The 55,539-nt window shown below is 66.1% G+C and carries 53 protein-coding genes (2 of these 53 cut by a window edge); 26 read left to right on the forward strand and 27 right to left on the reverse strand.

Annotation, left to right across the window (positions count from 1 at the left end):
• On the reverse strand, window positions 1–228 hold the 5' end (the start) of the coding sequence (locus AC6CIE_RS04155) for an MFS transporter (RefSeq protein WP_498091273.1). Its footprint begins 1,293 nt before the window's first position; 228 of the gene's 1,521 nt are visible here — the first part of the coding sequence; the start codon lies at window positions 226–228; the stop codon falls past the left edge of the window.
• A 137-nt stretch (window positions 229–365) separates the two neighbouring features.
• Here AC6CIE_RS04155 and AC6CIE_RS04160 point away from each other — a divergent pair, with 137 nt between their 5' ends.
• On the forward strand, window positions 366–1,238 hold the full coding sequence (locus AC6CIE_RS04160; protein WP_498091275.1) for a LysR family transcriptional regulator: 873 nt from the start codon (window positions 366–368) through the stop codon (window positions 1,236–1,238).
• A 69-nt stretch (window positions 1,239–1,307) separates the two neighbouring features.
• Here the strand turns inward: AC6CIE_RS04160 and AC6CIE_RS04165 are convergent, their stop codons facing one another.
• The 7 genes from AC6CIE_RS04165 to AC6CIE_RS04195 form a co-directional block, all read right to left on the reverse strand.
• Window positions 1,308–1,994, reverse strand: a complete 687-nt coding sequence (locus AC6CIE_RS04165; protein ID WP_218344152.1) for a GntR family transcriptional regulator — start codon at window positions 1,992–1,994, stop codon at window positions 1,308–1,310.
• Window positions 1,995–2,214: 220 nt separating this feature from the next.
• Window positions 2,215–3,198, reverse strand: coding sequence for a tripartite tricarboxylate transporter substrate binding protein (locus AC6CIE_RS04170; RefSeq protein ID WP_175136258.1), 984 nt, complete (start codon window positions 3,196–3,198; stop codon window positions 2,215–2,217).
• A gap of 48 nt (window positions 3,199–3,246) precedes the next feature.
• On the reverse strand, window positions 3,247–5,175 hold the full coding sequence (locus tag AC6CIE_RS04175) for an acyl-CoA synthetase (RefSeq protein WP_498091277.1): 1,929 nt from the start codon (window positions 5,173–5,175) through the stop codon (window positions 3,247–3,249).
• 16 nt (window positions 5,176–5,191) lie between these two features.
• On the reverse strand, window positions 5,192–6,325 hold the full coding sequence (locus AC6CIE_RS04180; RefSeq protein WP_498091279.1) for an acyl-CoA dehydrogenase family protein: 1,134 nt from the start codon (window positions 6,323–6,325) through the stop codon (window positions 5,192–5,194).
• Window positions 6,326–6,334: 9 nt separating this feature from the next.
• Entirely contained in the window at window positions 6,335–7,531 is a 1,197-nt protein-coding gene (locus AC6CIE_RS04185; RefSeq protein WP_498091281.1) for an acyl-CoA dehydrogenase family protein, read from the reverse strand.
• A gap of 9 nt (window positions 7,532–7,540) precedes the next feature.
• On the reverse strand, window positions 7,541–8,722 hold the full coding sequence (locus AC6CIE_RS04190; protein WP_498091282.1) for an acetyl-CoA C-acyltransferase: 1,182 nt from the start codon (window positions 8,720–8,722) through the stop codon (window positions 7,541–7,543).
• A 24-nt stretch (window positions 8,723–8,746) separates the two neighbouring features.
• Window positions 8,747–10,867: a 3-hydroxyacyl-CoA dehydrogenase NAD-binding domain-containing protein gene (locus tag AC6CIE_RS04195; RefSeq protein WP_498091284.1), complete on the reverse strand. Its 2,121-nt coding sequence runs from the start codon at window positions 10,865–10,867 to the stop codon at window positions 8,747–8,749.
• A gap of 207 nt (window positions 10,868–11,074) precedes the next feature.
• On the opposite strand from AC6CIE_RS04195, the gene AC6CIE_RS04200 reads away from it, so the two are divergent.
• From AC6CIE_RS04200 to sodC, 4 genes are all read left to right on the forward strand, one after another.
• Complete coding sequence (locus AC6CIE_RS04200; RefSeq protein ID WP_498091285.1) at window positions 11,075–12,007, forward strand: LysR family transcriptional regulator; 933 nt, start codon at window positions 11,075–11,077, stop codon at window positions 12,005–12,007.
• Window positions 12,008–12,063: 56 nt separating this feature from the next.
• Window positions 12,064–13,296, forward strand: a complete 1,233-nt coding sequence (locus tag AC6CIE_RS04205) for an AI-2E family transporter (RefSeq protein ID WP_498091287.1) — start codon at window positions 12,064–12,066, stop codon at window positions 13,294–13,296.
• A gap of 78 nt (window positions 13,297–13,374) precedes the next feature.
• A complete protein-coding gene (locus AC6CIE_RS04210; RefSeq protein WP_286936998.1) occupies window positions 13,375–14,703 on the forward strand; it encodes a DUF445 domain-containing protein in 1,329 nt (442 codons plus the stop codon).
• Between the two features lie 170 nt (window positions 14,704–14,873).
• Window positions 14,874–15,398, forward strand: coding sequence for a superoxide dismutase [Cu-Zn] SodC (sodC, locus tag AC6CIE_RS04215; protein WP_286936996.1), 525 nt, complete (start codon window positions 14,874–14,876; stop codon window positions 15,396–15,398).
• Between the two features lie 2 nt (window positions 15,399–15,400).
• Here sodC and AC6CIE_RS04220 read toward each other — a convergent pair whose 3' ends face one another.
• Window positions 15,401–16,024 carry a glutathione S-transferase family protein gene (locus tag AC6CIE_RS04220; protein WP_498091289.1) on the reverse strand — a complete coding sequence of 208 codons (624 nt, stop codon included), beginning with the start codon at window positions 16,022–16,024 and terminating at the stop codon, window positions 15,401–15,403.
• A gap of 125 nt (window positions 16,025–16,149) precedes the next feature.
• Here AC6CIE_RS04220 and alaE point away from each other — a divergent pair, with 125 nt between their 5' ends.
• Window positions 16,150–16,611 carry an L-alanine exporter AlaE gene (gene alaE / locus AC6CIE_RS04225; RefSeq protein WP_498091290.1) on the forward strand — a complete coding sequence of 154 codons (462 nt, stop codon included), beginning with the start codon at window positions 16,150–16,152 and terminating at the stop codon, window positions 16,609–16,611.
• A 105-nt stretch (window positions 16,612–16,716) separates the two neighbouring features.
• On the opposite strand, the gene AC6CIE_RS04230 is transcribed toward alaE, so the two are convergent.
• Window positions 16,717–17,082 carry a hypothetical protein gene (locus tag AC6CIE_RS04230; RefSeq protein ID WP_286936990.1) on the reverse strand — a complete coding sequence of 122 codons (366 nt, stop codon included), beginning with the start codon at window positions 17,080–17,082 and terminating at the stop codon, window positions 16,717–16,719.
• A gap of 355 nt (window positions 17,083–17,437) precedes the next feature.
• Between AC6CIE_RS04230 and AC6CIE_RS04235 the strand changes: the two genes are divergently transcribed.
• The 6 genes from AC6CIE_RS04235 to AC6CIE_RS04260 all read left to right on the forward strand — a co-directional run bounded on the left by AC6CIE_RS04235 (window position 17,438) and on the right by AC6CIE_RS04260 (window position 23,832).
• The gene (locus tag AC6CIE_RS04235; RefSeq protein ID WP_175184035.1) at window positions 17,438–18,139 is read left to right on the forward strand and encodes a winged helix-turn-helix domain-containing protein; all 702 of its coding nucleotides are present in this window, start codon (window positions 17,438–17,440) and stop codon (window positions 18,137–18,139) included.
• On the forward strand, window positions 18,132–19,439 hold the full coding sequence (locus AC6CIE_RS04240; RefSeq protein ID WP_498091292.1) for an ATP-binding protein: 1,308 nt from the start codon (window positions 18,132–18,134) through the stop codon (window positions 19,437–19,439). Before AC6CIE_RS04235 ends, AC6CIE_RS04240 begins: the two co-directional genes overlap by 8 nt.
• A gap of 126 nt (window positions 19,440–19,565) precedes the next feature.
• On the forward strand, window positions 19,566–20,669 hold the full coding sequence (locus tag AC6CIE_RS04245; RefSeq protein WP_286936986.1) for a serine hydrolase domain-containing protein: 1,104 nt from the start codon (window positions 19,566–19,568) through the stop codon (window positions 20,667–20,669).
• A gap of 172 nt (window positions 20,670–20,841) precedes the next feature.
• Window positions 20,842–21,798 (forward strand): glycosyltransferase family 9 protein, encoded by a 957-nt coding sequence (locus AC6CIE_RS04250; RefSeq protein ID WP_343737431.1) that lies wholly within the window; start codon window positions 20,842–20,844, stop codon window positions 21,796–21,798.
• Window positions 21,758–22,930: a glycosyltransferase family 4 protein gene (locus AC6CIE_RS04255; protein ID WP_498091294.1), complete on the forward strand. Its 1,173-nt coding sequence runs from the start codon at window positions 21,758–21,760 to the stop codon at window positions 22,928–22,930. The genes AC6CIE_RS04250 and AC6CIE_RS04255 overlap by 41 nt, the downstream gene beginning before the upstream one ends.
• Complete coding sequence (locus AC6CIE_RS04260; RefSeq protein ID WP_498091296.1) at window positions 22,927–23,832, forward strand: alpha/beta hydrolase; 906 nt, start codon at window positions 22,927–22,929, stop codon at window positions 23,830–23,832. Before AC6CIE_RS04255 ends, AC6CIE_RS04260 begins: the two co-directional genes overlap by 4 nt.
• Here AC6CIE_RS04260 and AC6CIE_RS04265 read toward each other — a convergent pair.
• From AC6CIE_RS04265 to AC6CIE_RS04280, 4 genes are all read right to left on the reverse strand, one after another.
• Window positions 23,789–24,817: an alpha/beta fold hydrolase gene (locus AC6CIE_RS04265; protein ID WP_498091297.1), complete on the reverse strand. Its 1,029-nt coding sequence runs from the start codon at window positions 24,815–24,817 to the stop codon at window positions 23,789–23,791. The two genes, AC6CIE_RS04260 and AC6CIE_RS04265, sit on opposite strands and share 44 nt — an antisense overlap.
• Before the next feature lie 103 nt (window positions 24,818–24,920).
• The gene (locus AC6CIE_RS04270) at window positions 24,921–25,496 is read right to left on the reverse strand and encodes a tautomerase family protein (RefSeq protein WP_498091299.1); all 576 of its coding nucleotides are present in this window, start codon (window positions 25,494–25,496) and stop codon (window positions 24,921–24,923) included.
• Between the two features lie 85 nt (window positions 25,497–25,581).
• Window positions 25,582–26,331 (reverse strand): pirin family protein, encoded by a 750-nt coding sequence (locus tag AC6CIE_RS04275; protein ID WP_498091301.1) that lies wholly within the window; start codon window positions 26,329–26,331, stop codon window positions 25,582–25,584.
• Window positions 26,332–26,351: 20 nt separating this feature from the next.
• Window positions 26,352–26,567, reverse strand: coding sequence for a rubredoxin (locus AC6CIE_RS04280; protein ID WP_498091303.1), 216 nt, complete (start codon window positions 26,565–26,567; stop codon window positions 26,352–26,354).
• A 137-nt stretch (window positions 26,568–26,704) separates the two neighbouring features.
• Between AC6CIE_RS04280 and AC6CIE_RS04285 the strand changes: the two genes are divergently transcribed.
• Entirely contained in the window at window positions 26,705–27,376 is a 672-nt protein-coding gene (locus tag AC6CIE_RS04285) for a GntR family transcriptional regulator (protein ID WP_175183677.1), read from the forward strand.
• 55 nt (window positions 27,377–27,431) lie between these two features.
• Here the strand turns inward: AC6CIE_RS04285 and AC6CIE_RS04290 are convergent, their stop codons facing one another.
• Both AC6CIE_RS04290 and AC6CIE_RS04295 read right to left on the reverse strand, forming a co-directional pair.
• Window positions 27,432–28,217, reverse strand: coding sequence for an SDR family NAD(P)-dependent oxidoreductase (locus AC6CIE_RS04290; RefSeq protein ID WP_175183676.1), 786 nt, complete (start codon window positions 28,215–28,217; stop codon window positions 27,432–27,434).
• A 9-nt stretch (window positions 28,218–28,226) separates the two neighbouring features.
• Window positions 28,227–29,213 (reverse strand): Bug family tripartite tricarboxylate transporter substrate binding protein, encoded by a 987-nt coding sequence (locus AC6CIE_RS04295; RefSeq protein ID WP_175121246.1) that lies wholly within the window; start codon window positions 29,211–29,213, stop codon window positions 28,227–28,229.
• Window positions 29,214–29,455: 242 nt separating this feature from the next.
• Between AC6CIE_RS04295 and AC6CIE_RS04300 the strand changes: the two genes are divergently transcribed.
• The gene (locus tag AC6CIE_RS04300) at window positions 29,456–30,481 is read left to right on the forward strand and encodes a Bug family tripartite tricarboxylate transporter substrate binding protein (protein WP_498091305.1); all 1,026 of its coding nucleotides are present in this window, start codon (window positions 29,456–29,458) and stop codon (window positions 30,479–30,481) included.
• Between the two features lie 2 nt (window positions 30,482–30,483).
• Here AC6CIE_RS04300 and AC6CIE_RS04305 read toward each other — a convergent pair whose 3' ends face one another.
• From AC6CIE_RS04305 to AC6CIE_RS04335, 7 genes are all read right to left on the reverse strand, one after another.
• Window positions 30,484–31,704: an MFS transporter gene (locus AC6CIE_RS04305; protein ID WP_498091306.1), complete on the reverse strand. Its 1,221-nt coding sequence runs from the start codon at window positions 31,702–31,704 to the stop codon at window positions 30,484–30,486.
• 95 nt (window positions 31,705–31,799) lie between these two features.
• Window positions 31,800–32,591, reverse strand: coding sequence for a type I methionyl aminopeptidase (gene map / locus AC6CIE_RS04310; RefSeq protein ID WP_498091307.1), 792 nt, complete (start codon window positions 32,589–32,591; stop codon window positions 31,800–31,802).
• Window positions 32,592–32,837: a ParD-like family protein gene (locus AC6CIE_RS04315; RefSeq protein WP_175121249.1), complete on the reverse strand. Its 246-nt coding sequence runs from the start codon at window positions 32,835–32,837 to the stop codon at window positions 32,592–32,594.
• Between the two features lie 73 nt (window positions 32,838–32,910).
• Complete coding sequence (locus tag AC6CIE_RS04320; RefSeq protein WP_498091309.1) at window positions 32,911–33,594, reverse strand: DUF2894 domain-containing protein; 684 nt, start codon at window positions 33,592–33,594, stop codon at window positions 32,911–32,913.
• A complete protein-coding gene (locus tag AC6CIE_RS04325) occupies window positions 33,584–34,234 on the reverse strand; it encodes an OmpA family protein (protein ID WP_175121251.1) in 651 nt (216 codons plus the stop codon). Before AC6CIE_RS04325 ends, AC6CIE_RS04320 begins: the two co-directional genes overlap by 11 nt.
• A complete protein-coding gene (locus tag AC6CIE_RS04330) occupies window positions 34,231–37,527 on the reverse strand; it encodes a DUF802 domain-containing protein (protein WP_498091311.1) in 3,297 nt (1,098 codons plus the stop codon). Before AC6CIE_RS04330 ends, AC6CIE_RS04325 begins: the two co-directional genes overlap by 4 nt.
• A 10-nt stretch (window positions 37,528–37,537) precedes the next feature.
• Window positions 37,538–38,422, reverse strand: coding sequence for a DUF3348 domain-containing protein (locus AC6CIE_RS04335; RefSeq protein WP_498091312.1), 885 nt, complete (start codon window positions 38,420–38,422; stop codon window positions 37,538–37,540).
• 188 nt (window positions 38,423–38,610) lie between these two features.
• Between AC6CIE_RS04335 and AC6CIE_RS04340 the strand changes: the two genes are divergently transcribed.
• The 4 genes from AC6CIE_RS04340 (at window position 38,611) to fhuE (ending at window position 43,479) form a co-directional block, all read left to right on the forward strand.
• On the forward strand, window positions 38,611–39,198 hold the full coding sequence (locus AC6CIE_RS04340; protein ID WP_239212643.1) for a M23 family metallopeptidase: 588 nt from the start codon (window positions 38,611–38,613) through the stop codon (window positions 39,196–39,198).
• Window positions 39,199–39,274: 76 nt separating this feature from the next.
• Window positions 39,275–40,504 carry a helix-turn-helix domain-containing protein gene (locus AC6CIE_RS04345; RefSeq protein ID WP_498091314.1) on the forward strand — a complete coding sequence of 410 codons (1,230 nt, stop codon included), beginning with the start codon at window positions 39,275–39,277 and terminating at the stop codon, window positions 40,502–40,504.
• Window positions 40,505–40,535: 31 nt separating this feature from the next.
• Window positions 40,536–41,180: a Vgb family protein gene (locus AC6CIE_RS04350; RefSeq protein WP_498091316.1), complete on the forward strand. Its 645-nt coding sequence runs from the start codon at window positions 40,536–40,538 to the stop codon at window positions 41,178–41,180.
• Window positions 41,181–41,283: 103 nt separating this feature from the next.
• Window positions 41,284–43,479 carry a ferric-rhodotorulic acid/ferric-coprogen receptor FhuE gene (gene fhuE / locus AC6CIE_RS04355; RefSeq protein ID WP_498091318.1) on the forward strand — a complete coding sequence of 732 codons (2,196 nt, stop codon included), beginning with the start codon at window positions 41,284–41,286 and terminating at the stop codon, window positions 43,477–43,479.
• A 69-nt stretch (window positions 43,480–43,548) separates the two neighbouring features.
• On the opposite strand, the gene AC6CIE_RS04360 is transcribed toward fhuE, so the two are convergent.
• Window positions 43,549–44,478, reverse strand: a complete 930-nt coding sequence (locus AC6CIE_RS04360) for a LysR family transcriptional regulator (protein WP_175136284.1) — start codon at window positions 44,476–44,478, stop codon at window positions 43,549–43,551.
• Window positions 44,479–44,598: 120 nt separating this feature from the next.
• Between AC6CIE_RS04360 and dsdA the strand changes: the two genes are divergently transcribed.
• From dsdA to AC6CIE_RS04390, 6 genes are all read left to right on the forward strand, one after another.
• Window positions 44,599–45,948 carry a D-serine ammonia-lyase gene (dsdA, locus tag AC6CIE_RS04365; RefSeq protein WP_498091320.1) on the forward strand — a complete coding sequence of 450 codons (1,350 nt, stop codon included), beginning with the start codon at window positions 44,599–44,601 and terminating at the stop codon, window positions 45,946–45,948.
• 49 nt (window positions 45,949–45,997) lie between these two features.
• A complete protein-coding gene (locus AC6CIE_RS04370; protein ID WP_175121258.1) occupies window positions 45,998–46,978 on the forward strand; it encodes a Bug family tripartite tricarboxylate transporter substrate binding protein in 981 nt (326 codons plus the stop codon).
• 12 nt (window positions 46,979–46,990) lie between these two features.
• Entirely contained in the window at window positions 46,991–48,514 is a 1,524-nt protein-coding gene (locus AC6CIE_RS04375; RefSeq protein ID WP_498091322.1) for an amidase, read from the forward strand.
• A gap of 267 nt (window positions 48,515–48,781) precedes the next feature.
• Window positions 48,782–49,909, forward strand: coding sequence for a TRAP transporter substrate-binding protein (locus AC6CIE_RS04380; protein ID WP_175121260.1), 1,128 nt, complete (start codon window positions 48,782–48,784; stop codon window positions 49,907–49,909).
• Window positions 49,910–50,034: 125 nt separating this feature from the next.
• Window positions 50,035–50,658 (forward strand): TRAP transporter small permease subunit, encoded by a 624-nt coding sequence (locus tag AC6CIE_RS04385; protein WP_498091323.1) that lies wholly within the window; start codon window positions 50,035–50,037, stop codon window positions 50,656–50,658.
• Complete coding sequence (locus AC6CIE_RS04390; protein WP_498091325.1) at window positions 50,655–52,643, forward strand: TRAP transporter large permease; 1,989 nt, start codon at window positions 50,655–50,657, stop codon at window positions 52,641–52,643. The genes AC6CIE_RS04385 and AC6CIE_RS04390 overlap by 4 nt, the downstream gene beginning before the upstream one ends.
• Window positions 52,644–52,770: 127 nt before the next feature.
• Here the strand turns inward: AC6CIE_RS04390 and AC6CIE_RS04395 are convergent, their stop codons facing one another.
• Both AC6CIE_RS04395 and AC6CIE_RS04400 read right to left on the reverse strand, forming a co-directional pair.
• Window positions 52,771–53,454, reverse strand: coding sequence for a site-2 protease family protein (locus tag AC6CIE_RS04395; protein ID WP_498091327.1), 684 nt, complete (start codon window positions 53,452–53,454; stop codon window positions 52,771–52,773).
• The gene (locus AC6CIE_RS04400; protein ID WP_498091329.1) at window positions 53,451–53,939 is read right to left on the reverse strand and encodes a DUF6882 domain-containing protein; all 489 of its coding nucleotides are present in this window, start codon (window positions 53,937–53,939) and stop codon (window positions 53,451–53,453) included. Before AC6CIE_RS04400 ends, AC6CIE_RS04395 begins: the two co-directional genes overlap by 4 nt.
• A gap of 125 nt (window positions 53,940–54,064) precedes the next feature.
• Between AC6CIE_RS04400 and AC6CIE_RS04405 the strand changes: the two genes are divergently transcribed.
• Both AC6CIE_RS04405 and AC6CIE_RS04410 read left to right on the forward strand, forming a co-directional pair.
• Window positions 54,065–54,577 (forward strand): MarR family winged helix-turn-helix transcriptional regulator, encoded by a 513-nt coding sequence (locus AC6CIE_RS04405; protein ID WP_291385719.1) that lies wholly within the window; start codon window positions 54,065–54,067, stop codon window positions 54,575–54,577.
• Window positions 54,574–55,395, forward strand: coding sequence for a DNA alkylation repair protein (locus tag AC6CIE_RS04410; protein ID WP_498091331.1), 822 nt, complete (start codon window positions 54,574–54,576; stop codon window positions 55,393–55,395). The genes AC6CIE_RS04405 and AC6CIE_RS04410 overlap by 4 nt, the downstream gene beginning before the upstream one ends.
• Window positions 55,396–55,467: 72 nt before the next feature.
• Here the strand turns inward: AC6CIE_RS04410 and AC6CIE_RS04415 are convergent, their stop codons facing one another.
• On the reverse strand, window positions 55,468–55,539 hold the 3' end of the coding sequence (locus AC6CIE_RS04415) for a nucleotidyltransferase domain-containing protein (protein WP_498091333.1). Its footprint extends 738 nt past the window's final position; the window shows 72 of its 810 coding nt (coding positions 739–810); its start codon lies beyond the right edge, outside the window; its stop codon occupies window positions 55,468–55,470.

A 55,539-nucleotide genomic window follows, 5' to 3' on the forward strand; every position in this document is an offset into this window, starting at 1 on the left:
CAGCGTGCCCATGCCCAGCAACAGGCCGGACACGACCAACGCATATACGTTCACGATCCACAGCTTGGCGGATGCGGTGACGCCCAGTTCGTGGGTGAGCCGCGGCAGGGCGGTGTACAGGACCGTCATGTCGACGACGATCAGCAGCAAGGCGCTGGACACGATGGCCAGCACCAGCCAGCGGCCGGGGGTGGCCGCGGCGACAGCGTTCGAATGAGTCCGCTGCATGGTTCTACTCCTATGAAGACCGTGTTTCCAGTCGCGGCGTTCGCGCTTGGGATCACGGGCTGGCATTATCCATCTACATATCCGCCATAAAAAGTTGGATTGCATCTATAAAATCGATGGATTGAAAGGAGCACACCATGCAATGGACCTTGGACCAACTACGGCAATTCGTGGCGGCGGCGGAGGCCGAGTCGTTCTCGGCGGCGGCGCGCCGCATCGGCCGCGCCCAGTCCGCGGTCAGTACGGCGGTGGGCCTGCTGGAGGCGGATCTGGGCGTGGAACTCTTTGACCGGTCGCGCCGCAACGCGGTGCTGACGCCGGCCGGCGAGGTGATGCTGCTGGAAGCGAAAGAACTGCTGCGCCAAGCGGGCGGGCTGTCGCAGCGCGCGCTGGCGTTTGCCGGAGGCCAGGAGGCGCGACTGTCGATTGCGCTGGACGAGGCCTTGCCGTATCTGGTGCTAGGCGCGCTGGCGCTGGAACTGGCCGAGCGATTCCCGGCGCTTGAGCTGACGCAGTTGAACGGCACCGCGACCGAGGTCGCCGATTACGTGCGGCAGGGCCGGGCCAGCATCGCGTTCCACTTCGACCGAGGCGACCCCGGCAGCGACTTTGCGCACCGTTCGCTGGGCAACGTGGCGCAAGGGATCTTCGTGGCGTCTGGCCATCCGCTGGCTGCGCTGCCGCAGGTGTCGCGCGAAGACTTGGCGCGGCACCGCCAGCTGGTCATGCAGATGGAAGGCGTGGAGGACATGGTGCTCAGTCCCACGGTGTGGCGCACCGACAGCTTCTACAGCATCGCGGGCATGGTGGCCGACGGTCTGGGCTTTGCGATCCTGCCGTTGAATATCGCGGAATACGAGAGCTTCAGCACCACGCTGACGCCGGTGCCGTGCGCGGAACTGGCGTTGCCGATGCTGTCCGTGCGCACGTTGTGGCTGCAAGGGGCCGTGTTGAACGAGACGGAGCGCTGGCTTCAGCAGCGCATGGAGCAATTGCTGCGGGCGGGATAGCGCTGCGGAGCGGAAAGCGCGTCAGGCCAGCCGCGTCTCAGGTGCGCAGCACGCCAGCTCAGCCGCGTCTCAGCTCAGCAGCGCGGCGACCAGATCGCTGCCCGCCTGCCGGTCACCGCTGAAATCCAGCGCGGCCAGCACGTGTTCCAGGTGTTCGTCCATCAGGGCGCAGGCGCGATCGGCGTCGCCGGCGCGCGCCGCCTCGATGAAGGCGTGATGCTCGCGGGACGAGCAATTGGCGTCGTGAGAGCTTTGATACAGCACGGTGATCACCGCGCTGCGCGCCGACAATTCGCGCAGCATGCCGGTCAGCACCGAGTTGCCCACGGTTTCGGCAAGCAGGATGTGGAACTGGCTGAGCAACCGGTTTCTCGCCTGCACGTCGCCGCTTTCCAGGGCCCGGCGTTCCTCGGCCAGATGCGCATCGATGCGGCGGAAGTCGGCGGTCTTGGCGCAGGCCACGAACTCCCGGGCCAATGCCGCTTCCAGGATGCGCCGCACGGCGTAGACCTCGCGCGCCTCGTTCGCGTCGGGCTTGCTGACGAAGGCCCCCTTGTCCGGAACGATGTTGATGAGCTTGTCCTTGGACAGCATCAGGAGCGCGGCGCGGATCTTGGTGCGGCTGACCTTGTAGACCCGGGCCAGGGCCTCCTCGCGCAGCCGGGTGCCGGGCGGAAGCTTGTGCGCCACGATGGCGGCGGACACTTCCTGGGCGATGTCGTCGGCGCTGGGGTCTGGCTGGACGTCCTGATTCATGAGGCGCGGCAGGGCTGCCGGTAGCGGGAAATCGTCGGGCAGCCAGTCTAACAAAAGGCGGCCGGGACGGCAGACATTTCTTGCATACAAAATCTGTCTGCACGCTGCACGCTAAGGGTGCGGGGCTGCGCGCTGCGGGGGGACCGGGGCACCAGCGCCTGCCGGCCTGCCCCTGTCCTCCCGGCGTCCGTCCCACTTGCTCGTCCCGCCAGCTTGGCCGCTACTTGGCCATCAGCCCCAGGTTTTCGATCAATGCCTTTTCCTTGACGAAGGTGGCCTGCGCCCAGGCCTTGTAGTCCTCGCTGCTGCGGTAGGCCGGTTCCTGATTGAGCTGCTTCATGACGTCCATGCTGGCCTGGTCGAACAGCGCCTTCTTGAACGCGTCATGCAGGATCTTCACGACCGCCGGGTCCATGCCCTTCGGACCGGCCAGACCATACGGCGACGTGGACACAACCTTGTAGCCCAGCTCTTGCGCGGTCGGCACGTCAGGCCAGCGCGTGGTGCGCTTTTCGCCAAAGGTGACCAGCAGGCGCATCTTGCCGGAATCGACGAACTGGTCCCAGCCGGTGGCGTCGCTCTGTGCCATGACATGGCCGCCCAGCAGCGCCTGCTGCATGTCGGCGTTGCCCTTGAACGGCACGTGGTTGAGCTTGACGTTGGCGTTGATGGCGATCTCTTCGATGATCAGGTGCGGCGACGAGCCGATGCCGGTGGAGCCGTAATCGATCTTGCCGGGCGCCTTGCGCGCCGCCTCGATGTATTCGTTGAAGGTCTTGTACGGCGAATCGGAGCGCACCGTGAAGCCGAAGGTGTAGCCCGACAGGCCCAGGATGAAGGTGAAATCGTTGATCGGATCCCAGCTGCTTTTCTGCATGTAGGGCATGCGGAGCATCGCTAGCGTATACAGGGCGATGGTGTAGCCGTCCGGTTTGGCCGTCTTGGCCATGGTCGCCGTGCCCAGCGTGCCGCCGGCGCCTGGCCGGTTTTCCACGATGACGGGCTGGCCCAGGTGTTTCGAGGCGTCCTGCGCCACGATCCGCAGGTGGCGGTCGGTGGAGCCGCCGGCCGGGAAGGGCACGATCAGGGTGATGGGCTTGGTGGGAAAGTCCGTCTGGGCGCTGGCGGAAAAGGGCAACGCGGCGCTTGCCAGCGTGAGCGTCAGGGCGGCGAGGACAGCGCGTCGCAGGGGAAGTCGGTTCATATTGTTTGTCTCCTGGTGGTTTGCCTGATGGTTGTTATGGGCGGCCAGTCAGTCGCGCAAGTCGACCTTGACGGGCAGCCGGGACAGCGCTTCGCGCAGTTGGGCTTTCAGCGGCGCGGGCGCACCGGCGCCGGCTTCTACGGCGACATCCGGTTGCGCATCGGCCAGCACGCGGAAGACGGGATCATCTTGCGCGCGGCCAGCCGCTTGCAGGGTGCGCGCCACCACGGCCTCGACCGACACGGCGGTCGCCAGGCGGCGCAAATCGGGTTTGTAGATCTTGCCCACGTTTGTCATCGGCATGGTCTCCAGCACGACGACCCGCTTGGGCCGTGCGGGGCCTTCGTCCACGTGCTCAGCGGCGTAAGCCACCAATTCCGCCTCGGTCACCTCGCTGCCTTCGGCCAGCGTGACGAAGGCGATGGGCAATTCGCCCGCGTAGGCATCGGGGGCGCCGACTGCCGCGCAAAGCTGCACCGCCGGGTGTCTGGCAAGCGCGTCCTCGATGGTCTTGGGGTCGATGTTGTGGCCGCCTCGGATGATCAGATCCTTGGCGCGGCCCTGCAGATGCAGGCGGCCTTCGGCATCCATCAGGCCGACGTCGCCGCTGATGAGCCAGCCGTCTTCGGTGAAGGCGCGCGCGGTGTCGTCGGGGTCCAGAAAACCGGGGATGACGTTCGGCGCCTTGATCAGCACCATGCCCGGCGTGCCGGGCGGCAGATCGCGCGCGGGCTGGCCCGCGGGCATGTCCAGGCTGACGATGCGGATTTGCACATACGGCAGCGGGAACCCCACGCAGTTGACGGGGAATTCGCAGCCGGGGGGCGAGATCGAGGTGATGCCCGCCATTTCGGTCATGCCCAAGCTTTCGCTGACGTGCAGGCCGAAGAGGCGCTTGAAGCGCGCGGCCAGCTCGGCGGGCAGGGGCGCGGCGCCGGTGCGGCAGTAACGGAGCGATGAAATGTCGGCGCCGGCCAACGGCACCTCCGCCAACGCGGCCAGGATGGTCGGCACGCCCTGCAGGGAGGTCGCGCGGTGCTTTTCGACAAGGCGCCAGTAATTGCGCAGCACGTCGCGGTTGCGCAGCAGCAGGGTGGTGGGAATGACGGTTTCGACGCCGGACGACAACGCCGCCAGCGATGCCGGCAGCACGCCCGCCACATGAAACAGCGGATAGCCATTGATGACCACATCGCCGGGACCTGCGTTTTGCAGTTGCACGGCCGCCCAGGCGGAAAACACCTGATTGGCGTGCGTGTGGATCGCCAGCTTGGGCGCGCCCGTGGTGCCGCCCGTGTGGAAGTAAGCCGCCACGTCGCTGGCGCGGATGACGCGTTCGCTGACCAGCCGGTCGGAAGGCTGGGCCGCGCGCGCGACATTGAAATCCAGCGCGAAGTCCGGCAGCGCGGGGCGGTCCGCTTCGGCTTCATGCCACGGCGCTACGCGCAACAGCGACTTCAGGGTCGGCACGCGCTCCATCAGACGCAGCGCCTTGGACCACGAGCCGCACTCCACGTCGGATCCATAGGCGATCAGCGCCTTGGCGCCGGCCGTCGTCATCAGCGATGCCAGCTTGTCTTCGGTGAGCAGCGGATTGAGCGGTTGAACAATGCCGGCCGCCTCGCCGCCCCAGAGGGCAAGGTGGTACTCCAGGCAGCCGGGCAGTAGCACGCCCACGGCGTCGCCTTCCCGGATGCCCAGGCTGTGCAGCAGGTTGGCGGTCTGGTGGATGCCGGCCAGCAGGTCCTGATAGGTCCAGCTGATGGCGTCGTCGGCGGGATCCGCGCTGCGCAGGAAGGTCAGCGCGCGCCGTTCACCGAACGCGGCCGCGGAATTGCAGAAAATTTCGTAGGTGCTCTGCACCGTCAGCGTTTCTTCCAGCGGCCGCGCCTGCAGCCGCTGGACGTCCTCTGCGGTGCGCACCGGGAACGGCGCGGCGAAGGGACGGGAGAGAGTGGCGGAACGGGATTCGATCATGGCCGTGCGTCCGCGTTCATGCCTGCCCCAGCGCAATGTAGCGGCGCAGGTGGTGGTCTTCGTCGCCCAACTGATGGTCGATCATGACCAGGCGCTTGGCGTAGTGCGCCAGCGGCAACTCCCAGGTCATGCCGATGCCGCCATGCAGCTGGATGCATTCTTCGGCCACCAGCGTGCCGATGCGCCCGATGGTGACCTTGGCGGCCGACAGCGCGCGTTCGCGCGTGACACGGTCGGGATGGTCGACGGCGGCGGCCGCGTTGATGACGGCCGAGCGCGCCTGTTCGATCTCCAGCAGCACGTCGGCCATGCGGTGCTGCAAGGCCTGGAAGCTGCCGAGCGGTGCGCCAAACTGGCGGCGCGTGCGCAGGTATTCCAGCGTGGCATCGCGCGCGCAGTCCATGGCGCCGACGGCCTCGGCGCACAGCGCCAGGATGCCGCGTCCCACGGCGCGCTCCAGCAGCGGGTAACCGGCGTCCGCTTCGCCCAGCAACGCGCCGGGTCCAAGCTGCACGTTGTCCAGCACAAGCTCCGCGGCGCGCCCGCCGTCGATCAGTCCGTAGCCCCGCAGGCTCAGGCCGGGCGTGGCCTTGGTCACCAGAAAGAGGCTGATGCCGGCCTCATCGTCATCAGCGCCCGACGTGCGCGCCGACACCAGGAAGAGATCCGCGTGTTCGCCCGCGTAGACGACGGCCTTGGTGCCATTGAGCACCCAGCCGTCGGCGCTGCGTTGCGCACGCGCCTGCACCTGGTTGAGGTCGTACCCGGATTGCGGCTCGGCGTGGGCCAGCGCGGCGGTCAAGCTGCCGGCGATCAGGCCTTCCAATGCCTCGCGCTGATCCGGCGTGCCCTTTGATGCGATCGCGCTGCCCACCATCACCGCATCCAGGAAGGGTTCCACGACCATGCCGCGGCCCAGCGCTTCAAAGACGACAGAGATGTCAAAGCCCGCGCCGCCCAGCCCGCCGTCCGCCTCGGTGAACAGCGCGCCGATGGCGCCCAGCTCTGCGTAGCGTTGCCAGAACTCGGCGCTGTACCCCTGCGGCGATTCGGCATGGCGCATGCGGGTGGCAAAGTCGTATTGCTCGGCGACAAAGCGGCGCAGCATGTCCGAGAGCATGCGCCGGTCTTCGGTATGTTCGAAATTCATGGCCAGCCCTTACAGTCCCAGGATCATCTTGGAGATGATGTTCTTCTGGATTTCATTGGAGCCGCCGAAGATCGACAGCTTGCGGTTGTTGAAGTACTGCGCTGCGGCGCTGTTGGCGCCGTCCGGGCCGATGGGCGGCGCATCGTAGCCGTCGTGCAGCGCCTCGGGCACGAAGGGGCGTGCGTACGGGCCCATGGCGCGGCGGTTCATGGCGCTGATCTCCTGGCGGATCTGTGTGCCGCGGATCTTCAGCATTGAACTCTCCGCGCCGGGCGCGCCACCGCCGGCCACGGCCGCGACCACGCGCAGGTTGGTCGTGCGCATGTTGGCCAGCTCGATCTCGACGCGCGCCAGCCGCGCGGCAAAATCCGGGTCTTCGGTCAGCGGGCGGCCATGCCGCTTCTGGCGCGCGGCCACGGCCTTCAGGCGTTCCAGCGCGGCCGTGGACTGGCCCACGCCCGCAATGTTGGTGCGCTCATAGGTCAGCAGATATTTGGCGCACGTCCAGCCGCGGTTTTCCTCGCCCACCAGGTTTTCGACGGGCACGCGCACGTCAGAGAAGAACACCTCGTTGACTTCGTGTTCACCGTCCAGCGTGATGATGGGGCGCACTTCGATGCCCGGGCTGTTCATGTCGATCAGGAGAAAGCTGATGCCTTCCTGGCGCCGGCCTTCCTGCGAGGTCCGCACCAGGCAGAAGATCATGTTGGCGTACTGGCCCAGCGTGGTCCACGTCTTCTGTCCGTTGACGACGTAGCAGTCGCCATCGCGCACGGCGGTGGTTTTCAGCGACGCCAGGTCCGAGCCCGCGCCGGGTTCGGAGTAGCCCTGGCACCACCAGTCCGAGCCGTCGAGAATACGCGGCAGCCAGTACCGGCGCTGCGCCTCGGTGCCGTACTTGATCAGCACGGGCCCCAGCATGCTCAGGCCGAACGGCACGATGCGCGGGGCGTTGGCCAGTGCGCATTCGTTGTCGAAAATGTACTTTTGCGCGGCCGTCCAGCCGGTGCCGCCGTATTCCTCGGGCCAGTGCGTGGCCAGCCAGCCTTGCGCGTTCAGGATCGCGTGCCATTCGGCCATGTCGTCGCGCGTCAGCAGCTTGCCTTCGCCAACCTTGTCCGCCAGACGCCGGGGCAGCCTGGCGTCCAGAAAGGCGCGCACTTCGTCGCGGAAGGCGATTTCTTCGGGGGTGAATTCCAGATCCATGCGGGTCTCTCAGTAGATTTCAAACAGGCCGGCCGCGCCCATGCCGCCACCAATGCACATCGTGACGACGGCATAGCGGGCGCCGCGGCGGCGGCCTTCGATCAGGACATGGCCAGCCAGCCGCGCGCCGGTGACGCCGAAGGGGTGACCCAGCGCAATGGAACCGCCGTCCACGTTCAGGCGGTCCATGGGGATGCCCAGCTTTTCCTGGCAGTACAGGGCCTGCGAGGCAAAGGCCTCGTTCAGTTCCCACAGGTCGATGTCCTGCACTTTCAGTCCGTGGCGCGCCAGCAGCTTGGGCACCGCGTAGACCGGGCCGATGCCCATTTCGTCCGGCTCGCAGCCGGCGATGGCAAGGCCGCGAAACGCGCCCAGCGGACGGATGCCGGCGCGCTGCGCCTCGGCCGCTTCCATCAGCACGCAGGCGGCCGCGCCGTCCGACAACTGCGAGGCATTGCCCGCCGTGACGAACTGGCCTTCGCCGCGCACGGGCGCCAGGCCGGCCAGCGCCTCGTAAGTCGTGCCGGGACGGTTGCAGGTGTCCCTGTCCACCGTCACTTCGCGTTCGGTGACGGCGCCGGTGGCGCGGTCCGTGACGGACATGGTGGTGGTGACCGGAATGATTTCCTCGCGGTAGCGGCCCGCGGCTTGCGCGGCCTCGGTGCGCGCCTGGCTTTGCGCGGCAAAGCGGTCCTGCGCCTCGCGGCTGATGCCGTAGCGGGCAGCCACGATGTCGGCGGTCTCGATCATGGGCAGATAGAGCTCGGGCTTGTTGGCGACGATCCACGGGTCCATGCCGCTGACGCCATCGTCGCGAGTGCGGATCTGCGACACCAGCTCGACGCCGCCCGCAATCACGGCGGGTGCGCCGTCCATCACGATGCGGCTCGCGGCCGACGCGATCGCCTGCAGGCCGGATGCGCAATAGCGGTTGATGGTGGCGCCGCCGACGCTGACGGGCAGTTCCGCGCGGATCACGGCCTGGCGGCCGATGTTGCGGCCGGTGGCGCCTTCCGGATAGCCGCAGCCGATGAACGCGTCTTCGATCAGCCCGGGGTCGATGCCGGCGCGGTCCACGGCGGCGCGCACGGCGTGCGCGGCCAACGTGGGCCCGGCAATCAGGTTGAATTCGCCGCGCCCCGCCTTGGTGATGGGGGTGCGGGCAGTGGAAACGATGACGGCTTCACGCATGAGGGTTCCTAGGATGAATTCGGATCAGGCGGCGTTCAGGCTGCCGAAGGTGCGGCCGGACTCGGCCAGTTCCACGAGCAGCGGCGACGGCTTCCAAAACGCGGGGTCTTCCTTCGCATAGCTGCGGATGTCGGCAAGAATGCTTTGCAGGCCCACGCTGTCGGCGTAGTGCATCGGGCCGCCGCGGTGGCGCGGAAAGCCATAGCCGGACAGGAACACGACGTCGATGTCGGACGGGCGCAGCGCGATGCCCTGGTGCAGCACGTTCGCCGCTTCGTTGACCATCGCGGCCAGGTAGTGGCGCAGGATGTCTTCCTGCGTGAACGGCCGCGGCGTGACGCCGGCGCGGCGGCGTTCTTCGTCGATGATGGCAAGCACTTCCGGGTCCGGCGTGCCCTGGCGCGCGCCGTCGGGGTACAGATAAAAGCCGCGGCCGGTCTTCTGACCAAACCAGCCGCGCTCGCAGAGGCGGTCAGGAATCTGCACGTAGCGCAGCGCCGGGTCGCGGGTGGCGGCGCGGCGTTTGCGCGTCGCCCAGCCGATGTCTCCGCCGGCCAGATCGGCCATCTGGTACGGGCCCATCGGATAGCCAAACGCGCGCACGGCGGCGTCGATGTCATAAGGCGAGGCGCCATCCTCCATCATCATGTCCGCCGCCTGCCGGTGCACGGCCAGGATGCGGTTGCCGATGAAGCCATCGCACACGCCCGCGCGCACGGGAATCTTGCGCAGCCGTCGCGCCAGCTCGAAGCCGGTTGCCACGGTGTCCGGCGCGGTGTGGCGGCCGACCACGATCTCCATGAGCTTCATGATGTTGGCCGGCGAGAAGAAGTGCAGCCCCAACACGTCGGCCGGTCCGCGCGTCGCTTCTGCGATGCGGTCCACATCCAGGTAAGAGGTGTTGGTGGCCAGCACGGCGCCAGGCTTGGCAATGCGATCCAGTTGCGCGAAGACGGCCTGCTTGACGGCCATGTCCTCGAACACGGCTTCGATGATGAGGTCGGCCTCGCCCAGCGCGTCATAGCTGGTGGCCCCGGTGTAGCGCGCCATGCGCGCTGCGCGGTCGTCGGCGGTGATCCGGCCTTTCTTGACCAGCAGGTCGTACACCTGTTCGACGCGCGCGCGGCCACGTGCCAGCGCGGCCTCGTCCTGTTCCACCATCACGACCGGCAGGCCCGCATCGAGCACAGCTACGGCAATGCCCGCGCCCATCGTGCCGCCGCCGACGATGCCCACGCGCTCAAGCCGGCGCGAGCGCGCTTCCTTCAGCTCGGGAATCTTGGCGGTTTCGCGCTCGGCAAAAAACGCGTGGACCAGCGCCGCGCGCTGCGGGCTGTCCAGGCATTGCAGGAACAGCGCACGCTCGATGCGCAGGCCTTCGTCGAAGGGCTGTTCAATGGCTGCGCGCACCGCGTCGACGATCTTTGCAGGCGAGTACAGGCCGCGGGTGGTAGCGGCGACGCGTTCGGCGGCGGCATCCACCACCGCCAGTTGCGCTTGCCGGTCTGAGAGAGCCTCGGCCGCATCACGGGTGCGGCGCGGGCCAGCGTTCAGCGCCAGCAGTTCGCGCGTGTAGGCAAGGCCTGCGTCCAGCGGATCTTCCTCAGTGGACAGCGCGTCGACCAGCCCCGATGCCAGGGCGGCTTCGGCGGGCAAGTGCTTGCCGGTCAGCATCAGGTCCAGCGCGGCCTGTGCGCCCATCAGGCGCGGCGCACGCTGCGTGCCGCCCGCGCCGGGCAACAGGCCCAGGTTCACTTCGGGCAGGCCCAGCTTGGCAGTGGCCAGCGCCACGCGATAGTGCGCCGCCAAGGCAATCTCCAGCCCGCCGCCCAGGGTGGCGCCGTGCAGCGCCGCGACGACGGGCTTGGCGCTGGCTTCGATCTGGTTGCATAGGTCGGGCAGCAGGGGCGGTTGCGGCGGCTTGCCGAACTCGCGGATGTCCGCGCCCGCGATAAAGTTTTTGCCAGCGCCCATCAGCAGAATCGCGCGGACCCGCGCGTCCGTCTGCGCCTGTGTGATGGCGTCGGACAGGTCTCGACGCACGGCGGCGCTCAGTGCATTCACGGGGGGATGGTCGATGACGATGACCAGAATGTCTTCGTAGCGGCGCGTCTGGGCCGCGCCGGTGCTTGCGCTGTCTGTCATGGACAGTGTCTCCAATGATGCTTCCTGCTCGCGCGCCGCGCCGGCATGCCGGTGCGCCGGCGCCTGGCGCGAACGGAGCCTTGGCGGGCCAGGGGTGGCCCGTCTCTTATGGCTTTATTCTTTCGCAGCAAAGATGTCTTGACAATGACATCGATAATTGACACTACGGATAAGAAAATTTGACAATGCACGGCAAGGAGCGCCGCCATGGACACCAAATCCCTTACCCTGCTGGTCGAAATCCTGGACGCGGGCAATCTCAGCGAAGCCGCGCGCCGCCTGAAGATGACGCGCGCCAACGTCAGCTATCACCTGAGCCAATTGGAGCGTTCGGTCGGCATGCAGCTGGTGCGGCGCACGACGCGGCGCGTGGAACCCACCGAGATCGGCCTGAAGCTGTACAAGCACGGGCGCAGCATCCAGGATGAGCTCGCAGCCGCGCGCGAATCGATCGAAACTCTGGGCAAGACACCGCAGGGCAAGGTGCGCCTGAGCGTGCCCAGCGGCTACGGGCAGTTCGTGATGACGCCCTGGCTGCTTGAGTTCAAGAAAACCTATCCCGACATCGTGCTGGACGTGTTGTTTGAAAACAGCGTCGAGGACCTGCTGCGCGACGAAGTCGACATTGCCGTGCGCATCATGTCCGAACCGCCGCAGCATCTGGTCGCGCGCGAACTCGGCCAGGTCCGCTACGTGGCCTGTGCGTCCAGGGACTACGCGGAAAGCCGCGGGCTTCCCCAGCGGCCCGAAGACCTGGCCGGCACGCCTGTCATCAGCGCCGCCGTGATCGGCCGGCCGCTGCGCCTGTCGGCGTACTACGGCGGCCAGCCCCGCCAGCATGTCGTCCTGGAACCCACCGTCATTTCCCGCAACTATGCCTTCCTGCGCGACGCCATCCGCGCGGGCCTGGGCGTCGGCGTGGTGCCGGATTATGTGGTGCACGAGGACATTGCGCGCGGTGAGCTTGTCCCCGCGCTGACCGACTGGCGCTTGAGCATTTTTGGGCGCGGCATGTATATGCTGTACATGCCCAATCGCCACCATCCGCGAGCGCTCACAATGATCATTGAATTCATCCTGGAGCGGGCGCAGCGGCAGCACGACGGCGAGCCGGGTCTGCTGGCAATCAGCAGCGGCTGAGCCTGCCGGGCACGCAACTTGCTGACGGCCTTCGCAAAACGGATGTGAGGGGAAAGATGGACAGCGCGACGCCAGTGGTCACTTCGCCGCAGAGGGAAGGCCCGGAACCCGTAGCGGCCGAGGCCGCCGAAAAAAAGGCCGAGCCGGCGGCGGCAAAGCCCGATCCTTCCGAGGAAAAAGTCACGGCGCAGGACGCCGGCCTCATCAAGCCGCCGTCGCCCACGCCGCTCGTGCGCGTCAGCGGCTTCTGTCTGGTGACGCTGACTGTCCTTGCCGTGTTGTTTGGCCTGAAGGCGGGGCAGGAATTCATCGTTCCGGTGGTGATGGCGATTGTGGTCGCCTATACCCTGGATCCCGTCGTCGCCCTGATGGAGCGATATCGCGTGCCGCGCTCGCTGGGCACCGTCATCGTGATGTCGGCCATTGCCGTCGGGATCGTGGGCGTCGTCTACGTCACGCAGGACCAGGTCGCCGACATCATCAATGCGCTCCCCGAGATATCCAGCAAGCTGTCCCGCACGCTGGGCGGCCTCTTGAGCGGCGACGGCTCCATGATGGAGAAATTGCGCAACGCAGCAAGCATCCTGCAGGAGTCGGGTGCGCCCAAGCCCGGCGGTCGCGTCGTCGTGGCCAAGTCGGACGGCGGGCTGAGCGACATCCTGCTGTGGGGCTCCAAGGGGCTGGCCACCTTCGTCGGGCAGGCCACCATGTGCGTGTTCCTCGTGTTTTTCCTGCTGCTGTCGGGCAACGCGTTCAAGCGCAAGTTCGTCAAAATGGCCGGCAAGACGTTGTCGCAAAAGAAGATCAGCGTGCACATGCTGGACCAGATCAACAACTCGATCCACATGTACATGGCGATGATGCTGGTGACCAATGTGGCGCTGGGGCTGCTGTCATGGGGCGCCTTCCGCCTGTTGGGACTGGAAAACGCCGCGACCTGGGCGGTGGTGGCGGGCGCGCTGCACATCATCCCGTACTTCGGCCCGCTGATGACGGCGGTCGGCACTGGCGTCGCGGGACTGGTGCAGTTCGGTGAGCTCGGTCCCGCACTGGCCATCTCCATGAGTTCCGTCGCCATTGCGTTGTTGATGGGCGTCGTCGTCACCACCTGGATGTCTGGCCGCATCGCGCGGATGAACGCCGTGGCCGTGTTCATCCTGCTGCTGCTTTTCACGTGGCTGTGGGGCATCTGGGGAACGCTGCTGTCCGTGCCCATTGCCTTCATCGCGAAGGTGGTGGCCGATCATATCGAAGGGTTGGAGGCGTTGTCGGAGTTCCTGAGCGAGTAGGGCGGATGGCGGTGTCCGGGTGCAATGGCCGGGCCGCCTTCGATTGGTATGCTCGGGGCTTGCATCACCGGATCCTTCATGACCGACACTACCCAACCCCAACGAATCGCCGGCGCGCACACCGCGCTGGATGCCGATGCGCGGCGCGCGCAATTGCGCCGCATGAAGATCGGGGCGCTGGCGCTGCTGGTCGCCATGGTCAGCGGCTTCATCACCAGTCACGTCATGGGCGGGCAGGGCGCGTGGGCCTGGGTGCGGGCGTTTTGCGAGGCAGCCACCGTTGGCGCGTTGGCCGACTGGTTCGCCGTGGTTGCGCTGTTCCGGCGGCCGATGGGTCTGCCCATTCCGCATACCGCCATCATCCCCAGCAACAAGGACCGCATCGGCGACAGCCTGGCGATCTTCGTGCGCGATCACTTCCTGGACCCCGACACCCTTATTGAAAAGCTGCGCGTCTTCGATCCCGCCGCGCGGCTGAGCCGCTGGCTGGCCCGGCCCGCGCAGGCGCACGCCCTGAGCGATGGGGCGCGGCGCGTGGCGCTGCAGACGCTGGACCTGCTGGACGATCGGGCCGTGCGCGGTGTCATCCAGGAATTCGTCGTCAGCAATCTGCGCCGCTGGGATGCGGCGGGCACCGCCGGCGAGGTGATGGGCCTGTTGACCCGCGACGGGCGGCACCAGGAGCTGCTGGACGCCGCGATGGAACGGCTGGGCGGCTACCTGGCCGAGGAAGACGTCAAGGAGCGCGCGTCGACCCTGCTCGTGAAGTTCGCCCGCAAGGAATGGCCGCGCATCATCGCCGCCGTTGACGTGGTCAAGTCCGTCGACAACATCGCCGACAACCTGGCCGACCGCCTGGCGCGCGCGCTGGTCGAAGAGCTGCGCGACGTGCTGTCCGAGCCCGACCACCCCGTGCGCCGCGACTACGAGGCGTGGGTGATGAACTACATCGAACGCCTGAAGACCGACCCGGCGCTGGCCAGCCAGGTCGAAGCCCTGAAGCAGCGCGCCATCGACCACCCCAAGGTCCAGGAATACGTTCAAGGCCTGTGGGACGACATCCATGCGGCGCTGCGGCGCGACCTGGCGGACGAACATTCCGCGCTGGCCGCGCATCTGGAAAGCGCGCTGCTGGCGCTGGCGCGCAAGCTTGGCGAAGACCCCGGCCTGCGAGAAGCCATCAACAACCACATCCTGGGCGGCGCGCGGCGTCTGACCGGACGGTTGCGTGTTGGTGTCACCGAGCACATTTCGCGCACCGTCAAGAACTGGGACGAACGTCATCTGGTCGACGAGCTGGAACTCAGTGTGGGGCGCGATCTGCAGTACATCCGCTTCAACGGCACGCTGGTGGGCGGCCTGATCGGCGTGCTGCTGCATGCGGTGGTCCTGATCGTGAACGGCTAGGCAGGGTCTTCGGCCTTTCCCCACACCGTGTCACAACCTTGTATCAGGAACGAAGTTTTCTGGCGGACCGCCCGGCCCCGGTGCTATCTTCATCTGCGCCGCCGGCTGCGCGAGGCGCGCCTTACCGATGGCCGCCCGCAGCTTGCGGGCATCTTTCCAGGAGGCAATTCATGAAGAAATTCTCGATGCTTGTCACGGCGCTGGCATTGGCGGGCGCGTCCAGCGCGGCGATGGCCGAAGACGTCTCGATGTCGTTCCTGACGCCCGATGGCGTCGGCAAGAGCGCCGGCACCATCACCCTGAAAGACACCAAGGAAGGGCTGCAATTCACGCCCCACCTGAAAGGCCTGCCGCCCGGCGAGCGCGGCTTTCATGTGCACGAGAAAGGCTCGTGCGAGCCCGGCCCGGTAAGCGGCAAGACCGCGCCGGGCGGCGGTGCGGGCGGGCACCTGGATCCCAAGGGCACCAAGGCGCACAAGGGGCCGATGGCGACCGACGGACATCAGGGTGACCTGCCGTTCCTCACCGTCGCGGCCGATGGCAGCGCGACGAAAACCGTGCTTGCGCCGCACCTGAAGCTGGCTGACGTGAAGGGCCGGGCGTTGATGATCCACGCTGGCGGCGACAACTACAGCGACAAGCCCGAGCCGCTGGGCGGCGGAGGCGGACGTATCGTTTGCGGCGTCGTGAAGTAGGGTCAAGCCGTGCCGTTGCGGCCGTACTGCCGGTAGCCTTCGCGCTGCGCCAGCCGGTCGTAGTACGCCGCCACGGCGGGCAGCGCCGGCTTTTCGAAGGGCGTCTCGAACCAGCGGTTCACGGACAGCCCCACCGGAATGTCGGCCAGCGTGAACGCGTCGCCGGCCACATAAGCGCCGGTGGCGGCCAGCCGCTGGTCCAGAATCCCCATGAACCGGGCCCAGTCGCGGCACGACGCCTCGATGGCAGCCTCGTCCCGGTGCGCCGGCGACTGCCGCGCCAGCGCCATGAAGGCGTAGCTCCACGACCGGTTCAGGTCCGTCGCCTGCCAATCCATCCACTGATCCACCCGCGCGCGCCGCTTCGGCTCGGCCGGATACAGGTGTTGCCCCTGATACTGACCCGCCAGATAGCGGATGATGGTGTTCGACTCCCACAGCACGAAGTCGCCATCCTGGATCACGGGCACCATGGCATTGGGATTGCGCGCCAGGAACTCCGGTTCGGACGTGGGCCGGAAACCGCTGCCCCAGTCTTCGCGATCAAAAGGCAAATTCAGTTCAGCGCATGTCCACAGCACTTTACGCACGTTGATGGACGAGGCTTTTCCCAATATTTTCAGCATGTTGGCTACCGCGGGCAGGGCGCTTTTCGGAATCGAAGGTCGTCGGAGTCTAGCGGGCCGGGGAACGTGCCGCCATATACAGATTCGGGCGCCGGCAGGCAGAACAGATGCCGGGGGAACGGCACGTGACGGACAAGACCATCTCGCCGCTATCCACGCGCTCCTATATTGCCGACACCGTTGCGCTGATCCTGTTCTTTACGACGACAGGCATCATCAATGAGCGCTGGATCGCGGGAATGACGTGGGAACAGGTGTTCCACGCGCGGCTGATCGGCGGTGCGCTGATGATTCCGGTAGGTAGGCCTTACGGTCTCTGGCGCGATTGGATAATGCGGCGCGCGAAGGACACGCGCGTATCCCGGCTGCTTTGGGATAGCGTGGCGCTGATGACTTTCCAGGTGCCTATTTACGCCGCGATCATCGCGATCAGCGGGGCATCGGGCGAGGGTCTGGTGCGAGGGATATTGGGCGCGGCCGTGATGATGCTGGTGCTGGGCCGGCCTTACGGCGCGTTTTTGAATGCGATCAGGCGCGTGTTCGGCCTGCCGCCGGGAGGATCGCGGCCGATGTCGCTCAACGAGTAAGCCGTGCGCTTGGGCCTGTCGTGATTGCCGCTCGACGAGTACCCGGACTTGAAGTGAGCCGGGTACTAATCGAGCGGCGGTGGTATTGAATCTGCGACGCGGGTTTTACATCGTCGGTTGCGGAATCGGCGTTTCCGCCGGCATCGAGCCCGTCATGCGCGCCGGGCAACCCGACAGACCCCACTTCGTCACGATGCCCTTTTCGATCATGAACTTCTCGACGCACACGTGATAAGCCGAAATCGGGCCCCAGATTTCTTCGTACGAAATAATTCTTGCACCGCTTTCAAGCGTGTAGCTCTTCTTGGGCGGTCCCCACTTGGAAACCAGTTGCTCTTCGGTGCTGCCCACCCATGCTGCATTCACGTCGTTGTAGGTCTTGTTCCGCTTGCCGGTGATCATGCTCATCTGCGCGGACGTGCAACCCGCGAGCAGCGCAGGCAAAACCACAAGCAGTGCAATTTTTCTCATTTTGATTGTTACCCCGAAGATCGACGATTGAGACTGAGGCGCTTGAACGCGGCACGTTGTTGCTTGACGTTGTGCGTGCATGTCTCACGCACGGCAGCTGCCGCGCGGTGAGGTTGGCCTCGCTTTTTCATGATTTTTGAGGCGCCAATGTATCAGATGGGTACACGGGCGACCGGTAACAATTCTGACGGTTTGTACGGCCTGCACGCCCGGCCACGTTTGCGGCGCGCGGGGTGTTCAGCGCATGCCGCTTTGCCCATTGCCCTCAACAGCGCCCACGCGACCCGAAATTCTTTCGGTGTATGCTTGCCGCCAAAATGCACTGTGCCGGTGCATGAATCTCTGTCTCCACACCATGACCAAGGCCTTGTTAGTCGAAGACGATGCGAAGCTCGCGCGCCTGATCGCGCAGTTTCTGGAACAGCACGGATTCAATGTTGTTCAGGCGTATCGTGGTGATCATGCGGTGGATGCGTTTCGTCGTCACGAGCCGGCCATCACTATTCTGGATCTGATGCTGCCTGGCCGGGACGGCCTGCAGGTCTGCCGCGATCTGCGGGCGTTCTCGTCTGCGCCGATCCTGATGCTGACTGCCCGCGAAGACGACGTGGATCAAATCCTGGGTCTGGAATCCGGCGCAGACGATTACGTCATCAAGCCCGTGGAACCGCGTGTTCTGCTGGCGCGGATCCGCGCCCTGATGCGTCGTCACAACCAGGCTGAAATGCAGCCTGAACTCCTGGTGTTCGGACCGTTGTCGATCGACCGCCAGACCCGCGCGGTCGAGCTGGCCGGCGCAGAGGTCGACCTGACGACGCTGGAATTTGAAATGTTGTGGGCGTTGGCTAGCCAGGCCGGCCAAGTGCTGACGCGCGACGATCTGCTCAACGCCGTGCGCGGCATCGAGTTCAACGGGCTCGATCGCACCGTGGACGTGTGCATCAGCAAATTGCGCCGCAAGCTGGACGACGATCCGCGTGACCCGGCGCGCATCAAGACCATTTGGGGCAAGGGCTACCTGTTCTCGCCCAAGGTCCACGAGCTGGGCAATGCTTAGGTTCGTCCTGCGCATTTTCGTGGTGCTGGCCATCGGGTTCGTGCTGTCGAACGAAGTGGTGGACCGGGCGGCGAACTATCTCTTTGAGTCCGAGACGACGAACTACACGCGTGAGGCCGTGCGCGGTCAGTTGCACAGCCTGAAGCAGGAACTGGCCCATGTGCCGCCCGAGGCGCGCCCCGACTACGTGCGCAACACGTTGGCGCCCCATTACGGACTGGCGTTGCAGGTCCTGAATCCGGCCGACTACAACGCGGCGGAATTTGCGCTGACCGATGTGGAACGCCGCACCATCGACGCCGGCGGATTCTTCCTGCGCGACGACCAGATGAGCTTCGTGGCCGCCATACCCGGTCCGGGCGCGCAGTGGCTGATGGTCAAGCTGCCGCCCGAGCCGCTGGTCGGCACGTGGGTGATCGTCGCCATCTACGCCGCCCTGGGCGTGATGTTGTGTGGATTCATGCTGGTGTGGGCGCTGCCGGTCTGGCGCGATCTGGAAGCGCTGAAGACCGCCGCGCAACGGATGGGACAGGGCGACCTGCGTGTGCGCGCCGAATTGTCGCGGTTTTCCAGCATCCGTGGGCTGGGCGACACGTTCAACCAGATGGCCGATCGCATCAGTGCGCTGATCAGCAGTCAGCGCGAGCTGACCAACGCGGTGTCGCACGAACTGCGAACGCCCATCGCCCGGTTGTCGTTCGAACTGGACATGATCGAGCAAGAGGCCGACCCCGCTGCGCGCAAGCGTCTTGTCGAGGAAATGAAGAACGATGTCGCCGAGCTGGACAGCATGGCATCGGAGTTGCTGATGTACGCCCGCCTGGAACACAAGCGCGACGACATCCCGCTACAGCCCCAGGATGCCCGCGGCTGGCTCGATTCCGTTGTGCAGCACGCGTCGTTTGAGGCTGAGCGGGCGCGTGTGCATTGCGAGGTGACGCTCTGTGATGCGGGCGAAGTCCGGCTGCATCCGCGTTATATGACGCGCGCGTTGCTCAACCTGCTGCAGAATGCCATCCGGCATGCCGGCGGAAACGTTCAGGTTGGACTGGCCAGTCCAGAGCCGCGGACTTACGTGCTGACGGTGGATGACGACGGACCCGGCGTGCCGCCTGCGGATCGTGAGCGGGTTTTCGATCCGTTCATCCGTCTCGACGAGAGCCGCGCGCGCGGCACCGGGGGGACGGGACTAGGATTGGCCATCGTGCGCCGTGTGGCCCGATGGCACAACGGCGAGGCGCTGGTGTCCGACAGTCCGCTGGGCGGCGCCCGCTTCGTTATCCGTTGGCACGCCGCCTGACTCGACCTGGCGCGCGCACAACGCACGCGCAAAGATCTTCACAAACTCCCTACAAAGCAGGAAGGATCGCGCGGTCGCGCATCGATAGCATCTCGGCATTTCTCTTTCACGGGGTTGCCGTCATCCATGTTCTCGCTTGCCCGCCTGATTGCCATCGGATCGCTCTTCGTCGCTGTGGGCGGTTGCCAGGGGTTGCCACCCGCCGCGCCCGCGACGATCCAGAAAGGGGACTATGCGGCGGTGGTCGACTACCTGACCGAGCGCATCCCTTACGAAATGGACGTGTCCAAGGTTCCCGGCCTCTCCATTGCGGTCGTGGACGATCAGCGCATCGTCTGGAGCACGGGTTTCGGGTACGCGGACACGGCACGGCATCGACGGGCGACCGGCGACACGCTGTATCGCATGGGCGCCGTCAGCAAGGTCGTCACCGCGGCGGCCGTGCTTCGCGCCGCGGACGACGGCTTGCTGTCGCTGGACCGGCCGGCTGACGACGCCTTGACGTACGGGCGCCTCGAATCGCGCCGCAACGCCGCGCAGTGGATGAATGCTGCGCCCTTCACCGCTCGCACGCTGCTGGGCGTGCATCCGGCCACGCTGGAAGACACGATGGGCCGAGCCCGTGCCGACATGGCGTATGCCTTGCTGGGCGACCTGGTGGCGCATGCGGCACAAGAACCGCTTGACGCGTACGTGAGGCGCACCATTCTTCGACCCCTGAACATGCCGCGCGCGGGATTTCATCTGCACGAGCGCATGAAGGGGCAGCGGGCGGCCGGCTACCGGCGCGGCCTGCCCTGGGCGGAAGCGCCACAGCCGAACGCGGCGGCAGATGGCCTGTGGATGAGCGCGTCCGAGATGGCGCGCTTTTCCAGCATGCTGTTCGGGCAAGGCAGAGCCGGCGCCGGATCCGGGGCGGGGCAGGTGCTGTCCGAGCGATCCGCGCAGACGTTGCTGGGTTTGGAAACCGTGGCCGTTAGCAGCATGGATCTGGATTGCCGCTTTGCTTTGTCATGGCTGGCCGCGCCTTGCGGCGACGAATTGGTGAGCGCGACTTCGCTACGCGACCATAGCGGTGCGACGGAAGCGTTCCACTCGCGGTGGGTCGTTGCGCCGCAGGACAGACTTGCCGTGATGGTCATGAGCAACGCGGATTCGGGCGAGGCGCTGGTCGGCTCGGTTGCGACGCTGACGATGCGCCTGATGCGCCAGGCCAGGCATGGCATGTAGTCGCCGCCCGGGGCGGCTATCGCAATACGCCGCGGACAACTTGTGAAGTTGTTCGAAGGGCAGTGCAAACTTCTTCACAATTGTTCAAAGGACGCCGGAATTATGCCGGCCACCTGCCGATACATTGCCCGCCAGCGGCCGACCGGCCGTGCAATCAGCAGGGAGGCCGCAGGTGTCGGAAATCGTTGTGTATGTCAGAAGCAAGCCGCAGCTTGGCGACCAGATCGTCGCCATGCCGACGCTGTATCAGCTCAAGACATGGTGGCCGTCGCGCCGGATCAAGGTGGTCGCGCGTGACGATGTGGGCAGCTTCTACCGCGCGTTGCCCTGGGTCGATGAGTTCGTGCGCGCGGCTACGTTCTTCGATTATTTGCGCAGTCTGAGAAAAGAAACGCGCCTGTCCGTCAGCCTGCATCACAGCAGCGAGCGCTTCGGCGTGGTCAACCTGCTGCGCCCGCCGTCGATCCGTTTGGGGTTCCGCAACGCCCGGATCAGCGACCTGGCCTGGACGCATTGCCACCGCAAGGACGTCACGGAATACATCGGCCAGGCCAATCTGCGCGTGCTGGCCGCATATCGGCCGTTCGACCTGCAAGGCGCGACGCGCGCGTGCTTCCAGATGCTCGCTCGTCCACACGTGCACTCGGTGCTGGGCGCCGACGTGGTGATGATCCCCGGGGGCGGCGCGGGCGCTTTCAAGCGTTGGAGCCTTGCAAACTACGTGAGGCTGGCCGATAGGCTCAAGCCGCTGCTGGGCGCCGGCGCCCGCTTTCTGTTCGTGCTTGGGCAGCAGGAAAACGCCGAGCGGGAAGCCCTGCAGGCGATGCAACGGCCCGACTTTTCCATTGCCTATTGCCGGCCCATTTCGGAATTGAGCGCCGTCATGTTGCGCGCGCGCCTGGTGGTGGCCAATGACTGCGGTCCCTCGCATATCGCGCAGGGCGCTTGTGTGCCCTATGTCGGCATCTTCAACGAGGCGAATCCCGAGTGGTTCTGGCAACGGCCCGGGTCGGCGTTCGTCGTTCCACGGCACCCCCAGAGCGGCATCAACTCGATCACGCCCGGTGAGGTGCTTCCTGCCTGCCTGGATGTACTGGATCATCATGCGCATTCTGCATACGCTCGCTGAGCGCAGCCTCGGCGGCCTGGAGTTCCGCACGCTGGAGCAGGCTAGCTGGCTGCACGACCGTGGCTACGAAGTCGCGATCGCCTCGCCCTTGAACAGTGCCGTCAGCCACGCCGCGCGCGAGCGCAAGCTGACGACCGTGGACATCGATTTCAATCCCGCGTACTCGATCCGGACCGTCTTGGCGCTTCGCCGGGCCATCCGAACCCTTCGCATTGAGGTCATCGACAGTCACAGCCGTGCCGACGCGAAGACCGCCGCGCTTTGCCGTGACCTGTGCGCCGTCGTCCGGACGCGTCACTTCGCCAAACCCATGCGTTCCTCCCTGCGCCGCCGGCTGGAATGGGCGATCGGGTGCGATCACGTCATCGCAACCAGTGAAGTCGGCAAACAGGAGCTGCTGGCGGCCCGGTTGGCCGCTGAAGACAGGATCAGCGTTGTCGGGGAGTGGGCCGGGGACCCGTTCTTTTCGCCCAATGACGCGCTCGATGCGAGCCTGCACATCCGTCGCGCCCTCGGGGTGCCCACGCCCAGAGCCGCATACGTCGTCGCCACTATCGGGATGCTGCGGCCAGAAAAAGGACAGGCTGATCTGCTTCACGTCGTGCAACGCCTGCGCATCCGAGGGGTGCCGGCGGTGGCGCTCGTTGTGGGCATGGCGACCGCTCGCACTCAACCCTATGCCTATGCGTTTTACCGTCTGGCGATCGATCTTGGCATTTCGGACTATGTGGTGTTTGCCGGTCACCGCACCGATGTGCCTGACATGATCCGCGCGGCGGATGTCGTGCTGGTTCCATCCGCAACAGAAGCCTGGTCGCGTATCGTGCCCGAGTCGTTTGCCGCAGCCCGGCCTGTCGTTGCCAGCGATGTGGGCGGTTTGCCCGAGATCGTCGTGCCCGGCCAGACGGGCTGGCTGGCTGCGCCCGGCGATATAGCGGGCTATGCCGACTGCATCATGCAGATTCGAAACCGGCCCTGGCGTACCCACGCCATCGTTGCCAATGCGCGGGCGTTCGCGGAAACGCACCTGCGCCTGGGCGAACAGATGCTACGCACGCTCGCGGCGTATCGGCGCGCCACGGGCGCCAGCTTGCCCTCTGACGGCCACAAGTGCGAGGAGGCGTCTGCATGAATGTGGTCGACGCAACCTGCAAGGTGGCGGAAGGTGGGCCGGTGGGGTGCGCGCGGCCGGCCGACGGACTGATCCCGGCGTACGGTGAAACGCCGCAGCCTTTGGAACCCTTGGCCGGCGGGCATCTGCTGGCGGGCCATGGCGAGCACGGACGCACGGGCATCCTTCTGATTCATCGGGTGGGCGGCCTGCCAAGCGAGCTGCACGAGCTGGCGCGCGGCCTGAATCGGTACGGCTACGCGGTGCTCGGGGTCAAGCTGGCGGGGCACTGCGCCTCTGTGCAGGATCTGGCGGGCGCAGGGTGGATGGATTGGCTGGCCAGCGTGCGGCGTGGCGCGGATGTGCTGGCGAGCCGGGTTGATCGCGTGATCGTCGGCGGCGTTTCCACCGGGGCCGTGCTGGCGCTCGCCTTTGCGCAGGAACGGCCGTTCCACGTGGCCGGTGTGTTGGCGCTGTCGCCCGTATTTCGTCATGACGGCCGGACGGTTCCGCAACGCGTGAGGGTGGCCTTATGGCTGCTGGCCGCGAGGGCACTGGGCATCGGCCAACATCGGGCGCTCCAGCGCCGGGAGCGCGCGGCGGGCTTGCCGCGCCTCCCCTGGGGGTCGCTTGCCGAGATGCGCAAACTGGCGGCCTCGGTATCGCGCCGCCTGGACATGTTGCGCGCTCCCTGCCTTGTCATTCATGCACGGCAGGATGACGTTGCGCCCGTATCGAACACGTTCAAGATCGTGAAGAGGGCGTGCAACACGAATGTGCAGCTGCAGTTGCTGACAGATCGCCGTCACGTGGTCACGATGGGCCGCGGGTGCGGCGATGTGGTCTCGCGGGTGGCGGCGTTTGTCAGCAACACATGCCTTAACCCTTCGCCGCCGGCAGCGCCTTCAGCAACGCTTCGTTGAACCGCTTCGGATCCTGTACCTGCGGGGAATGGCCAAGCTCCGGCCACGTGACGAGCTTTGCATTCGGGATGGCCTTGGCCGCCTTCGGGCCCAGCTCAGGATAGTTGCCGAGCTGTTTTGCCACCTCGGGCGCCGCGGCGTCCTTGCCGGGGGCAGTGTTGTCCTTTTCCCCGATGAGCAGCGTGGTAGGCACGGCGATCTGACCGAACTCGTGCACGACGGGCTGCGTGTAGAGCATGTCGTAGGTCAGCGCCTGGTTCCACGCAACGCGTTCGCGGCCTTCGCCTTGCAGCATGCCGGCGGCCATGAGGACCCACTTGTCGTAGTCGTCGCGCCATTGGCCGGCGTAGTAGGTGCCCAGCTGGTACTTCTTCATGCCCTCGAAGTTGGCCTTGAGCTCGCGCTGATACCAGTCGTCGATGCTGCGGTAGGGCACGCCTTTCTGTTTCCAGTCTTCGAGGCCGATGGGATTGACGAGCACCAGGGCGTCGGTTTGCGGGCCGTACATCAACGCGTAGCGTGCGGCGAGCATGCCGCCCATGGAGTGGCCGACAATGCTGGCGCGGTCGATTTTCAAATGATCGAGCAGGGCGTGGGTGTTGGCGGCCAGTTGATGAAACGAAAACTGGTAGGCCTGCGGCTTGTCGGATTTGCAGAAGCCGATCTGGTCGGGCACGACGACGCGGTATCCGGCTTGGCTCAGGGCGGCGATGCTGGCGTCCCAGGTGGCGCCGCAGAAATTCTTGCCGTGCATGAGCACAACGGTCTTGCCGTTGGGCTTGGCGGCGGCCACATCCATGTAGGCCATCGACAGCTTCTGGCCTTGCGTGTCTAGCGCCAGCCGCTTGACCTCGTGCGGATACTCAAAGCGCTCCAGGTTGGGACCGTAGTCCGGCACCTTGGGGGCGTCTGCCGCAATGGCGCTGCCGGCAAGCGCCACGCCCGCGCAGAGTGCGCTCAGCCGGAGATATTGGGATCGTGTCATTCATGTGACTCCTGTTATGACGCCGGCCCGCTGCCGGCGCTGTACAACAGGGACAGCAAAAATGGGGCCTGGGTTCCGCAGGGGGTGAACTCGAAGGCCATCGTCATTCTCCCTGCGTCGCGGAGGTGGCGAACAGTGCCGGCAGCAGGCCGCCGGTGCCTGGCGGGTAATGCGACGCTGCATATTGTCTGGCCTTGGCCTGGAAATAGGCTTCGACCCACTTGAAACGCTCGCCGTCCTTGGCAAGCCCGACGGTGTTTGCAATGGCGGCGAGGCTGATGGTGTGTCCGCCCGCGCCCCAATTGCCTTCCGACACTTCCTCGATGATGACCAATGCGCCGCTGCCGTCTTCGCGCGTGGCGCCCAGGCTTTCCATCATGGCTGCGTGTACCGAGGCGTGGACCTCGGACTTGTGCTGCTGGCTCATGTAGCCTTCAGGAATGCTGACGCGGGCGAGCAGGCGGCCGTGGGTGCGGATGGGCGTGTCGTCGATCTTACCGCCAACCCACCAGTCTTCGGCGGGCACTTCGGTGAACAGCACCGACGCGAAGGCCAAGCCGCCCGGGGTGCGGGCGCCGCCTTCCATCGTCAACAGCACCTCCGTCAGCCGCTTGCCCATTTCGTTCTTGCTGGCGGGGGCGAGCATCCCCTTTGCGTAATACAGCTGAATCACTGGCATGACATTCTCCTCGCATCCCCCAGACGGGGGGCAAGCGGCGTGTGAATACAAGCGCCGCTTGCAATGCAGGTTGATCTGGAAGGCGTTACTGGATGGTTTCAATAATGAGGAGATCGGCGCCTTCACCGTCCGTCTGAATCGTGATGGGGCGATCGCCCCAAACGCCTCGGCTATCGCGGCGGGCCAGCGTGATGTCATCGACGCTGGCCTCTCCGTCCAGCATGAACACATACACGCCATGACGATTGGATTTGGGCGTGTATTGCAGGTGCATTGCCTGGTCGGCCATCAACCTTGAAACCGATACGTCCTGGCCGATTCGCAAGGCGCCGTCGGCGTTGCCCACCAGTTGCGTAAGCTGATTGCGGCGCGTGCTCGCGTCGAAGTAGCTGCGCGTATAGGAAGGCGGCGTCAGCAGGCGGTCGGGCAAGAGCCACAGATACAGCACTTGCATATCGGTGCTGGCCAGATTCAATTCGGAATGCTTGCCGCCGGAGCCGGCAGAGAAGGCGTAGAAGTCGTTCGGTCCAAGTTGATCGATGTTGCCTACCGTGTTCACGTGCGTCAGCGTGCCCGCCAGAACGAACGCGCAAATGATGAAGTCATGGTGGCGGTGCATGTTGTAGCCGCTACCGGTGCCACTGAATACTTCCTCGCCAAAAACGCGGATCCGGCCGAATCCGGGAATGCCGCTTTGGTAAGCGCCAAAGTTGAAGCTGGAATGGCGGGTCACCATGCCTTCGGGGTGGCCGGCGATATAGCTGGACGCTTCGCCCGTCGACAGAAATTTTTCAAAGCCGCGGTCGTGCGCGCGCAGCACAAAGTCTTTGTTCATGATGAGTTCTCGGCAGGCGTTCAGACGAGGGCGTGCGCGGCGGCTTCGGTGCTGGCGTACGGAAGTTCGACCATTTCGAACCGGCTCTTTGGGGTGCCGCAGTCGGGGCAGATCCAATCGTGGGGAATGTCGGCCCATCGGGTTCCTGGCGCAATGCCCTGTTCGGGCAGTCCCAGGGCTTCGTCGTACAGAAAGCCACAGCCAAGGCAGACGTGGCGCTTCAAAGGTTCATCCATAGATGTCTCCATTGGGCCAATTCGCCTCGGCCCGGGGCGGGCGCATCAAGTAGCGCGTGACGCATTTATATAGCGCGTCACGCGCTACTGCAAGCGATTTGATATAGTGACGGTTCGATTTTTTCCAGGGGATCTCGATGGAAAGCGTCACCAATTTGCGGGAAATGGTGCTGGCGCAATTGCGCTCCCGCATCGTGTCGGGCGAAGCGGCACCGGGCACCATTTATTCCGTGCCGGCAGTGGCGACCGAGATGGGCATGTCCACGACCCCGGTGCGCGAGGCATTGCTGGAGCTGAGCCGCACGGGCCTGGTCGCGCCGCTGCGCAATCGGGGGTTCCGTGTGGAAGCGGCCACGCCCAAGGACCTGGAGAACCATTTTGACGTGCGCATCATGCTCGAATCGGGGGCGCTCGTCGCAATTGCGCGGGCGGGTCTCACCGACGCGGCGCCGCTGATTGAGCTGGCCGATGCGGTTGCCGCCGCCGTCAAGGCAGGCAGTGTCGCTGATTACATCGAAACGGACCGCCGGTTCCATGAAGCGTTGGTGTCGCGCGCAAACAATCCGCTGCTGACACGAATGATCATGGACCTGAGAGCCGACATGCGGCTGTATGGAATCAATTCGCCGGAGGGTCTGGAGCGGCAGCGCGCGTCCGTGTCGGAGCACTACGAAATGATCGAGTTGGCGCAAACGCGGCAGACCGAGGCAATTGCCGCGTTGATCACCCGGCATATCGAATCCTGGAAGCCGCTGCTGACGGCCGCGCTGCAGGACGTGTCGGCGGGGAGTGCGAGGGCCCGAGCCTGATTAGCGCCCGGCGCCCCGTGCACGGCGGTTGGCGGAATGCCTTCCCGCCGCCGCCTCACGTCGCATAGAGATTCGTCAACGATGCCTTGACGAAACCTCCATCCACCACGAGATCCTGTCCATTCACATACGAAGACGCATCGCTGGCAAGAAACGCAACGGCGCCGCCAATGTCCGCCGGCAACCCGATCCGCCGTGCAGGAATGCTCGCGATGCGCTTATGCAGCACACCTTCATTTCGATAGTGCGGTTCCGACAGTGGCGTGCGTATCATGCCCGGGCTGATTGAATTCGCGCGTATGCCCAGAGGTCCCCATTCCACGGCCATCTGGCGCGTCAGCGCCTGCAACGCCGCCTTGGTCGTGCCGTAAGCGCCGAGCCGGGTTGGCGTCTGGGCCGAGATCGATGACACATTGATGATGCTGCCGCCCTCTTGATCCCGCATCAACGGAAACACGGCCTGCGCGCACAGCAACGCGCCGCGCAGATTGATGCGGAAGATGCGGTCCCACAGCTCAAGCGGCAGCGCCTCCAGTCCCACCGGCGCCGCGCTGACGGCGGCGTTGTTGACCAGTATGTCGCACCGCCCAAATCGGGTTCGCACCTGGTTGGCCATTTCTTCAACCGAGGCGGAATCGGAGACATCACAACGCACGTTCAGGCGGCCATCGGCATCCGAGCCGGCAGGGCATGCGTTGACATCCACCTGGACGACGGCGGCGCCCATCGCATGCAGGTGCTCGCAAATGGCAAGACCGATTCCGCCGGTCGCGCCGGTTACCACCGCCACGCGGTCCTGCAAGGCATCGGAGGAAAAAGGAAGTTTGAAAGGCGTGTCCATGCGCGCTTCCTATTTGTTCTTCAGGTCGGCCACTTTCGCCAACCCTTGCCAGATGACGGCGTCGCGTTTGATGGATGCTGCGAATTCCTTTGCAGACATGTCCGCCGGCACGATCATGTTCTGGCCTTCGATTTTTTCCCGCACGTCCGGCGTGTGCTGCGCGCGATAGATCTCGGCGTTGAGCTTGTCGATGATCTCGGCCGGCGTGCCGGCGGGGGCGAAGACGCCGTACCAGCCGTCCGCCTCAAATCTGTAGCCTTGTTCCCCCAGCGTCGGGACGTCCATCGACGCGGGCCAGCGCCGCGATCCGGTCTGACCCAGGGCGACCAGCTTGCCGCTGCGCATGTGGGGAATGGGCGAGGCGATGTCCATGAAGCCGACGCTGATGTTGTTGGCGATCAGGTCGGTGCTCTCCGTAACCAACTGCTTGTATGGCACGTGCGGCATGTCCAGGCCGTAGTGCGCCTTGATGCCTTCCATGGCCAGGTTGCCGGACGAACCGGTGCCCCACGAACCATAGGCGAGTTTGCCGGGATTGGCCTTGGCGTACGCGACCATGTCGGCCAGATTCTTGAAGCCGGTGGTCGGGTTGGCGACCAGCAGGATGCCGGCGGCCCCGACCTGGGCGATAGGGAGCAGGTCTTTTTCCGGATCGTACGGCAGCGAGGGAAGCACGACTGGATTGAGCAGGATGGCGGAGGAGGGGGCGAACAGCAGGGTGTAGCCGTCTGGTGCCGCCTTTGCCACCGTGTCGCACGCAATCATGCCGTTGGCGCCGGGCTTGGCTTCCACGACCACGGGCTGGTTCAGCGCCTTGGCAAGCGGCGCGGCGATCAGGCGCGCGAAGATGTCGCCGCCCGCGCCGGACGAGCCGGCGACGACAAGCCGGACGGGGCGCTCCGGCCAGCCGCCTTGGGCGGCAAAAGCGTTCACACCCAGGCCCATCAGCATGCCGCCGAGCAGGATGGCGCGTCGCGTGGGTAAAGGATGGGTCATTGCAGCGTCTCCATAATTTTTGATTTATTGGAGCTTTCAAATTCTAGGTAGCCTTACCGGATTGGCTATAGCTGAAACCGCAGTTCAGAACTGCGCGAAACGAAGAAGTCGCGGCCACCGTTGTCGGCAACGGCGATGACGCAGTGCTGCGTTTTCTGCAGGAGAGTTCTTCGGGATGGTGGCTGAATCAACGGATGGGTGCTCTATACACTTTTTGTGGGTCAACATATGAAGAGCCAGCCATGCCTTTCACGCTTCGCCGCCGGTCGCCGCTTCGCTTGCCGTTTCTTCAGACGATTCGTCTGTCGATCCGCCCGCCATTTCGATTGCTGTTGGGTAGCGCGGTGCTGACGGCACTATGTTCGTTTTCCGCCACGGCGCAAACAGACTATCCGACGAAACCGGTGCGGCTCGTGGTGCCGTATCCGCCGGGCGCGGCGACCGATGCGATCTCGCGCGCGTTCGCCCAGCAGTTGGGAACGATCATGGGGCAGCCCGTGGTCGTCGAAAACCGGCCTGGCGCGGGTTCGGCGATCGGCATCACGGCGGTGAAAGGCCGGCCGGCCGACGGGTACACGCTGTTGGTCCATGCCGAAGGGTTCTACAGCGCGAAATTGACGACGCCGGGCGCGGGCTACGCGTTTTCGGATTTCGAGATTCTTGCGCCGTTAGGTCAGAGCAGTTACGCCTTCATCGTGCCAGCCGACAGGGGCTGGAATCGCCTCGAGAACCTGAAGGGGGCAAAGCGCGAATTGGATATCGGCATCGCCGACCTGGGCGTGGGCACTTATTCCACGCTGGCCGCGCGACTGGCATCAGGCCTTCAGACGCAGTACCGCCCCATTCCCTTCAAAGGCGGCGCGGAAGGCCTGACGGCGATCCTGGGCGGGCAGATCGACGGCTACTTCACCACGATTGGCACGACGCAGAACGTCAAGGACAATCCTCACGTCAAGGTGTTGGCGTATACCGGGCGGCCAGGAAGCACCTCGCATCTGCCCGGCGTGAAGACGTTCGCAGAACTCGGCGTGCCGGACATGGTATTTCACAGCAGCTACAGCGTGGCCGTGCGGACGGGCATCCCTGAACCGGTGAGAGACAGGCTGGCAGGATTCGTCAGGCAGGCGGTCGCGTCTGAAGAAATGAATAAGGCGCGCCGCGATCTGTACCTGGACGAATACAGCGGGAGTCTGGACGAGTACAAGCAAGAGCTTCTGGACCTGGCTGCGGAATTCGAAGCAAGCGCGCGGGCCCGCAAGGCGGAATGATTTCAGGAGGCCACGGCTTCCGGTTGCTGGCGCAAGCGCAGTACCGGGGACGTAAACAGCACGGCGAACTGAATGAAAAACCCCGCGGTCGACACCCATAGACACGCCTCCACCCCAAACCGCGCCGCCAGCGTCGCGCCGATCAACGCGCCGATGGGCCGCGCGCCGAAGTTGGCGGTCACGATGACGGACGACACGCGGCCCAGCAGGGCGTTGGGCGTCACCGATTGACGCAGCGTGGTGGTGGTGATGGTCCACAGGATCGGCCCGGCGCCGAACAGAAAGAACCCCACCGCCGCCCATGCCCCTGACGGATAGACCAGCGTCGACAAGAGAATGAAGCTGGCCAGTAACGCCGACAGCGGGCCCGCGCCAATCATCGCGCCGAACGGCAGGCGGCGGGCGAGCCGCGGGGCGGTCAGTGCGCCGGCCAGCATGCCCGCGCCGTAGATACCCAGCGTAATCCCGACGCCCGCGGCGGACAGGCCGAGGCGGTCGACGGCGTAGGCGACGTAGATCGCCAGCAGGACAAACCAGGCGGTATTGAAAAAGAGGGCGGTCAGGAGGACCGGACGCAGCAGGGGATGGGTGGCGACGAAGGCGGCGCCCTCGCGCAATTCGGTGAGCGGATGACGGCGTTGGGCCGTCTTCGGCGCGTCCTGCGGCAGGCCTGCCAGAAAGACGGCGGCCAGCAGCGACAGTGTGGTCGCGAGCACATAGGCGGTGGAGGCGCCCATCCACCCCACGAGCGCGCCGCCCGCCGCGGGGCCGGCCGAAAACGCGGCGCTGCGCGCCAGTTCCAGCCAGCGGTTGGCGTTGGAGAGTTCACCAGGCGGAACCAGCTTGGGCACCAGCGCAGGCGCCGCCACGTTGTAGGCGACGGTGCCCACCGCCCCGGCGAAGCCCAGCGCGGCGAGCCATTGCAGGCTGAGGCCGCCGGACCACAACAGCGCCAGCAGCACGATCAGGCTTGCCGCGCGCACGGCCTCGGCGGCGGTCATCAGCGAGCGGCGCGACATCCGGTCGGCCAGCACGCCGGCGGGCAGGGACAGCAATAGGAACGGCAGCGTCTGCGCGGTTTGCAGGTAGCCGGTCTGCGCGGCGGTGGCGCCCAAGGCCAGCACGGCATACAGCGGCGCGGCGGCGAGCGCGATCTGCTCGGAGAACTGTGCGGCCAGGTTCGACGCCGCGAGGCGGCGGAAAGCGGAGGGCAGGGCGGGCATGGACGGGGCGGCGGGCGCCGCAGAAACGGCAAGGGCACGATGATGATCGTACCCTTGCGGCCCTGCACTCCGGTCCTTGCTGGGACGCGTCCCGATCAGGGAATCGGGGGGTAGTCGCCGAAGCCGTCAGGCCAGGTGGTCAGCACGTCGTAGCCGGTCTCGGTGACGACGACCATGTGCTCCCATTGCGCGGACAGCGAGCGGTCCTTGGTGACGACCGTCCAGCCGTCGGGGAGTTGCTTGGTCTGCGGCTTGCCGGCGTTGATCATGGGCTCGATCGTGAACATCATGCCGGGCTGCAGCACCAGGCCTTCGCCGGGGCGGCCGTAGTGCAGCACCTGCGGGTCGTCGTGATAGATCTGGCCGATGCCGTGGCCGCAGTATTCGCGCACGATGCTGAAGTGCTCGCGATGGGCGACGGTCTGGATGGCGTGGCCGATGTCGCCCAGCGTGGCGCCGGGCTTGACGGCCATGATGCCGGCGCGCATGGCTTCGTACGTGGTGTTGACCAGGCGGCGCGCAAGCGGACTGGGCTGGCCGACGTAGTACATGCGGCTGGTGTCGCCAAACCAGCCGTCCTTGATGACGGCCACGTCGATGTTCAGGATGTCGCCGTTCTTGAGCACCTTGGCCGACGGGATGCCGTGGCAGATGACGTGGTTGACCGACGCGCAGATGGTCTTGGGAAAGCCGTGGTAGCCGACGTTGGCGGGCGTGGCTTTCAGCACGTTGACGATGTAGTCGTGACAGACGCGGTCGAGCTCATCGGTGGTGACGCCGGGACGGACGTGTTCGGCGATCATGTGCAGCACTTCGGCCGCCATGGCGCCCGCCTTGCGGGCCATTTCGATGTCGGCGGCCGATTTGATGGAAACCTTCTTGGCCATTTACGCGGCCTCCTGCTGCAAGGGTTGCGGCAACCCTTGCGAAAGGGACGCGATGGTGAAGCCTTCTGCCTGGTCGATGCGGATCAGCAGTTGGCAGATGTCGGCGTGGCGCAGTTCGGGATAGAGCTCGGACAGCATGCCGATGCGCATCCAGTGTTCGGCCTGGGAATTGATCGAGCGGCTGAGGGCGCCGCTGGCGACGCGCAGGTTCTCATGCATCTGCTCGGAAATCTTGACGATACCCATAGTGGATGTTCCGTATATGTTTTGTATATGGAACGTATCGTACTGCGGCGCGGGGCCGCGTGCAAATCGGCCCTCAGGCTTCTTTGCTTTCCTTGCTTTCCTTGCGCGGCTTGGCGCGCGTGTACTTTTTGGCGGCGCCGGTGCGCGGTGCATCCTTCGGTGCCGGCGCGGCCGCGGCGGTCATCTGTTCCATCCACATCAGCGCGTCGGTGTACGACAGGAACTGCTGGAGGTAACCGGGCGACATTTCGCGCATCAGGGTCAGCGCGCGGTGCACGAGCTGGTTCGAGTTGAGCGGGCCGGCGTTCTTGTGGACCCGTTCCTGCGATTGGCGGACCTGGCGGTCGGCGCTGAAGCGGGACCAGAGCGCGCGGAATTCATCGAGCAGCGGCAGCTCGGGGTAGGCGGCGCGCAGGCCTAGCGGGTCGCGGGAATCGTCGGAGCCAAGATAGGCGATCAACTCGGCCAGCGGTCCACCCCACACGGCGTCTTGCGAGGCCTCTGCATCAGCCTCAGCGCCTGCATCCGCAGCCGCATCCTCCGCGCCGATCAACTCCCCCTCATACGCCGCGATCAGACCCGCAAGCCGCTCGTCCAGCCGCTGACGCACCGCGCCGTCGTACGCGGCCGCGCGGCGGTCCAGCGCGTCGATCAGGTGAAAGCGCAGCGGGTTGAGGCGATCCGCGCCGCTGGCGCGCCAGGCGTCCAGCACCGCACGTGCATTCAGGCTCTCAGCGCGGCTGCCGTCACTGTTCACCGGGCTTACCCGCTTCGTTGGACGGCTTGGGGATGGGCGTGATTTCCACGCGGCGGTTCTTGGCGCGGCCTTCCTCGTCGGCGTTCGACGCCACGGGTTGCTCGGCGCCAAACGCCGCGGCAAACACGGTTGACGACGGCACGCCTTCGTCGATCAGGGCGCGCGTCACCGTGAGCGCGCGCTGGGCGGAAAGGTCCCAGTTGTCCGCGAAGCGGCGGTTGCCTTCGCGCACCTGCTGGTCGTCGGTAAACCCGCTGACCATCAGGATTTCGTTGTGGGTCTTCAGGTAGGCGGACAGCGGCTCGATCAGGCTTTTCAGGATCTCGCGGCCCTCGGGCTGGAGCTGGTCGGAGTTCAGCGCGAACAGCACGCTGCCGCTGATGCCGATGCGGCCGTTGATGAGCGTCACGCGGCCGGCGGCCAGGGGGCCCGCCAGCGCCTGCTCCAGGGTTTCACGGCGATGGGTTTCTTCCTGGCGCTGCTTGACCTCTTCTTCCAGCTGCGTCGACAGCTGCAACTGCACCGCGACGACGCTGACCAGGATGAGGACGAAGGCGCCCAGCAGCACGGACATCAGGTCGCCGAAGACGGCCCAGGCGGGCGCCGTTGCCTCCACGCCGCCGTCGATATCCTCGCTCATGCCGTTTCCGCTCCGGCGGTGGCGCGCTGGGCGGCCAACTGCTGCAGGTTCTCGATGATCTGCTTCTGCGACATCAGGCTCAGGTCGACGACCTCACGGGCCTGCGCCACGTAGTAGGAAAGCTGCTCGTCGCCGCGCGCGATGGACTTGTCCAGCGCGGCTTCGATGCGTTGCAGATGCGCCGTAAGCTTGTCGTTCGATTCGCCGAAGGCCTGCACGGCCGCGCCAAAGGATTCGCCCAGGCTGGCGACTTCGACGGCGCTGCTGGTGACCAGCGACGCCACGTCGGACAGCTTGCCGGTTTCGGATTCGACCTGCGCGGTGAACTGCGCGCCCACGCGTTCCAGCATGTCGGCCGACGAGGCGACCAGCCCGTCCACGGCGGTGCGCTGCTCGGCGGCGGTGTGGTTGACGGCGTCCAGCAGCGTGCTCAGCGTTTCGAGCAGGCGGTTGCGCTCCTGCAGCATGTCGTTGTCGCGCACCATGCTGTCAGACAGCTTCTGGCGCAGCTCGCCGATGACCTCGGCGGCGGCGCGGGGCGCTTCAGAAGCCGCTTGAACCAGACGGCCGATCTCGGCGATGGTTTCACTGGCGTGGGCCTGCGTCTGGGCAGTGATGTCCTGCGCGGTCAGGCTCAGGGTGTCGCAGATTTCTTGCTGCAAACCGGCGGCCTGTGCGCCGGCCTGCTGCCATTCGGTGCGCAGGGCGTCGGCCATGGCCGCCAGCTTGCCGGTCCAGGCGGTAAGGCGCTCCTCGTCGTTGGCCGCCAGCGCCGTTTGCAGGGCAGTGTGCGATTGTTCCAGCGTCTGAAGCAGCTCGGCGGCTTGCGTGCCGAAGGCGGCGGACGCGGTTTCCAACGCCTGGCGATTGTCGCGGGCGAGTTGTTGGCCGGTTTCTTCCTGGCGGGCCTGCGCATCGGTCCAGGCCTGCGTGACGCCGCCGGCTGCCGTTTCCAGGCGCGTCGACACGCTTTCCAGCAGGGCGGCCTGCTGCTGCGTCTGGGCAGTGATGTCGCGGGCGGTCTGAGCGAGCGCGTCGCTGATTTCGAGCTGGCGCAGGGCGGCTTGCGTGCCGGCCTGTTCCCATTCCTCGCCCAGCTTGGCGGCCATTGCCGTCAGCGAACCGATCCAGGCGGCCAGACGTTCCTCGTCGCGCGAGGCCAGCGCGGTTTGCAGGTCGGCGTGCGATTGATCCAGCGTGCGCAGCAACGCGTCGGCATGCTGGCCAAAGGTGGCCGCGGCGGTTTCCAGCGCGCGCTGGTTGTCGGCGGCCAGTTGTTTGCCCAGGTCTTCCTGCCGCGTTTGCGCGTCGCGCCAGGCTTGCGTGACGCTGCCTGCCGCGGTTTCCAGGCGTGAGGACACGTCCTGCAGCAAGCGGACCTGCGCCTCGGTCTGGCCGGTGATGCCGCGCGCGGTCTCGGCCAGTGCGTCGTTGATTTCCTGCTGACGGGCCACGGTGTTCGCGCCGGCCTGTTCCCATTGCTGGCCCAGCTTGGCGGTCATGGCGCCGAGCGTATTGCTCCAGACGGCAAGGCGGTCTTCGTCGCGGGCGGCCAAGGCGGCCTGAAGTTTGGTGTGCGATTGGTCCAGCGTGCGCAGCAGCGAGGCGGCGTGCTGTTCGAAGGCCGCCGTGGCGGCTTCGAGCGCCGCCTGGTTGCCCGCGGCCAGCTTGCCGCTGGATTCTTCCTGGCGGGCGAGGGCGCGGGTCCATTGGTCCGACACGCCGATGGCGGCGGCTTCCATGCGGGCCGACACGCCTTCCATCAGCGCAGCTTGCGCCGCGGCCTGCTCGGCCACGTCGCGCACGGTCTGCGCCAAGGTGTTGTTGATTTCCTGCTGGCGGGCGGCGGCTTGCGCGCCAGACTGCTCCCATTCCTGGCGCAGCGTGGCGCCCATCGCGCCCAGCGTTTCGGTCCAGGCGGCCAGACGCTGCTGATCGCGCGAGGCCAGATCCGTTTGCAGCGCGGCGTGCGAGGCATTCAGGGTGCGCAGCAGCGATGCGGAATGCTGTTCGAAGCTGGCGGCCGCGGCGGTGAGCGCCTGCAGGTTGTCGCCCGCCAGCTTCTCGCCGGCTTGCTGCTGGCGCGACAGCGCGTCGGTCCAGGCTTGCGACATGTTGCCGGACGACGCTTCCAGGCGCGCCGACACGCTGTCCAGCAGGTTGGCTGAGCGTTGCTCGAAGGTCTGGGCGAAGCGGTCGAGCGAGGCGCGCAGGTCTTCGGCCATGGCCTCGCTGGCGCGCTGCTGGCCGGCCACTGCCTGGCTCCAGATGCCGGCAACGTCGCTCGTCGCGGCTTGCAGGCCGGCGGTCAGGCCTTCCAGTTGCTGGCGCACGGCCTGCGAGACCGTGTCCTGCAGCGTGGCGGTTTCGCGCGACAGGCTGTCCATGGTGGCTTGCACGACGGGCTGCAGCGCTTCGCCGGCGGAGCGCGCGCTTTGCGCCACGCTGTCCTTCATGGACTGTTCCATCACGGATGCGAGGCGGGCGTAGGCGGCTTCGGCCTTGCCCTGGAAGGCGGTCTGGCTGGCGATCTGCCGTTCGTTCAGCGCCTGATTCTGCTGTTCCATGCTCTTCATCATGGATTCCAGCTGGCCGACGATGGCGGGCATCGCTTCCGCCTGACGTTGCATCACTTCAGCCTGGCGCTGGAGCAGCTTGAAGGATTCTTCGCGCTGGTAGCTTTGCGAATACACACGCAGCGTGGTCGCGGCCTGGGTGTCCAGGAGTTGCGCCGCGTGGACGCGGTCGCGGCGGCACAGTGCCGCCAGGAGGCCCAGCATGGCGGACGCGGCGACGCCAGCGATCGAGGTGCCGAACGCAAAGCCCAGGCCCTTGACGGGTGCGGCCAGCGACGCGCGGATCGCGGCCAGATCGGTGGAGCTTTCAAGCGCAAGGCCGGTGCCGCGCAGCGTGACGACCATGCCGAGGAAGGTGCCGAGCATGCCCAGCAGAACCAGCAGGCCGACGAGGTAGGGCGCCAGCGTCGGGCCGGGCAGGCCCACGCGCTCACCTTCGATACGCAGGCGCGCTGCGTTGCGCAGGCCGGCCGGCACTTTGTCCAGCCAGGCGCCCAGGCTGCCGGGCGCTTCCTTGATGTCCGTCACGGCGCGTGACAGGGCAGTCGTTGCCTGCTGGTAGCGCAGCAGCTCGAGCGCGCCGGCCAGGTAACAGACGCCGATCAGCAGCGTCACGGCCAGCGCCAGCGGGTTCGTTCCCGCGTATCCGGCGCCGATCCAGCCCACAACGGCCAGTCCGGCCAGGAAAACCACGATATTGATCAGAGTCTTGGACATAGTGTCCTAATTAGCTGGTGCGAAGGGCGGCAAGCAACCCTTCGACCGGTTGTAAACGAACATCCAATTCGGCCAGCAGCACGGCGCGCATGTCGGCGCGGAACGTGTCCAGCCAGGCGCCCGCGGTAATTGCCGGGACGGGCGCCGCCGCGTTGGCCGGCGCGGCGTCAAGGGCTGCGACCGCTGCATCGCCGTCGGCTCTTGCATTGCCGTCCGCCTCCGCAGCGGTATCAGCCGGCGCGTCGGCGTCAGCCAAGTCCTGCGCCTCGGCAGCAGCCTGGGCTTCTGCGGCAGCCAGCGCCGCTTCCTCGGCCTTGCGCAGCCGGTCAAAGTGCGTCTGCAGCAGCTTCGGAATCGCGCCGAGCAGGGCCCGCTCCTTGGGCAGCAGCGCGCGGTCCATGATCGCGTCCACCACGGCCAGGCGCGTCCATTCGCCATTGCGCGCCGCGACCATCCCGCGCAGGCGGCTGCGCAGATTGCCAATGCTGGTCTCCATCGTGTGCTGCAACGACAGATACCGCTGGCGAAAACTCGAGTAATCGAACTCATCCTCGGCCAGGACGGCAGCCAGTTTCTTGGCTGGCGCCGGTACCGGGGCAATCCGCTTGGCGGCCGTGGCCGCCGTGTCACTGGCGATGGCGTCCGCCAGGGTGGTGCGCACGCGCACGCATTCGCGTTCTTCGGCGCTGCTGAACAGGCGGGCGCCGGGCGCAATGACCGGCGGGCTTGTATTCAGGGCCGCCGACAGGGCGATCGCGTCCGTCCAGCCAAGCCATTGGCTCAGATGGTCGGATAGCGACTGCCTGGACTGCTGGACTTCCGCGTCCGTCAGGCGAGTCAGCAAGCGAATGAGCGTCGGGCCGCTTAAACCTGTGCGCTGGGGGGCTTGCAACATACCACCAGAGTCAAAAAGGAGGGAGTTTACACGCTGCGACGGGCCGAGAGGGCCTGTACAGGCGGTCCGGGCGGCCGTCCGGGTCACAAAACGGGGCCGCATCACGGACGCTGCGTCCAAGGCGCTGCAATACTGTGTCGCCGCCCAGCGAGCAGGAACCCTGGGCCCGCATGGCCGTCGAACGTTCCATGGATGCCCGCACCCCCTGGCGATTTGCCCGACGACTTCTCATCCTCGCCGCGTTGGCCGCCCTGGCGGTCTGGGCCTGGCCGCGTCTGCCGGAGGCGGCGCGCGCGCCCTGGCACATGGCGCGGCTGTCCTGGCAGGACGCGCCCGTGTCGCTGCCCGTGCCGGTGCAGGGCGTGGCGCCCCGGCGGCTGGCCGATACCTGGGGCGCAGCGCGGGCGGGCGGGCGCACGCACCAGGGCATCGATATTTTTGCCAAGCGCGGCACGCCGGTGGTGTCGGCGACCGAAGGCGTGGTCACGCGCATCGGCGAAAACACGCTGGGCGGGCAGGTCGTCTGGGTGATGGGACCGGGCCGGCAGATGCACTATTACGCGCACCTGGACGGTTACGCGGATATCCGCCGGGGCCAACTCGTTGCCCCGGGCGACGTGCTGGGCTTTGTGGGCAATACCGGCAACGCCAAAGGCACGCCGCCGCATCTGCATTACGGCATCTATGCAGGGGGCGGCGCGCTCAACCCGTATCCGCTGTTGACCGCGCCCAGCGCACCGCAAGGTTCGTCTCTGCCCGTATCGTCCGCGCAATAGCCCTGCAAGCAGCCCGCTGCGCGGTGTAGATTGGTGCCCGGGCCAGAACAACGGGGCAGGCAGTGCCGCACTTTCCATGGACTTTCTGATTGAAACGGCGGCGCGCGCGTTGGCCGCAGGCGACCCGCTAGGCGCGTTGAATCAGGTGGCGCTGCGCAGCGACGCACCCGCGCTGGCCTTGCGCGGCATTGCCTTCGCGCAGCTGGGCGATCTGCCCCGCGCCAGGACGCTGCTGCGTAGCGCCGCCCGTGGGTTTGGTCCGCGGCAAGCGGTGGCGCGGGCCCGCTGCGTGGTTGCCGAGGCCGAGATCGCGCTGGCGTCGCGAGACCTGAGGCACCCGGACAAGGCGCTGGACACGGCGCGTGCCACGCTGCTGGCGCACGGCGACGTGGTCAACGCGGCGCATGCCGGTCATCTGACGGCGCGCCGCCAGTTGCTGCTGGGACGGCTGGAAGACGCGGAGCACACCCTCGCGCAGGTGGATGCCGGCTCACTGCCTTGGGCGTCGCGGGCCATCCAGGACCTGATCGTCGCGGGCATCGCACTACGCCGCCAGCAGGCGGCCGCCGCTCGCGCAGCGCTGGCGCGCGCGGAACAGTGCGCCGAGCGGGCTGGAATTGCGGCGCTGATGGCGGAAGTGGCCCACGCGGTGCAGGCATTGGACGCGCCCGCCGCCCGGCGCATCGGACGTGACGGCGAAAGCACCTTGTCGCTGGACGAGGTCGAGGCCTTGCTGGCGTCCGGCACGCTGGTCGTGGATGCCTGCCGGTTCGCCGTGCGAGGTGGGCAAACGGCTGTCGCGCTGGCCGGCCGTCCCGTGCTGTTTGCGCTGGTGCGGGCATTGGCGCACGCCTGGCCCGAGGATGTGACGCGCGACGCGCTGATCGCCCAGGCGTTTCGCACGCGCTACTTTGACGAGACGCATCGTGCGCGTCTGCGCGTCGAGATGGGCCGCCTGCGCACCGCGATCCGCCCGTTGGCCGGTGTCCACGCCACTCGGCACGGCTATGCGCTTGCGCCTGCGGGCGCTTGCGACGTTACGGTGCTGGCGCCGGCCGGCGAAGAAGCGGATCCGGAGCAGGGGGCGCTTCTGGCTTTTCTGGCTGATGGCGAAGGCTGGTCGAGTTCGGCGCTGGCGCTGGTGCTCGGATCGAGCCAGCGCACCGTGCAGCGCGCGCTTGACGCCCTGGCCGAGGCCGGCAGGGTGCAGGCCTTCGGCCAGGGGCGCGCGCGGCGCTGGATGCTGCCGCCGGTGCCTGGATTCACGACAAGCTTGTTACTCCCGGCGATTCTGCCCGCCCAGTAGCATGGAAGCACCCCTCTAAAAGGAAGCCACCATGAAACGATCACAAGCCGAAATCCTCCATGAATATGGCCCGTTCCCGGGCGTCGAGGCCGTCCATGGGCTGACCTATGACGGCAAGCAGGTGTGGTTCGCCACGGGCGACAGCCTCGTTGCCCTGGACCCGGCCACCGGACAGACGTCGCGCTCGCTCGACATCACCGCGAATGCGGGCACGGCCTTTGACGGCACGCACCTCTATCAGATCGCCGATGGCCGGATCCAGAAGGTCGATCTGCAAAGCGGCAAGGTGCTGTCCACCATCCCGGCGCCCGGCGGCGAGGGCGTGTCTGGCCTGGCCTGGGCGGAAGGCAGCCTGTGGGTCGGCGCCTATCGCGACCGCAAGATCCACCAGGTCGACCCCGAAACCGGCAACGTGCTGCGCACCATCGACTCCAACCGCTACGTGACAGGCGTCACATGGGTGGATGGCGAGCTGTGGCACGGCACGTGGGAAGCCGAAGAAAGCGAATTGCGGCGGCTTGAACCACGCACCGGCGAAGTGCTGGAGGCCGTCGAAATGCCCGCGGGCATTGGCGTATCGGGGCTGGAATCCGACGGTGGCGCCCGCTTCTATTGCGGCGGGGGCGAGAGCGGCAAGGTGCGCGCGGTGCAGCGGCCGGGCAAGACCCGGGATTGACGCAAAGCATGGGAAAAAACAACAGTAGATGGAGATGAGAAGGATTTGCATTTAAACTTCCTGCCGATTTGTCACCCTTTTGACCCACTCGGTAGGAAGCCCAATGCAAGCAGAAAGACGCGCCCGACGCGGCCACATCGTTCACCCACGTTTCATGCTGCGCCGCACGTCGGCGGCGGTTTTTCTGGCGTTGGCCTCGGGGGCCGTTGCCGCGCAGGACGCCAACGTGTCGACGCTGCCTTCGGTGCAAGTGGTGGGCGAGAACGCCAATCCGAACACCACCGAGGGGACGGGGTCCTACACGCCGCGCGCCACGGCGGCCAGCACCGGGTTGTCGCTGTCGCTGCGTGAGACGCCGCAGTCGGTCACCGTGATGACGCGCCAGCGCATGGATGACGAAGACATGCGGTCGCTGGCGGACGTCATGGGCAGCACGCCGGGCATTTCGGTGCAGAACTTCGACAGCGAGCGCTACACGTTCAATTCGCGCGGCTTCAGCATCACCAACTACATGTACGACGGCGTGCCCACGGCATTCGACGTGGGCTACGCGGCGGGCGAGTCGTCCGTCGACCCCATCATCTATGACCGGGTGGAGGTCGTGCGCGGCGCAACCGGCCTGATGACGGGCGCGGGCAATCCGTCGGCCTCCATCAACCTGGTGCGCAAGCACGCCGACAGCCGTGAGTTCAAGGCGGACCTGAGCGCGGGCGTGGGCAACTGGGACACCTATCGCGTGACAGCCGACCTGTCCACGCCGCTCAATGCCGAAGGCACCGTGCGCGGCCGCATTGTGTCCGCCTACCAGGACAACCATTCGTTCCTGGACTACTACCAGAACAAGAAGAAGGTCTTCTACGGCGTGGTGGACGCCGACCTGACCTCGCGCACGACGCTCAGCGTGGGCTACAACTACCAGGACAACGAGCCGCAGGGCAGCAGTTGGGGCGGCTTTCCGCTCTGGTACGCCGACGGCGGCCGCACCGACTGGCGCCGGTCGCTGAATACCGGCGCGCGGTGGACCTCGTGGGGCAGCACGACGCAGGGCGCGTTTGCCAGCCTGGAGCATCGCTTCGACAACGATTGGCGCGTTCAGGCCGTGGGCTCGTATTCCAAGAACGAAATGGACGGCAAGCTGCTGTATCTGTACGGCTGGCCGGACCGCGAAACCGGGCTGGGCATGGGCGCGTCGCCCGCCTGGTATCTGGGCGACCGCAAACAGAATGCGCTGGACCTGAAGGCCAACGGTCCGTTCACGCTGTTTGGCCGCCGCCACGAAGCCGTGGTCGGCGCCAGCTTCAACCGGCAGAAGGGCGATTTCAACTACCGGTCCGCCATCGATGCGGCCGACGTCGGCAACTTCCTGAACTGGAACGGCTCGTATCCCGAACCGGACTGGAACGATTCCATCATCGCCAACCGCTACACCACCACCCAGACCGGCTGGTACGGCGCGTTGCGCCTGAACCTGGCCGATCCGCTCAAGCTCATCGTGGGCGGGCGCTACAGCACGTGGAAGACGAACTCGATAGGCTTTGGCGGAGAAGGCCGCACCGAGTTCGACAAGGACGCCTTCACGCCGTACGCCGGCCTGCTGTACGACATCAACGACACCTACACCGCTTACGTCAGCTACACCGGCATCTTCAATCCGCAGACCTACCAGGACCGCAACGGCAACTGGTTGGATCCGCTGGAAGGCAAGTCGTACGAGGCCGGCATCAAAGGGGAGTGGCTGGAGGGCCGTCTGAACGCCAGCGCCGCGATCTTCCAGATCGACCAGGACAACGTGGCGCAGGTCGACCCGGGCCAGATAGTGCCGGGCACGACCAATCAGGCCTACACGGCCGCGCAAGGCACGCGCAGCCGCGGCTTCGACCTGGAAATGTCGGGTGAAGTGACGCCGGGCTGGAACGTGGCGGCCGGATGGTCGCATTGGACGGCCAGCGACGGCGAGGGCAACGCGATCCAGACCGACCAGCCGCGCAGCCTGGTGCGCGTCTTCACGACGTATCAGTTGCCGGGCGACTGGAACCGCCTCACGATCGGCGGCGGCGTGAACTGGCAAAGCCATGTCTACACCATCGCCAGCGGCCCGAACGGCGACGAACGCGTCAGCCAGGGCAGCTACGCCATCACCAACCTGATGGCGCGCTACCGCTTCAACCGCAGCCTGTCGGCGCAGTTGAACGTGAACAACGTGTTCGACCGCAAGTACTACAGCCAGATCGGCTTCTACAGCCAGGGCGCGTGGGCCGCGGGACGCAGCGCGATGCTGACGATGCGCTACCAGTATTGATCGCGGGCGTTATGCGGGCCGCCTTGCACGGCCCGGCATTACTGGGGCCCGGCATTACCCGGCCCGGTCTCAAGCCGGCCCGACCGGTCCGGAGGCTGCCCGTGCGGCCTCCGCGATGCTGGCGATGAACGCCTTGGCGGCCTCGGGCATGATGCGTCCGGCCAGCGTCTGCACCTCGAAGTGACGTTCGTTCATTTCGCGGTCGCGTAGCGGCACGGCGACGATCTTTCCCCATTGCAGGCGGTTGCGGATGGCCAGTTCACCACAAAAGGCGACGCCGCCGCCCGCGCTGGCAAAGCCGACCAGCGCGTCGATGCTGCGGCTGGTGAACGCCGCCTCGCAATGCAGTTGCTGGCGGCTGCAACTGATGTCGATCAGCTGGCGCAACGTGGAATCGGGGCTGGGCAGGGCCAGGGGATAGGCGATCAGCTGCGCCAGCGACATCTCGCGCCGGTCGGCCAGCGGATGGTCTGCCGCCAGGATCGCGCGCACCGGCGCCGGCACGCGCGCTTCCACGCGGATGTCGCGCTGCGACGTGAGGCTGAGGGTGATACCGATATCCGCCGAGCCGTCCCGGATGCGCTGGGGGATCTCCTGCTGCGAGCAGACGTCCAGCGAAAACCGGATTCCCGCGTAGTGCTGCCGGAAAGCCGCGATGGCCGCCGGCACGAACTCCGACGCATAGCCCTCGGTGCTGACGATGCGCACATGGCCCTGCCGCAGGCCGCGCAGCGCCAGGATGTCGCCCGCTACCCGTTCCACGTCCTGCTGCATGCGCTTGGCGTGCGCGGCCAGGAGTTCGCCGGCGGCGTTCGGGACCATCCCGCGCGCGCGGCGCTCGAACAGCAAGGTGCCGAGTTCCCGTTCGATGCGGGCGATCTGGCGGCTGACGGCCGAGGGGGCCACATCCAGGCGCCCCGCGGCTTCACTGACCGAGCCGGTGCGCACGACTTCCAGGAAATAGCGCAGGGAAATCTCCTGCAGGACGCGGGGGTTCATGGTCAACTCCAAGGTTTGCGGAAAACGCAAAGAAGAATTCTAACCATTGATATTGCTGCAAAGCGCTGGCCGCCTCTAGGATGTGGGCATTATTTGCGCTTCCCATTCGCTACCACAGCCATGTTTCAATCCGACGCTCCTTCCCAATCCCCCGTTCTGGATTCCCTGCGGCAGGCCAAGCCGGTGCTGTGGACAGGCCCGGACATGCCGGCGCCCGCAAGCGGACCGGGTGCGCATTTCCTGATGGATCAGGTGCTGTCGGCGCAGGAACGCTTTACGCGATTCGCGCCGCTGCTCGCCGAGCTGTTTCCGGAGTTGGCCGAGACGGGCGGCGTGATCGAGTCGCCGCTGCTCCCTGCCGCGGCCATGCAGGTAGCGATCGGCCTGCCGCCGGACGCCGGCCGGTTGTGGATCAAGGCGGACCACGCATTGCCGGTGGCCGGCTCCATCAAGGCGCGCGGCGGCATTCACGAAGTGCTGGAATTTGCCGAATCGCTGGCGCTGCGCGAAGGGTTGCTGCTGCCGGGCGATGATTACCGCAAGCTGGCCGGTCCGGGAGCTCGCGCCGTGTTCGGCCGGTATCAGGTCGCCGTGGGTTCCACGGGCAACCTGGGCCTGTCCATCGGCGTGATTGCATCGGCGCTGGGGTTCCGGTCGGCCGTGCACATGTCTGCCGATGCCAAGGAATGGAAGAAGGCGCGTCTGCGGGCGCGCGGCGTCGAGGTCGTGGAGCACGCGGGCGACTACGAAAAGGCCGTGGCCGCGGGCCGGGCGCAGGTCGAAGCCGATCCTTTTGGCTATTTCGTGGACGACGAGCGGTCGGCGTCCCTGTTCATGGGCTACGCCGCCGCCGCGCTGCACCTGCGCGTCCAATTGATCGAAGCGGGCGTGCAGGTCGACGCCGAGCATCCCCTGTTTGTCTACCTGCCTTGCGGCGTGGGCGGGGCGCCGGGCGGGATCGCCTTCGGCCTGACCCAGCTGTACGGCCCGCACGTGCATTGCTTCTTCGCCGAGCCGGTGCAGTCGCCGAGTTTCCTGGTGCGAATGATGGCCGGCCAAGGCGAGCTGCCGGGTGCGCCCGCGTCCGCGTCGGTGTACGACGTCGGCCTGACCAACGTGACCGAGGCCGACGGCCTGGCGGTTCCGACGGCGTCCGAGCTGGCGTACGCGGCGGTCGGCGCGCAACTGCGCGGTGTCTACACCGTTGAAGACGACACGCTTTACGCCGACCTGGCGCGCCTGAAGGACAGCGAAGGCCTGCGCATCGAGCCGTCCGCGGCCGCAGGTTTCAGCGGTCCGCGCCATCTGTGCGGCACCGACGCCGGCCGCGCATGGCTGCGCGCGCACGCCCTTGCCGCGCATCTGCCGCGCGCGACGCACCTGGCCTGGACCACCGGCGGGCTGTTCGTGCCTGACGAAGAATATGACCGATTCCTGAGCCGCGGGCGTTCGCTCGCGGCCGGCAACTAGGCGCCGACAGACGCGCCGCTTATCCACCACCTCCCCATCGAGCACCGCCATGAAAACCTCGTTTCTTGCAGTCAGCCTCGCTTTTGCCAGCACCGTCGGCGCCGTCGCGCCCGCAGTGGCCCAGGACGCCTACCCCAGCCGGCCGATTACGCTGGTCGTGCCTTTCCCGCCGGGTGGCGCCACCGATGTGCTGGGCCGCGTGGTGGCGCAGAAACTGGGGCAGGAATTGGGGCGCACGATCGTGGTGGAAAACCGCGCGGGCGCTGGCACGGTGATCGGCGCCAGCTTCGTCGCCAAGGCCGCGCCGGACGGCTACACGCTGCTGGTCAGTTCGGGCACGACGTTCACGGTCAACCCGGCCATTCAAGCCAACCTGCCGTACGACCCGGTCAAGAGCTTCGAGCCGATCGGCATTGTCGGCCGCACCGGTCTGGCGCTGCTTGCGAACCCCAAGGTGCCCGTCAAGGACTTGAAGGAGTTCGTGGCCTATGTGAAGGACCCGGCTCACGATCAGCCGCCCTACGGATCGTTCGGCACCGGCACCACCGCGCATTTCGTGGGCGAGGCCTTTACCTCGGCCGCCAAGCTGAAGATGACGCACGTGCCGTACAAGGGCAGCTCGCCCGCGATGACCGACCTGATCGGCGGACAGATTCCGTTCTCGGTCGACACCGTGGCCGCGGCCCTGCCGCAAAGCAAGCAGGGCAAGGTGCGCGTCCTGGCAGTGTCCGCGCCCAAGCGCTCCGCCTTCCTGCCCGACGTGCCCACGTTCGCGGAACAAGGCTATCCGTCGGTCGCGATGGATACGTGGTTGATGGTCGCCGCGCCGCGTGGTCTGCCGGCCGACGTGAAGACGCGGCTGGAGAAGGCGCTCAAGGCGACCGTCGAATCGCCCGAGGTGGTCAAGAGCCTGGAGGCGCAAGGCTTCGAAGCCGCCTTCGCCAGCGCCGCTGAAGGCGAGGCGCTGATCCAGCAGGAACTGCCCGTCATGCGTGAAGTGGCGCAGCGGGCCAACATCAAGATCGACTGAAGGAAGACGACGATGGCATTGGACGACACCCTGGTATCCCTGACGGCGGTCGAGCTGCGGCGCATGATCGGCGCCCGCCAGCTTTCGCCGGTGGAATTGCTGGAGGCCTGCATCGCGCGCATCCAGGCCGTGAACCCGTACATCAACGCGGTGACCGCCACCGCCTATGAGCGGGCGAGGGCGGAAGCGCGCGCCGCCGAGCGCGCCGTGATGGCGGGCGAGCCGCTGGGCCTGTTGCACGGCCTGCCGATGGGGGTGAAGGATCTGGAACCCACCGCCGGTGTGCTGACCACGTACGGCTCGCCCTTGTATCGCGGCCACGTGCCCGACGAGGACATCGAGCTGGTGGCGCGCCTGCGCCGCGCCGGCGCCATCGTCGCTGCCAAGACCAACGTGCCCGAAATGGGCGCGGGCGCCAACTCGCGCAACACGGTGTGGGGCGCGACCGGCAATCCGTTCAATCCGAATTTGAACGCAGGCGGTTCGTCGGGCGGCTCAGCCGCAGCGTTGGCCGCCGACATGCTGCCGGTCTGCACTGGCTCGGACACCGGCGGCTCGCTCCGCATTCCCGCGTCCAAATGCGGCGTGGTTGGATTCCGGCCGTCGCCGGGCGTCGTGCCCAGCGTGCGCAAGCCGCTCGGCTGGACGCCGATTTCCGTGGTCGGGCCGATGGGCCGCACGGTGGCCGACGCCTGCCTGCAGATGGCGGCGTCCGCGGGCATGCATGCCGGCGACCCGCTCAGCTATCCGCTGGACCCGCTGCAATTCCTGAACCCCGGCGTCGCGGACCTGGGCTCGCTGCGTGTGGCCTACACCGAAGACTTCGGCGCGTGCGACGTGGATGACGGCATCCGCGCCACCTTCCGCGAAAAGATCGCCGCGATGCGGCATCTGTTTGCCGCCTGCGATCCGATCGACCTGGATGTGGGCGAGGCCCACCGGTGCTTCGACGTGCTGCGCGCCGAAGCCTTCGTGGCGGGCATGCGCGACGCCTACGAGAAGGATCCGTCCAGCCTGGGTCCCAATACCCGCGCCAATTTCGAAATGGGCGCGGCGATGAGCCTGAAGGACTGCGCGTGGGCGCAGGCCGAGCAGACGCGCCTGATCAAGCGCTTTCAGCGCGCCTACGACGATTACGACCTCATCCTTTCGCCCACCACGCCGGTGTCGCCGTTTCCGTGGACGCAGCTGTACGCGGACAAGATCAACGGCGTTGCGCAAGAGAACTACTACCGCTGGCTGGCACTGACGTATGTGGTCACGCTGACCACGCACCCGGCGCTGACGCTGCCGTGCGGGCGCGATGCCAAGGGCATGCCGTTCGGGCTGCAGATCGTGGGCCGCTTTCGCGCAGACCGTGAAGTGCTGGCCGCGGCGCAGGCGATGGAGCAGGCGTTTGCGGGCTCGGACGTGCTGCAGCGCCCAAAGCCGGATCTGGCTGCGTTGCGTCCTGCCGAGCCGGCGTTGACGTCGATCGTGACGTCGCCGCCACAGTTGCAGGGCGGGGGAGAGACGGGTTCCCTTTCGGCGGTATAACCCCCGCCTTTCAGCGCATCGGGCCAGCACGCCGCGCCACGCGGCCTGCTGGCCTTTTGCTAATTCAGGCTAGTCCGTTTTCTAGGGTAATTCCTGACTAAAAGCTGATTGTCAGCCGTTTGTCAGGCAGGTTTAATCACTCCAAAGTTGCGCATCAGACGCATCAACCGGCATCGGATGGCTCGCAGCAGTCAATCTGTGCCACACCCTTGCAGCCGTAGTAACAACACGCTGGTCCATGTAGTCCACCCCAGGAGACAACAAGCCATGCAACACGTTACAAAGCCCCGCCGCCGCAAATTCATCTCCGGCGCAGCCGCCGCAGGGGTCGCGGCGCTAGGATTTCCCGCCATCGCCAAGGCGCAGAACGCACCCATTTCCTTCCGGTTCCAGAGCACCTGGCCCGCGACCGACATCTTCCACGAATTCGCCCGCGACTACGCCAACAAGGTCAACGAGATGGCCGGCGGTCAGTTGAAGATCGAGGTGCTGCCCGCGGGCGCCGTGGTCAAGGCGTTCGACTTGCTGGATGCGGTGTCGGCCGGGACGCTGGACGGCGGCCACGGCGTAGTGGCCTACTGGTACGGCAAGAACACGGCAGTTGCGCTGTGGGGGTCCGGTCCGTCTTTCGGGATGGATGCCAACATGCTGCTGGCCTGGCATGAATACGGCGGCGGCAAGGAGCTGCTGGTCGAGATCCAGAAGGCCATGAACGTGAACGTGCAGTCCCTGATGTACGGACCGATGCCGACGCAGCCGTTCGGTTGGTTCAAGCGGCCGGTCACGAAGGTCGAGGACGTCAAGGGCGTGAAGTTCCGTACCGTGGGCCTGGCCATTGACATGTACACCGCGATGGGCGCGGCCGTGAATGCGCTGCCCGGCGGGGAAATCGTGCCGGCGCTGGACCGCGGCCTGCTGGACGGGGCGGAATTCAACAACGCGTCTTCCGACCTGGCGCTGGGATTCCAGGACGTCTCCAAGATCTGCATGCTGCAGAGCTTTCATCAGAGCGCGGAGCAATTCGAGGTGCTGTTCAACAAGGCCAAGTACGACGCCTTGCCGGAACACCTGAAGCACATCCTGAGCTATGCGGCGCAGGCGTCCAGCGCGGACATGTCCTGGAAGGCGGCGAACCGCTATTCGCAGGACTACATCAAGCTGCAGAAGGATCACAACGTCAAGTTCTACAAGACGCCGGACGCGATCCTGCAGCAGCAGCTCAAGATCTGGGACGAGATGATCGCCAAGCGGTCGGCCGAGAATCCGCTGTTCAAGAAGGTGCTGGAATCGCAGCGGGCGTTCGCGGAACGGGTGGGGCGCTGGCACGGCGACACCACCGTCAACTACCGCATGGCCTACAACCACTACTTCTCGCGCAGCACCAAGCCGGCCTGACGCCGTCCTGCGCCGCACCCGCGCGCCGCATGACCGGCGCGCGGGGTTTCGCCATGCGTCCAGGTTCCGTGCGCGCTGGCGGCAGGTTTGCCGCGGCCTGAGCGGATCCGACTCCAGGACCTTCGATGATCCGAATCGTACGTTTCATAGATAGCATCTCCACCCTTGTGGGCAAGACCTTTGCCTGGCTGATCGTGGTGCTGACGCTGCATGTGTGCTGGGAAGTCGCGGCGCGCTACATCCTGAACCAGCCCAGCGCCTGGGCGTTCGACCTGCAGATGATGTACTACGGGATCCTGTTCATGATGGCCGGGGCGTATACGCTGGCCAAGAACGGGCACGTGCGCGGGGACATCCTGTACGGATTCCTGCCGCCGCGTGTGCAGGCGGGGCTGGACCTGCTGCTCTTCATCGTCTTTTTCTTTCCGGGCGTCATCGCCCTGGTGTGGGCGGGCTGGTACTACGCCGGCTATTCCATCGCCATCCGCGAGCATTCCTCGCTGATGGCCAACGGGCCGCCGATCTATCCATTCAAGGCCTTCATTCCCGCTGCCGGCGCAGTGCTGCTGTTGCAGGGCGTGGCCGAGGTCATGCGCTGCATCCTGTGCCTGAAGCAGGGCGCGTGGCCGTCGCGTGAAGAGGACGTCGAGGAAGTGGACGTCGACAAGCTCAAGGAGATGGTGCACGTGAAGGACGAAGACATCGCCAAGCTCGATCGTTACGTCAACTCCGGGAAGTCCCAGCGATGAAAATCCACAAGGCATTGTGGTTCGGCCTGTCGTGCATCGCGCTGGTGCTGCTGATGATCGCGTTTTTGACGCCGTGGGACAACCTCACCACCGGCCACATCGGGCTGCTGATGCTGGCCCTGATCGTGGTGGCGATCATGCTGGGCTTTCCCACGGCGTTCACGCTGATGGGCATGGGCGTGCTGTTCACGTTCCTGGCGTATTACATGCAGAGTTCGGATCCGGGGCGGTCGCTCGGACAGACGCTGGACCTGATGGTGCAGCGCACGTACGCCACGATGACGAACGATTCGCTGATTTCGATTCCGCTGTTCGTGTTCATGGGCTATCTGGTCGAGCGCGCCAACCTGATCGAAAAGCTCTTCCGGTCGATGCATCTGGCGCTGGCGCGGCTGCCCGGCGCGCTGGCGGTGGCCACATTGGCGACGTGCGCCATCTTCGCGACGGCGACAGGCATTGTGGGGGCGGTGGTCACGCTGATGGGGTTGCTGGCAATGCCGGCCATGCTGAAGGCGGGTTACAGCGTGCGTCTGACGGCCGGTTCGATCACGGCGGGCGGCTGTCTGGGCATCCTGCTGCCGCCGTCGGTGATGCTGATCGTGTACGGCGCCACCACGGGCGTGTCGGTCGTGCAGTTGTATGCCGGTGCGCTCTTTCCCGGGCTCATGCTGGCGATTCTGTACATGGTGTACGTCATCATCGTGGCCAAGCTGCGGCCCGACATGGCGCCGCCTTTGCCAGAAAGCGAGCGTGGCGTGCCGCTGTCGCCCGGGACGGCAGCGCTTGCCGCGGGCCCCTACACGCGCGCCGTATCGGGCATGCTGGCCGCCATGTTCAAGGGCCGGCGCAACAGCGCGGTGTCGTTTGGCTATCTGACTCGCAATATGGCGATGGCGGTGACGCCGTTGTTGGTCACGGTGCTGATGCTGGCGGTGGTGCATCATGCGCTGACCAAGCCCGCTGTGGAGTACGAGATTCCCGCCGAACTGCAGTTGGGCTCGGGCGGCTTCGATTCCGGCTCTGGGTTGAGCGAACCGCCCACGGACGGCTTGGCCGAGCCGCCGTCCAATGACCTGCCCGAAGCCCCGTCCAATGAACTTGCCGAACCGCCGGGTAGCGCGCCCGCCGCGTCGGGCTTGAGCGAACCGCCGGGCACGCCCGCCGCCCAGCCGCCAGCAGGCGCGGCCGCACCTGCACAGCAGGCTGCACCCGACACGGCCGACGCCCGCAAGCCCGCGCCCACCGGCTTCTGGATCTTTGCAGGCGTCTGCGCAGTGATGCTGGCAGTGTTCTACGCCGCGCTGACGTGGGCGCGGCTGGAAATCTTCAAGATGCTGATGGCATCGTTCTTTCCGCTGGCGGTGATGATCGCGGCCGTGCTTGGTTCGATCGGCTTTGGCCTGGCCACGCCCAGCGAGGCCGCCGCCATGGGCGCGATGGGCGGGGCGTTGCTGGCGCTGGCGTATCGCAGGCTGAATCTGCCGGTGCTGCGCGAATCGGTGTTCCTGACGGCGAAGACCAGCGCCATGGTGTGCTGGCTGTTCGTGGGGTCATCGATCTTCTCGGCGGCGTTCGCGCTGCTGGGCGGCCAGCGCATCATCGAGGAATGGGTGCTGTCGCTGGGTCTAACGCAGATTCAGTTCCTGCTGCTGGCGCAGATCATCATCTTCCTGCTCGGCTGGCCGCTGGAGTGGACCGAGATCATCGTGATCTTCATGCCGATCTTCGTGCCGCTGCTCAATACGTTCGGCATCGATCCGCTGTTCTTCGGGCTCTTGGTGGCGCTGAACCTGCAGACCGCGTTCCTGTCCCCGCCGGTTGCGATGTCGGCGTTCTACTTGAAGGGCGTGTCGCCGCCGCACGTGACGCTGAATCAGATCTTCCTGGGCATGATGCCGTTCATGGGGATCCAGGTCGTCGCGATCTTCCTGCTGTACATGTTCCCGGCGATCGGCATGTGGCTGCCGACGGTGCTGTATCGGTAAGGCGCGAAGGTGTCTGATGCCGGTGAGAGCAAGTCGCAAGGGGAGGGGAGGTGTCTGACACCCATGAGATGCCGCCGCAATCCGACGGCCATCTCGCCGGGGTGTCAGACACCAGCTCACTCGGGTGTCAGACACCATTGCTGAGATACACCACGGCCGCGACGAGCCAGGACGCCGCCAGCGCCACATAAGCCAGCAGCAGCATCTGCGTAACGGATGCCGGCCAATGTTTGCCCAAGCCGGCGCTTTTGCCCAGCGCGCCCAACAGGTAGCCGCCGTTCGCGCCCGGCAAAGGCAGCAGGTTCAGCGCTGCCGTAGTGGCGGCGGTCAGGCCCAGCAACGTGGAAAATGGCAGACCGTGCGCGGCGGCATCCACGCGCGCCAGCAGCGCCTGCGCCGTGTGCAGCGGCGACAGCGCGCCGCTGATGATGTTCGCAAATCCACCCGTCAGCGCCTGCACGCCCGCCATGCCGCCGAGCAGCGCGCACGCCAACGCGATCAGCGCGAGGCAGCCGGAAGCGCCGATGAACAGTTGCGCCCAGAGCGGCTGCGCTTCCAGGTGTTGCGGGTGAATGTCCGCGTCATCCGCCGGCATCGTGTCGCCCGCCGTCTGGAAGCGGACCGCGCCGCCGACAGGCAGCAGCCGGATGCTGAGCTTACCCATCCGCAACAGGCGCGGCCCCAGCCCGAACGACAGTTCGTCCAGCGCCACGCCCAGCGCACGTCCCGCGAAGGCCATCACCGCCACATGCACCAGCGCGCAAAGCGCGACGGCCAGCAACAGTCCGATGACCCCTGACGCCACCGTCACTCGCATTCCGCCTTCGACAGCGACACTTTCCCGAATGTCATCCACACATGCGCCGTCTCCGACGCCTGCGCGCGATACGAGCCGGAGGCTTCACCCAGCCGCATGGCGACGGCGGTGAACTCCCAGGCCTGGGCGTCGTCGCAGTCGACCTTGCGTTCGGTGTAGGCGGGCAGTCCATGCGCACGTCCGAACGCCAACGCCAGTTGCGCGTGCTCGGCCATCTCGGCCGGCACGGACGGATGGTCCCAGCCCCACAGGAAGCTGCCGTCCTCGCTGTTGGACGTGCCGATGATCTGGACCGGCGCGGTGGCGACGACGCCACCCGGCAACTGGAACACGATCAGGCCGCTATCCATGTCCACCGACCATTGCTCGGCCTCGTCCAGGTGCCAGGTCGCGCAATGCGCCGTGGTGGCGGCCTGCATGCCTTCCATGCTTTGGGCGATGAAGTTCTGGACGTCGAAGGGCTTGGTGTTGTCGGACATGCTGCTGGGTTCCTTGCGAGCGGAAGTTGAAAAGCCCTCGATCATACCGGCTCCTTGCGGCACATTTGCGTAAAACGATTAACCGCCATACTATACGGCCACATATGAATAATCCCTTTCCGATCATGCTGGAACCCAAACATCACGCCTTGCTTGAAGAAGTTGCCCGCCGGGAATTGCCGTCTGCCGACGGCGTTCGCCTGTGTTTTCAGGTGCTTGCGCTGGCCGGCGCCATCGACCGGGATTGCGCAATGCGGCTGGCGCCCAAGCAGTTGTCTGAAGCCAAGTTTGTGCTGCTGTTCCTGTTGCACGGCCAGCCAGACGGGTTGCCGCCGCATGAACTGGCGACACGTGCGGGCGTGACGCGCGCAACGATCACAGGCTTGGTGGATGGGCTGGAGCGGGATGGGTTTGTCGAGCGCCAGGGCGGGCAGGCGGATCGCCGCAAGATTGCCGTGATGCTGACCGCCAAGGGCAGGGCGATGGCGGGCAGACTGTTCAAGGAGCACGCGGCATGGATCGGTTCGCTCTTTGACGGGCTGACCGGTGCGGAGCAACGGCAGCTTGGCGGGTTGCTGACGAAAGTGTGGCGCGGTACGGATGCAGGCCGGGTTGCCAGGCAGGAAGGTCAAGAATGAGCAAGACGACGAGCAAGCAGGGGCCAGCCGCGCCGAGTAAAAGTCTCCGTGTTGCGGACAAACCGCCAGGCCGAGGCGTGAAGGACATTGCACCGGCTCGGCTGGCGCAATTGAATGCAGGCGCGCCGGCCGCCACGCTGACGGAATGCCTTGCGGTGGACTTCGCGATTCTGATGCAGGCAGCAGTGCCTCAGGTAGGCGCTCAGCGCCTGGCCTTGATGCGCGAAGACAAGGCGGCCGGAATCTCCCGGCGGATGGCGAGAGCGGCCGGCATATTGCTGGACAGCGTGGGGCCGCAGGCCATCGCCGAACTGCAATCGCATCCGTCCGATACCGTCCGAGGCTGGGCGTGCTTCATGGTGGGTGCGTTACCGGGGGTGGCGGTGCAAGAACGGCTCGACCTGATTCGTCCGTTGGCCGACGATGCGCATTTCGGTGTGCGGGAATGGGCATGGCTGGCCGTCCGGCCGAAATTGGCGGCGGAATTGGAAACATCGGTCAAATGCCTGCGGCCCTGGACGCGGCATGCGTCGGAGCGCGGGCGGCGTTTTGCCAGCGAATCGCTGCGCCCGCGCGGGGTCTGGTGCACGCACATCGCGGCGCTGAAGGCCGATCCGGCCATCGCGCTGCCGCTGCTCGAACCGTTGCGGGCCGATCCGTCCGTTTACGTACAGGACTCGGTGGCCAACTGGCTCAACGACGCCAGCAAGGATCAGCCGCAGTGGGTGCGCGAAGTGTGCGCCCGATGGTCGGCGGGTTCGCCCAGCGACGCGACCGCACGAATCTGCAAGCGCGCATTGCGTTCAATCGGGCCTTAGCGGACACAAATCTCCGTTCGCCTTCGCCGGTGCATCAGTGGCTCGGGATGCGCCGAGCTGGGAAGCAAAGCCTCAATACGTCAGCGGCGCGCCCGTGACGACCTCATACAAAAACCGGTCCAGCGTCTCGGTCTGGCCGTCGGG

This window comes from Achromobacter sp. GQ309, assembly GCF_059759315.1.

Bases quoted from the DNA above. Each gene is read 5' to 3' on its own strand.
- AC6CIE_RS04165 (WP_218344152.1), bottom strand. From the start codon at position 1,994: ATGAATCAGGACGTCCAGCCAGACCCCAGCGCCGACGACATCGCCCAG.
- fhuE (WP_498091318.1), top strand. From the start codon at position 41,284: ATGCAAGCAGAAAGACGCGCCCGACGCGGCCACATCGTTCACCCACGT.
- sodC (WP_286936996.1), top strand. From the start codon at position 14,874: ATGAAGAAATTCTCGATGCTTGTCACGGCGCTGGCATTGGCGGGCGCG.
- AC6CIE_RS04360 (WP_175136284.1), bottom strand. From the start codon at position 44,478: ATGAACCCCCGCGTCCTGCAGGAGATTTCCCTGCGCTATTTCCTGGAA.
- AC6CIE_RS04390 (WP_498091325.1), top strand. From the start codon at position 50,655: ATGAAAATCCACAAGGCATTGTGGTTCGGCCTGTCGTGCATCGCGCTG.
- AC6CIE_RS04270 (WP_498091299.1), bottom strand. From the start codon at position 25,496: ATGCCAGTGATTCAGCTGTATTACGCAAAGGGGATGCTCGCCCCCGCC.
- AC6CIE_RS04335 (WP_498091312.1), bottom strand. From the start codon at position 38,422: ATGTTGCAAGCCCCCCAGCGCACAGGTTTAAGCGGCCCGACGCTCATT.
- AC6CIE_RS04315 (WP_175121249.1), bottom strand. From the start codon at position 32,837: ATGGGTATCGTCAAGATTTCCGAGCAGATGCATGAGAACCTGCGCGTC.
- AC6CIE_RS04350 (WP_498091316.1), top strand. From the start codon at position 40,536: ATGAAACGATCACAAGCCGAAATCCTCCATGAATATGGCCCGTTCCCG.
- AC6CIE_RS04325 (WP_175121251.1), bottom strand. From the start codon at position 34,234: ATGAGCGAGGATATCGACGGCGGCGTGGAGGCAACGGCGCCCGCCTGG.
- map (WP_498091307.1), bottom strand. From the start codon at position 32,591: ATGGCCAAGAAGGTTTCCATCAAATCGGCCGCCGACATCGAAATGGCC.
- AC6CIE_RS04400 (WP_498091329.1), bottom strand. From the start codon at position 53,939: ATGTCCGACAACACCAAGCCCTTCGACGTCCAGAACTTCATCGCCCAA.
- AC6CIE_RS04240 (WP_498091292.1), top strand. From the start codon at position 18,132: ATGCTTAGGTTCGTCCTGCGCATTTTCGTGGTGCTGGCCATCGGGTTC.
- AC6CIE_RS04300 (WP_498091305.1), top strand. From the start codon at position 29,456: ATGCCTTTCACGCTTCGCCGCCGGTCGCCGCTTCGCTTGCCGTTTCTT.
- AC6CIE_RS04280 (WP_498091303.1), bottom strand. From the start codon at position 26,567: ATGGATGAACCTTTGAAGCGCCACGTCTGCCTTGGCTGTGGCTTTCTG.
- AC6CIE_RS04275 (WP_498091301.1), bottom strand. From the start codon at position 26,331: ATGAACAAAGACTTTGTGCTGCGCGCGCACGACCGCGGCTTTGAAAAA.
- AC6CIE_RS04385 (WP_498091323.1), top strand. From the start codon at position 50,035: ATGATCCGAATCGTACGTTTCATAGATAGCATCTCCACCCTTGTGGGC.
- AC6CIE_RS04265 (WP_498091297.1), bottom strand. From the start codon at position 24,817: ATGACACGATCCCAATATCTCCGGCTGAGCGCACTCTGCGCGGGCGTG.
- AC6CIE_RS04245 (WP_286936986.1), top strand. From the start codon at position 19,566: ATGTTCTCGCTTGCCCGCCTGATTGCCATCGGATCGCTCTTCGTCGCT.
- AC6CIE_RS04405 (WP_291385719.1), top strand. From the start codon at position 54,065: ATGCTGGAACCCAAACATCACGCCTTGCTTGAAGAAGTTGCCCGCCGG.
- AC6CIE_RS04235 (WP_175184035.1), top strand. From the start codon at position 17,438: ATGACCAAGGCCTTGTTAGTCGAAGACGATGCGAAGCTCGCGCGCCTG.
- AC6CIE_RS04180 (WP_498091279.1), bottom strand. From the start codon at position 6,325: ATGAATTTCGAACATACCGAAGACCGGCGCATGCTCTCGGACATGCTG.
- AC6CIE_RS04295 (WP_175121246.1), bottom strand. From the start codon at position 29,213: ATGACCCATCCTTTACCCACGCGACGCGCCATCCTGCTCGGCGGCATG.
- AC6CIE_RS04200 (WP_498091285.1), top strand. From the start codon at position 11,075: ATGGACACCAAATCCCTTACCCTGCTGGTCGAAATCCTGGACGCGGGC.
- AC6CIE_RS04185 (WP_498091281.1), bottom strand. From the start codon at position 7,531: ATGGATCTGGAATTCACCCCCGAAGAAATCGCCTTCCGCGACGAAGTG.
- AC6CIE_RS04340 (WP_239212643.1), top strand. From the start codon at position 38,611: ATGGATGCCCGCACCCCCTGGCGATTTGCCCGACGACTTCTCATCCTC.
- AC6CIE_RS04170 (WP_175136258.1), bottom strand. From the start codon at position 3,198: ATGAACCGACTTCCCCTGCGACGCGCTGTCCTCGCCGCCCTGACGCTC.
- AC6CIE_RS04195 (WP_498091284.1), bottom strand. From the start codon at position 10,867: ATGACAGACAGCGCAAGCACCGGCGCGGCCCAGACGCGCCGCTACGAA.
- AC6CIE_RS04220 (WP_498091289.1), bottom strand. From the start codon at position 16,024: ATGCTGAAAATATTGGGAAAAGCCTCGTCCATCAACGTGCGTAAAGTG.
- AC6CIE_RS04290 (WP_175183676.1), bottom strand. From the start codon at position 28,217: ATGGACACGCCTTTCAAACTTCCTTTTTCCTCCGATGCCTTGCAGGAC.
- AC6CIE_RS04410 (WP_498091331.1), top strand. From the start codon at position 54,574: ATGAGCAAGACGACGAGCAAGCAGGGGCCAGCCGCGCCGAGTAAAAGT.
- AC6CIE_RS04205 (WP_498091287.1), top strand. From the start codon at position 12,064: ATGGACAGCGCGACGCCAGTGGTCACTTCGCCGCAGAGGGAAGGCCCG.
- AC6CIE_RS04330 (WP_498091311.1), bottom strand. From the start codon at position 37,527: ATGTCCAAGACTCTGATCAATATCGTGGTTTTCCTGGCCGGACTGGCC.
- AC6CIE_RS04255 (WP_498091294.1), top strand. From the start codon at position 21,758: ATGTACTGGATCATCATGCGCATTCTGCATACGCTCGCTGAGCGCAGC.
- AC6CIE_RS04380 (WP_175121260.1), top strand. From the start codon at position 48,782: ATGCAACACGTTACAAAGCCCCGCCGCCGCAAATTCATCTCCGGCGCA.
- AC6CIE_RS04345 (WP_498091314.1), top strand. From the start codon at position 39,275: ATGGACTTTCTGATTGAAACGGCGGCGCGCGCGTTGGCCGCAGGCGAC.
- AC6CIE_RS04175 (WP_498091277.1), bottom strand. From the start codon at position 5,175: ATGATCGAATCCCGTTCCGCCACTCTCTCCCGTCCCTTCGCCGCGCCG.
- AC6CIE_RS04305 (WP_498091306.1), bottom strand. From the start codon at position 31,704: ATGCCCGCCCTGCCCTCCGCTTTCCGCCGCCTCGCGGCGTCGAACCTG.
- AC6CIE_RS04210 (WP_286936998.1), top strand. From the start codon at position 13,375: ATGACCGACACTACCCAACCCCAACGAATCGCCGGCGCGCACACCGCG.
- dsdA (WP_498091320.1), top strand. From the start codon at position 44,599: ATGTTTCAATCCGACGCTCCTTCCCAATCCCCCGTTCTGGATTCCCTG.
- AC6CIE_RS04260 (WP_498091296.1), top strand. From the start codon at position 22,927: ATGAATGTGGTCGACGCAACCTGCAAGGTGGCGGAAGGTGGGCCGGTG.
- AC6CIE_RS04370 (WP_175121258.1), top strand. From the start codon at position 45,998: ATGAAAACCTCGTTTCTTGCAGTCAGCCTCGCTTTTGCCAGCACCGTC.
- AC6CIE_RS04230 (WP_286936990.1), bottom strand. From the start codon at position 17,082: ATGAGAAAAATTGCACTGCTTGTGGTTTTGCCTGCGCTGCTCGCGGGT.
- AC6CIE_RS04375 (WP_498091322.1), top strand. From the start codon at position 46,991: ATGGCATTGGACGACACCCTGGTATCCCTGACGGCGGTCGAGCTGCGG.
- AC6CIE_RS04160 (WP_498091275.1), top strand. From the start codon at position 366: ATGCAATGGACCTTGGACCAACTACGGCAATTCGTGGCGGCGGCGGAG.
- AC6CIE_RS04190 (WP_498091282.1), bottom strand. From the start codon at position 8,722: ATGCGTGAAGCCGTCATCGTTTCCACTGCCCGCACCCCCATCACCAAG.
- AC6CIE_RS04285 (WP_175183677.1), top strand. From the start codon at position 26,705: ATGGAAAGCGTCACCAATTTGCGGGAAATGGTGCTGGCGCAATTGCGC.